Origin of the sequence: Actinocorallia aurantiaca, assembly GCF_039533685.1 — a bacterium.
GTDB lineage: Bacteria > Actinomycetota > Actinomycetes > Streptosporangiales > Streptosporangiaceae > Actinocorallia > Actinocorallia aurantiaca.
The window spans coordinates 140,871-187,807 of the sequence record NZ_BAAATZ010000007.1 but is presented as its reverse complement, the minus strand read 5'-3'; the positions used below and the strand labels follow the sequence as shown (position 1 = coordinate 187,807).

The 46,937-nt window shown below is 71.7% G+C and carries 43 protein-coding genes and 1 riboswitch; of the genes, 23 read left to right on the top strand and 20 right to left on the bottom strand.

The window, feature by feature from the left end:
• The 3 genes from ABD327_RS11355 to ABD327_RS11345 form a co-directional block, all read right to left on the bottom strand.
• On the bottom strand, positions 1 to 1,030 hold a 1,030-nt coding region (locus ABD327_RS11355; RefSeq protein ID WP_344450265.1), incomplete at its 3' end, for a precorrin-2 C(20)-methyltransferase.
• Positions 1,027 to 1,683 carry a precorrin-8X methylmutase gene (locus ABD327_RS11350; protein WP_344450264.1) on the bottom strand — a complete coding sequence of 219 codons (657 nt, stop codon included), beginning with the start codon at positions 1,681 to 1,683 and terminating at the stop codon, positions 1,027 to 1,029. The genes ABD327_RS11355 and ABD327_RS11350, both read right to left, overlap by 4 nt.
• A 154-nt stretch (positions 1,684 to 1,837) precedes the next feature.
• Entirely contained in the window at positions 1,838 to 2,944 is a 1,107-nt protein-coding gene (locus tag ABD327_RS11345; protein ID WP_344450263.1) for a nitrite reductase, read from the bottom strand.
• 67 nt (positions 2,945 to 3,011) lie between these two features.
• Positions 3,012 to 3,203: riboswitch (cobalamin riboswitch) on the top strand.
• A gap of 78 nt (positions 3,204 to 3,281) precedes the next feature.
• Here ABD327_RS11345 and ABD327_RS11340 point away from each other — a divergent pair.
• The 3 genes from ABD327_RS11340 to cobF are packed head-to-tail and all read left to right on the top strand — an operon-like array spanning position 3,282 to position 8,451.
• A complete protein-coding gene (locus tag ABD327_RS11340) occupies positions 3,282 to 4,061 on the top strand; it encodes a (2Fe-2S) ferredoxin domain-containing protein (RefSeq protein ID WP_344450262.1) in 780 nt (259 codons plus the stop codon).
• Positions 4,058 to 7,681 carry a cobaltochelatase subunit CobN gene (cobN, locus tag ABD327_RS11335; RefSeq protein WP_344450261.1) on the top strand — a complete coding sequence of 1,208 codons (3,624 nt, stop codon included), beginning with the start codon at positions 4,058 to 4,060 and terminating at the stop codon, positions 7,679 to 7,681. Before ABD327_RS11340 ends, cobN begins: the two co-directional genes overlap by 4 nt.
• On the top strand, positions 7,678 to 8,451 hold the full coding sequence (gene cobF / locus ABD327_RS11330; RefSeq protein WP_344450260.1) for a precorrin-6A synthase (deacetylating): 774 nt from the start codon (positions 7,678 to 7,680) through the stop codon (positions 8,449 to 8,451). Before cobN ends, cobF begins: the two co-directional genes overlap by 4 nt.
• 44 nt (positions 8,452 to 8,495) lie before the next feature.
• Here cobF and ABD327_RS11325 read toward each other — a convergent pair whose 3' ends face one another.
• From ABD327_RS11325 to ABD327_RS11315, 3 genes are all read right to left on the bottom strand, one after another.
• A complete protein-coding gene (locus ABD327_RS11325; RefSeq protein ID WP_344450259.1) occupies positions 8,496 to 9,722 on the bottom strand; it encodes an FAD-dependent oxidoreductase in 1,227 nt (408 codons plus the stop codon).
• 232 nt (positions 9,723 to 9,954) lie between these two features.
• On the bottom strand, positions 9,955 to 11,043 hold the full coding sequence (locus ABD327_RS11320; RefSeq protein WP_344450258.1) for a sensor histidine kinase: 1,089 nt from the start codon (positions 11,041 to 11,043) through the stop codon (positions 9,955 to 9,957).
• The gene (locus tag ABD327_RS11315; protein ID WP_344450257.1) at positions 11,036 to 11,728 is read right to left on the bottom strand and encodes a response regulator transcription factor; all 693 of its coding nucleotides are present in this window, start codon (positions 11,726 to 11,728) and stop codon (positions 11,036 to 11,038) included. Before ABD327_RS11315 ends, ABD327_RS11320 begins: the two co-directional genes overlap by 8 nt.
• Positions 11,729 to 11,815: 87 nt before the next feature.
• Between ABD327_RS11315 and ABD327_RS11310 the strand changes: the two genes are divergently transcribed.
• A complete protein-coding gene (locus tag ABD327_RS11310; RefSeq protein ID WP_344450256.1) occupies positions 11,816 to 12,511 on the top strand; it encodes a M15 family metallopeptidase in 696 nt (231 codons plus the stop codon).
• Complete coding sequence (locus ABD327_RS11305; RefSeq protein WP_344450255.1) at positions 12,508 to 13,584, top strand: endonuclease/exonuclease/phosphatase family protein; 1,077 nt, start codon at positions 12,508 to 12,510, stop codon at positions 13,582 to 13,584. Before ABD327_RS11310 ends, ABD327_RS11305 begins: the two co-directional genes overlap by 4 nt.
• Positions 13,585 to 13,765: 181 nt before the next feature.
• Here the strand turns inward: ABD327_RS11305 and ABD327_RS11300 are convergent, their stop codons facing one another.
• The 3 genes from ABD327_RS11300 to ABD327_RS11290 form a co-directional block, all read right to left on the bottom strand.
• Complete coding sequence (locus tag ABD327_RS11300; RefSeq protein ID WP_344450254.1) at positions 13,766 to 14,728, bottom strand: winged helix DNA-binding domain-containing protein; 963 nt, start codon at positions 14,726 to 14,728, stop codon at positions 13,766 to 13,768.
• Positions 14,725 to 15,456, bottom strand: a complete 732-nt coding sequence (locus tag ABD327_RS11295; protein ID WP_344450253.1) for a hypothetical protein — start codon at positions 15,454 to 15,456, stop codon at positions 14,725 to 14,727. Before ABD327_RS11295 ends, ABD327_RS11300 begins: the two co-directional genes overlap by 4 nt.
• Positions 15,457 to 15,586: 130 nt before the next feature.
• Complete coding sequence (locus tag ABD327_RS11290; RefSeq protein WP_344450252.1) at positions 15,587 to 17,563, bottom strand: hypothetical protein; 1,977 nt, start codon at positions 17,561 to 17,563, stop codon at positions 15,587 to 15,589.
• Between the two features lie 138 nt (positions 17,564 to 17,701).
• Here ABD327_RS11290 and ABD327_RS11285 point away from each other — a divergent pair, with 138 nt between their 5' ends.
• The 4 genes from ABD327_RS11285 (at position 17,702) to ABD327_RS11270 (ending at position 21,526) form a co-directional block, all read left to right on the top strand.
• Entirely contained in the window at positions 17,702 to 19,036 is a 1,335-nt protein-coding gene (locus tag ABD327_RS11285) for a hemolysin family protein (protein ID WP_344450251.1), read from the top strand.
• Complete coding sequence (locus ABD327_RS11280) at positions 19,008 to 20,594, top strand: alpha-L-fucosidase (protein ID WP_344450250.1); 1,587 nt, start codon at positions 19,008 to 19,010, stop codon at positions 20,592 to 20,594. Before ABD327_RS11285 ends, ABD327_RS11280 begins: the two co-directional genes overlap by 29 nt.
• A 73-nt stretch (positions 20,595 to 20,667) precedes the next feature.
• Positions 20,668 to 21,318: a HemK2/MTQ2 family protein methyltransferase gene (locus ABD327_RS11275; protein ID WP_344450249.1), complete on the top strand. Its 651-nt coding sequence runs from the start codon at positions 20,668 to 20,670 to the stop codon at positions 21,316 to 21,318.
• Positions 21,302 to 21,526: a CDGSH iron-sulfur domain-containing protein gene (locus ABD327_RS11270; protein WP_344450248.1), complete on the top strand. Its 225-nt coding sequence runs from the start codon at positions 21,302 to 21,304 to the stop codon at positions 21,524 to 21,526. The genes ABD327_RS11275 and ABD327_RS11270 overlap by 17 nt, the downstream gene beginning before the upstream one ends.
• On the opposite strand, the gene ABD327_RS11265 is transcribed toward ABD327_RS11270, so the two are convergent.
• From ABD327_RS11265 to ABD327_RS11255, 3 genes are read right to left on the bottom strand one after another with little or no spacing between them, the layout of a single operon-like run.
• The gene (locus ABD327_RS11265; protein ID WP_344450247.1) at positions 21,497 to 22,534 is read right to left on the bottom strand and encodes an iron-containing redox enzyme family protein; all 1,038 of its coding nucleotides are present in this window, start codon (positions 22,532 to 22,534) and stop codon (positions 21,497 to 21,499) included. The two genes, ABD327_RS11270 and ABD327_RS11265, sit on opposite strands and share 30 nt — an antisense overlap.
• The gene (locus ABD327_RS11260; RefSeq protein ID WP_344450246.1) at positions 22,531 to 23,637 is read right to left on the bottom strand and encodes a carboxylate-amine ligase; all 1,107 of its coding nucleotides are present in this window, start codon (positions 23,635 to 23,637) and stop codon (positions 22,531 to 22,533) included. Before ABD327_RS11260 ends, ABD327_RS11265 begins: the two co-directional genes overlap by 4 nt.
• A gap of 7 nt (positions 23,638 to 23,644) precedes the next feature.
• Positions 23,645 to 24,271 carry a flavodoxin family protein gene (locus tag ABD327_RS11255; protein ID WP_344450245.1) on the bottom strand — a complete coding sequence of 209 codons (627 nt, stop codon included), beginning with the start codon at positions 24,269 to 24,271 and terminating at the stop codon, positions 23,645 to 23,647.
• Positions 24,272 to 24,459: 188 nt separating this feature from the next.
• Between ABD327_RS11255 and ABD327_RS11250 the strand changes: the two genes are divergently transcribed.
• Positions 24,460 to 24,717: a DUF6343 family protein gene (locus ABD327_RS11250; RefSeq protein WP_344450244.1), complete on the top strand. Its 258-nt coding sequence runs from the start codon at positions 24,460 to 24,462 to the stop codon at positions 24,715 to 24,717.
• A gap of 21 nt (positions 24,718 to 24,738) precedes the next feature.
• Here the strand turns inward: ABD327_RS11250 and ABD327_RS11245 are convergent, their stop codons facing one another.
• On the bottom strand, positions 24,739 to 24,945 hold the full coding sequence (locus ABD327_RS11245; RefSeq protein WP_344450243.1) for a DUF1918 domain-containing protein: 207 nt from the start codon (positions 24,943 to 24,945) through the stop codon (positions 24,739 to 24,741).
• A gap of 316 nt (positions 24,946 to 25,261) precedes the next feature.
• Between ABD327_RS11245 and ABD327_RS11240 the strand changes: the two genes are divergently transcribed.
• The 6 genes from ABD327_RS11240 (at position 25,262) to ABD327_RS11215 (ending at position 28,994) form a co-directional block, all read left to right on the top strand.
• On the top strand, positions 25,262 to 25,465 hold the full coding sequence (locus ABD327_RS11240) for a cold-shock protein (protein ID WP_344450242.1): 204 nt from the start codon (positions 25,262 to 25,264) through the stop codon (positions 25,463 to 25,465).
• Between the two features lie 145 nt (positions 25,466 to 25,610).
• Complete coding sequence (locus ABD327_RS11235) at positions 25,611 to 26,018, top strand: nuclear transport factor 2 family protein (RefSeq protein WP_344450241.1); 408 nt, start codon at positions 25,611 to 25,613, stop codon at positions 26,016 to 26,018.
• 171 nt (positions 26,019 to 26,189) lie between these two features.
• A complete protein-coding gene (locus tag ABD327_RS11230; RefSeq protein ID WP_344450240.1) occupies positions 26,190 to 26,882 on the top strand; it encodes a hypothetical protein in 693 nt (230 codons plus the stop codon).
• 524 nt (positions 26,883 to 27,406) lie between these two features.
• Positions 27,407 to 28,138 carry a hypothetical protein gene (locus ABD327_RS11225; RefSeq protein ID WP_344450239.1) on the top strand — a complete coding sequence of 244 codons (732 nt, stop codon included), beginning with the start codon at positions 27,407 to 27,409 and terminating at the stop codon, positions 28,136 to 28,138.
• A 50-nt stretch (positions 28,139 to 28,188) separates the two neighbouring features.
• Entirely contained in the window at positions 28,189 to 28,560 is a 372-nt protein-coding gene (locus ABD327_RS11220) for a roadblock/LC7 domain-containing protein (protein WP_344450238.1), read from the top strand.
• The gene (locus tag ABD327_RS11215) at positions 28,560 to 28,994 is read left to right on the top strand and encodes a hypothetical protein (RefSeq protein WP_344450237.1); all 435 of its coding nucleotides are present in this window, start codon (positions 28,560 to 28,562) and stop codon (positions 28,992 to 28,994) included. The genes ABD327_RS11220 and ABD327_RS11215 overlap by 1 nt, the downstream gene beginning before the upstream one ends.
• Before the next feature lie 119 nt (positions 28,995 to 29,113).
• Here ABD327_RS11215 and ABD327_RS11210 read toward each other — a convergent pair whose 3' ends face one another.
• Positions 29,114 to 29,671, bottom strand: a complete 558-nt coding sequence (locus ABD327_RS11210) for a TetR/AcrR family transcriptional regulator (RefSeq protein WP_344450236.1) — start codon at positions 29,669 to 29,671, stop codon at positions 29,114 to 29,116.
• Between the two features lie 74 nt (positions 29,672 to 29,745).
• Between ABD327_RS11210 and ABD327_RS11205 the strand changes: the two genes are divergently transcribed.
• The 3 genes from ABD327_RS11205 (at position 29,746) to ABD327_RS11195 (ending at position 32,232) form a co-directional block, all read left to right on the top strand.
• Positions 29,746 to 30,159, top strand: coding sequence for an organic hydroperoxide resistance protein (locus tag ABD327_RS11205; protein ID WP_425547087.1), 414 nt, complete (start codon positions 29,746 to 29,748; stop codon positions 30,157 to 30,159).
• Between the two features lie 155 nt (positions 30,160 to 30,314).
• The gene (locus ABD327_RS11200; protein WP_344450234.1) at positions 30,315 to 31,694 is read left to right on the top strand and encodes an NAD(P)/FAD-dependent oxidoreductase; all 1,380 of its coding nucleotides are present in this window, start codon (positions 30,315 to 30,317) and stop codon (positions 31,692 to 31,694) included.
• Positions 31,695 to 31,701: 7 nt separating this feature from the next.
• A complete protein-coding gene (locus ABD327_RS11195; RefSeq protein WP_344450233.1) occupies positions 31,702 to 32,232 on the top strand; it encodes a hypothetical protein in 531 nt (176 codons plus the stop codon).
• On the opposite strand, the gene ABD327_RS11190 is transcribed toward ABD327_RS11195, so the two are convergent.
• The 5 genes from ABD327_RS11190 to ABD327_RS11170 form a co-directional block, all read right to left on the bottom strand.
• Positions 32,192 to 35,047: an AfsR/SARP family transcriptional regulator gene (locus ABD327_RS11190; protein ID WP_344450232.1), complete on the bottom strand. Its 2,856-nt coding sequence runs from the start codon at positions 35,045 to 35,047 to the stop codon at positions 32,192 to 32,194. The genes ABD327_RS11195 and ABD327_RS11190 overlap by 41 nt on opposite strands.
• A gap of 200 nt (positions 35,048 to 35,247) precedes the next feature.
• Positions 35,248 to 36,495 (bottom strand): hypothetical protein, encoded by a 1,248-nt coding sequence (locus ABD327_RS11185; protein ID WP_344450231.1) that lies wholly within the window; start codon positions 36,493 to 36,495, stop codon positions 35,248 to 35,250.
• On the bottom strand, positions 36,492 to 36,989 hold the full coding sequence (locus ABD327_RS11180) for a SigE family RNA polymerase sigma factor (RefSeq protein ID WP_344450230.1): 498 nt from the start codon (positions 36,987 to 36,989) through the stop codon (positions 36,492 to 36,494). The genes ABD327_RS11185 and ABD327_RS11180 overlap by 4 nt, the downstream gene beginning before the upstream one ends.
• Before the next feature lie 135 nt (positions 36,990 to 37,124).
• Positions 37,125 to 37,910: an enoyl-CoA hydratase/isomerase family protein gene (locus ABD327_RS11175; protein ID WP_344450229.1), complete on the bottom strand. Its 786-nt coding sequence runs from the start codon at positions 37,908 to 37,910 to the stop codon at positions 37,125 to 37,127.
• Positions 37,911 to 38,024: 114 nt separating this feature from the next.
• Entirely contained in the window at positions 38,025 to 38,618 is a 594-nt protein-coding gene (locus ABD327_RS11170; RefSeq protein ID WP_344450228.1) for a helix-turn-helix domain-containing protein, read from the bottom strand.
• Between the two features lie 81 nt (positions 38,619 to 38,699).
• Between ABD327_RS11170 and ABD327_RS11165 the strand changes: the two genes are divergently transcribed.
• On the top strand, positions 38,700 to 39,752 hold the full coding sequence (locus ABD327_RS11165; RefSeq protein ID WP_344450227.1) for an NAD(P)/FAD-dependent oxidoreductase: 1,053 nt from the start codon (positions 38,700 to 38,702) through the stop codon (positions 39,750 to 39,752).
• Positions 39,753 to 39,765: 13 nt separating this feature from the next.
• Here the strand turns inward: ABD327_RS11165 and ABD327_RS11160 are convergent, their stop codons facing one another.
• Positions 39,766 to 40,461: an ABC transporter permease gene (locus tag ABD327_RS11160; RefSeq protein ID WP_425547094.1), complete on the bottom strand. Its 696-nt coding sequence runs from the start codon at positions 40,459 to 40,461 to the stop codon at positions 39,766 to 39,768.
• 286 nt (positions 40,462 to 40,747) lie between these two features.
• On the opposite strand from ABD327_RS11160, the gene ABD327_RS11155 reads away from it, so the two are divergent.
• The 3 genes from ABD327_RS11155 to ABD327_RS11145 are packed head-to-tail and all read left to right on the top strand — an operon-like array spanning position 40,748 to position 46,919.
• Positions 40,748 to 42,304: a TIGR02677 family protein gene (locus tag ABD327_RS11155; protein ID WP_344450225.1), complete on the top strand. Its 1,557-nt coding sequence runs from the start codon at positions 40,748 to 40,750 to the stop codon at positions 42,302 to 42,304.
• The gene (locus ABD327_RS11150) at positions 42,301 to 43,530 is read left to right on the top strand and encodes a TIGR02678 family protein (protein WP_344450224.1); all 1,230 of its coding nucleotides are present in this window, start codon (positions 42,301 to 42,303) and stop codon (positions 43,528 to 43,530) included. The genes ABD327_RS11155 and ABD327_RS11150 overlap by 4 nt, the downstream gene beginning before the upstream one ends.
• Positions 43,527 to 46,919, top strand: coding sequence for an SbcC/MukB-like Walker B domain-containing protein (locus tag ABD327_RS11145; RefSeq protein ID WP_344450223.1), 3,393 nt, complete (start codon positions 43,527 to 43,529; stop codon positions 46,917 to 46,919). Before ABD327_RS11150 ends, ABD327_RS11145 begins: the two co-directional genes overlap by 4 nt.
• Positions 46,920 to 46,937 lie beyond the last annotated feature (18 nt).

The window sequence follows — 46,937 nt, the reverse complement described above, 5'->3', positions numbered from 1 at the left end:
CCACGGCGACGCGTTCGCCGGAAGCCGCCAGGCGCAGGGCGAACGAAGCCCGGTCGACCTCCACGGTGTTGCCGCTGGCGTGGCGTCGCAGGCCGGGGCGCTGGGGGACGCGGTTGACGTAGGGGGCGTAGCCGACGACGTGGTCGACGGCGGCCAGAGCGTCGGCGGCCTCGGGTGTCAGCCACTCGTCCGGGCCGGGGCCCAGGCCGATGACGAGAAGTTCGGTGGCTTCGGCCTCCCCGGCGGGGAGCGGGGCGGGCTCGGGTGAGCCGGTGAGGCGGGCGGCGGGGGCGCTGGTCGTCCGGACGCCGTTCACGCTGTCGCCGGTGACGACGATGAGCGAGAAGTACGGGACGGTGTCGGGGTCGACGTCGCGGACGGGGCGCCAGCGCTGCTCGGGCATGGAGGCGCGTTCGACGTACAGGGCGTCGTCCAGTCGGCCCGCCTCGGCGAGGGCCTGGCGTACTCCGGCGAAGGTCCGGCCGAGCTTCATGATGATCGCGCCCTGGGTGTCGGCGAGCCGCCGAGCGAGTTCGGGGACGGGCAGCGTCCCGGGCAGGACCGTCAGCACGTCGGTGTGCCGGACCAGGGGACTGGCGACCGCTGCCGCTGCGGCCGACAGCGAGGTGACTCCCGGCACGATCTCGGTGGGGAAGTCGGGGGAGAGGCGGTCGTGCATGTACATGTACGAGCCGTAGAACAGCGGGTCCCCCTCGGAGAGCAGCACGACCGAGCGTCCCGCCTTCAGGTGGGCGGCGAGCCGTTCGGCGCAACGCTCGTAGAACTCGGCCATCGCGCCCGCGTAACCGCCCGGGTGCTCGGTCGAACCCGTCGTCACCGGGTAGACGAGCTGCTCTTCGACGGCCGTGGCCGGTATGAGGGAGGCCGCGATGCGCCGGGCGTTGGAACTCCCGTCGGTCTTCGCGTGGTAGGCGACGACGTCGGCCTCCGCGATCAGCCGCGCGGTCTTCAACGTGATGAGTTCGGGATCTCCGGGGCCGACGCCGACTCCGTACAGCTTTCCGGTCATTCGGCTTCCTTCGCGAGCGCGTTGAGGGCGGAGGCGGCCATGGCCGAGCCGCCGCGCCGCCCCCGGACGGCGAGGAACGGCAGGTCCAGCTCGGCCGCGCATTCGATCAGCGCGTCCTTGGACTCGGCGGCCCCGATGAAGCCGACCGGAACACCGATGACGGCGGCGGGTCGGGGGGCTCCGTCGAAAAGCATCTCCAGCAGGTGGAACAGGGCCGTCGGGGCGTTCCCGATCGCGACGACCGATCCCTCCAGCCGGTCGGCCCACAGCGACACCGCGGCCGCCGAACGGGTCGTGCCCCACTGCCGGGCGAGGTCCGGGACACGCGGGTCACGCAGGAGGCAGAGCACCTCGTTGTCCTTCGGCAGCCGTGCGCGGGTCACCCCGGAGGCGACCATGTTGGCGTCGGTGAGGATCGGCGCCCCGGCCTCCAGCGCGGCGCGGGCCGCCGACACCAGCCGATCGTGGACGACGAGGTCTCCGGCGAGGTCCACCTGCCCGGTGGCGTGCACCATGCGGACGGCCACCTTCTCGGCGTCGGCCGGCAGGTGCGAGAAGTCGCTCTCGGCACGGATGGTCGCGAACGAGTCCACGTAGATCGCGGCCCCGTCATCGGCATAGGCGAACCGCCTGGTCGGGCGAGTCGGGTTCAACGAAACTCCTAGCGGGAAATTCCGGCCTCGGCCGGGAGAAGGCGCGACGAAGCCGCGAAGGTCGAAGAGACGGGCCGGCGGAGTCCCGCGCGGACCGGTCGGAGAGCCTCCGCGGTCGACCGCGGGAATCCGGTTTATCGGTACGAAAAGGAGGTCAAAGTAGCTCCGAAGCGGATATGTCGGGAATGATGATGCTGCGCCAGGGCGTCACGATGATCCGCGAGCCCAGCGACGCCAGTCGGACGGCCTCCCGAGCGGAGAGCAGACCACCGGGCACGGCGAAATGCCCGGCCTGACGCCCGTCGTCCTGGCCGATTCCGCCGAACGGCGGCACGGGCGCGACGTGGGTGCGCGGGAGGCGAGTGAACGGCGTTTCCGGGAGACGGCCTTCCGCTTTTGGTGTTCGCGGATAGGGCTCGGTGCTCCGGTCGAATAGCGGCACGGGAATGACGTCGTGGGTGCGCGGAGGGTGAGCGAGCGGCGTTTCTGGGAGACCGTCCGCCGTTTCCGGTGATCGAGCGTCGAGGCCGCTCTCGCCGAGAAACGGCGTGGGCGCGACAAAATCGGGACGCGGTTCGGAAAAGGGCGGGGCATCGAGTAGTTCGCGACCTGTCTGGGGGAGTTCGTCGACATGCCAGGCGGCGGCGTCGCCGTTTCCCCGGATTCGCAGGAACTTCCGGGCGAAGGCGAGGAGGGCCTCGGGTGCTTCGGAGAGTGGGATGGCGGGGCCCCGGTGGGCGGTGCCGATCCGGACCTGCGCGTGGGAGGCGTCCAGGGCGAACAAGCCCAGGTCGAAGCGGTCGGCGGACACGTCGCCGCGGCCGTCGTCCAGGCAGAACAGGAACTTTCCGGGCAACCCGGCGAGTTCGGGATCGGCGCACAGGAGCCGGTCTAGTTCGGCGGCGACCGGGCGCAGGTTCGCGCGTCCGGAGGCCAGCCCGGTCAGCGGGGATACCAGGATGTTGCGCACCCGTTCGTGGGTCGGGCTGGGCAGCAGGCCGGCCTCTCGCACGGCCTCGACGAGCTCGGCGGAGAGGCGTCCGCCGGTGTGGGCGATGCCGCGGATCTGCAGGTTGGCGCGGCTGGTGAGGTGCAGGTTCCCGTCACCGAAGGCCTCGGCGACCGACGCGAGACGGCGCAGCGCGCCGGCGTCGAGTTCGCCGCCGACGAGGCGCAGCCTGATGAGGGCGCCGTCATCGGCGATCCAGGGTCGCAGCACGCCGGGGCATCGGTCGGCACGGTCACGGGTCACGGGCGACATGGTGCCACAGCGCTACGGATGCTCCCGAACGGCGAATAGCGGGCATCCGTGGTGTTGACGGACGCTGGTACATTGCTCGTGCCTTGGTGCTCGGGAAGCCGGTGTGAATCCGGCGCGGCCCTCGCCACTGTGAACGCCGAGTCGCACGACCCTCGCCGACGAGTCCGCTCGTCGGAGGCCACTGGACGCCAGTCCGGGAAGGCCGGATGTGCGGCGCTGACGCGTGAGCCAGGAGACCGGCTGAGGCGCGTCATGTTTTCCACGAGGGTCTGGAAGTAGAAATGCGCAGTCGATCGCCCGTGCCCTGCCACGATCCGCATGGTCCTGTTCTCAGGCGGTGCGTCGTGCAGCGGCACCCGTGCTGACCGGGGAGCCGAACGGCGGCCGGACCGCCGCGGTGCTGGTCGGGATGTCACCGGGGGAAGCCGCCCGCAGGGGCGAGCTGCTCCGGCTGGCGCAAGACCTGCCGGGAGCCTCGGTCGCCTTCCTGCAACTGGCCGACCCCTCGCTGAGCAGGGAACTCACCCGCCTCGCCGACCTCGGCGCCACCCGGATCGCCCTCATCGGCGTCTCGTTCGGCAGGATCGCCCCGGCCCGGTCGTGGCTTCGCCGCATCGCCGCGCACTGGCTGCGCGAACGCGGAGACGGAGCCCCCGCCCTGCTGCCCGGCCTGGACCTGCTGGAGTCCGCCGATCCCGAACGGGCCGCCCGGATCCTGGCCGACGCGCTGGACTTCGGCTCACCCGTCACCGGCACGGAGGCCGGCCTGGAGAGCCCCGCCTGGGAGCACGTCCCGCGCCACCGCCACCAGGTGCTCCTCTGCCGGGGCCCGCGCTGCACCGCCAAGGGCTCGGACGCCACGGCCGAAGCGCTCGTCCTGGGCCTGATGGCCTGCGGCCTCACCGACGACGACGTCCTGGTCACCCACACCGGCTGCCAGTTCCCGTGCAACCACGCACCGGTCGTGAGCGTGCAGCCAGACGACGTCTGGTACGGCGGAGTCGACGCCGAGACGGCACGCGAGATCGTCGCGGGCCACCTCCGGGACGGCCACCCCCTTACCCGCCACCGGCTCGAACGTTCCCCGCTTCCGCCTCGCGACCGAGGAGAGTCATGACGCGCATCGCCCTGCTGTCCACATCCGACACCGACCTGCTGTCGGCCCGCGCGTCCGGAGCCGACTACGCGCTCGGCAACCCCTCCCGGCTCGACACCGCAGACCTTCCCGGCGTCCTCGACGGCGCGGAGCTGGTCGTCGTCCGCATCCTCGGCACGGCGCGTTCCTGGCAGGACGGCCTCGACGCGATCGCCGCGCGGGACGTGCCGTTCGTCGTCCTCGGCGGCGAGCAGACCCCGGACGCCGCGCTGATGGGCCTGTCGACGGTGCCGGTCGGAACCGCCGCAGAAGCCCACCGCTACCTGGCGCAGGGCGGCCCGGCGAACCTGGCCCAGCTCCACGCCTTCCTCACCGACACGGTGCTGCTCACCGGCATCGGATTCGAGCCCCCCGCCGTCATCCCGGACTGGGGGTACGCGGACAGGACGCTCCCGCCGGGGGACCTGCCCCGCATCGGCATCCTGTACTACCGCGCCCACGAGACCAGCGGGAACAACGCGTTCGTCCACTCCCTGGCGGACGCGATCGACGAGACCGGCGAGGCAGTCGGCGTCCCGCTCTACGTCTCCTCGCTGCGCACCGCCCCCGGCGACCTCTACGACGCGCTCGCCGCCTTCGACGCGCTGATCGTCACGGTCCTGGCGGCGGGCGGCACCGCTCCGGGCACCGCGAGCGCCGGAGGGGACGACGAGGCCTGGGACGTCGAGCGGATGCGGGCTCTGGACGTCCCCATCCTGCAGGCGCTGTGCCTGACCTGGTCGCGCGAGGCGTGGGAGGGCTCCGACGACGGCGTCTCCCCACTGGACTCCGCCACCCAGATCGCGATTCCCGAGTTCGACGGGCGCATCATCACGGTGCCGTTCTCGTTCAAGGAGCTCGACGAGGACGGCCTTCCCCGCTACGTGGCGCACCCGGAGCGGTGCGTCCGGGTCGCGCGCATCGCCGTCGCCCACGCGCGGCTGCGCTGGATCCCCGCGGCGGAGCGCCGGGTGGCGCTCATGCTGTCGGCCTACCCGACCAAGCACAGCCGCATCGGCAACGCCGTCGGCCTGGACACCCCCGTCTCGGCGATCCGCCTGCTGCGCGCGATGCGGGAACGGGGCTACGACCTGGGCGGACCGGGAGAGATTCCCGGCCTGGACCCGCTCCCGCCCGTCGAGGGGGAGGACCCCGACACGGCCGCCGGAAACGCACTCATCCACGCGCTCATCGAGGCGGGCGGCCAGGACGAGGAGTGGCTGACCGACGCCCAGCTGGCCGAAGGCGCGGTCCGCATCCCCGCCGACGACTACCGGAAGTGGACCGCGGACCTGCCCGCCGAACTCACCGGCGCGATGGCCGAGACCTGGGGCGAGGCCCCCGGCAGGCTGTTCGTCAACGACGACGACGAGATCGTCCTGGCGACGATCCGGGCCGGCAACGTCGTCATCATGATCCAGCCCCCGCGCGGCTTCGGCGAGAACCCGGTGGCCATCTACCACGACCCCGACATGCCGCCCTCGCACCACTACCTGGCCGCCTACCGCTGGGTGGAGCACGGCTTCGGCGCCCACGCCGTCGTCCACCTGGGCAAGCACGGCTCGATGGAGTGGCTCCCCGGCAAGAACGCGGGCCTGTCCGCGGCGTGCGCGACCGACGCGGCCATCGGGAACCTCCCGCTGGTCTACCCGTTCCTCATCAACGACCCCGGCGAGGGCGCCCAGGCCAAGCGGCGCGCGCACGCCACGATCGTCGACCACCTGATCCCGCCGATGGCGCGGGCCGAGTCCTACGGCGACGTCGCGAAACTCGAGCAGCTCCTGGACGAGCACGCCAACATCGCGTCCATGGACCCGGCCAAGCTGCCCGCGGTCCGCGCGCAGATCTGGACCCTCCTGCAGAGCGCCGAGATGCACCGCGACCTCGGCCTGGAGGACCGCCCCGGCGACGAGGACTTCGACGACTTCCTGCTGCACGTCGACGGCTGGCTGTGCGAGATCAAGGACGTGCAGATCCGCGACGGCCTGCACGTGCTGGGCCAGGCGCCCGCCGGCCAGGTGCGGGTCGACCTGGTGCTGGCCGTCCTGCGCGCCACCCAGATCTGGGGCGGCGACACCAAGGCGCTGCCCGGCCTGCGCGCCGCGCTGGGGCTGAAGCCGGACGCGTCCGCCGCCGACGTCGACGCCGTCGAGGCGACGGCGCGTTCGCTGGTGTCCGACCTGGAGGAGGCGGGCTGGGAGACCTCGGCGGTCGCCGGGATCGTCCGGGCGCGGCTCGGCCGGAATGACGAGACGGTCACGAAGGTGCTGGAGTTCGCCGCCGAGCAGGTCGTGCCACGCCTCGCCGCCACCACCGACGAACTCGACGCCGTCCTGCACGCGCTCGACGGGGGCTTCATCCCCGCCGGGCCGTCCGGTTCTCCGCTGCGCGGGCTGGTGAACGTCCTGCCGACCGGCCGCAACTTCTACACCGTCGACCCCAAGGCGGTGCCGTCCAGGCTGGCGTACGAGACGGGCAGCTCCATCGCGGACTCCCTCCTCGCCCGGCACCTGGCCGACACCGGGGAGTACCCGCGTTCGGTGGGCCTGTCGGTGTGGGGCACCTCCGCGATGCGCACGTCCGGCGACGACATCGCCGAAGTGCTGGCCCTGATCGGCGTCCGGCCCGAATGGGACGAGGCCTCCCGCCGCGTGAACGGCCTGACCGTCGTCCCGCTCGAGGAGCTGGGACGCCCGCGCGTCGACGTCACCGTCCGCATCTCGGGCTTCTTCCGGGACGCCTTCCCGCACGTCATCGCGATGCTCGACGACGCCATCAGGCTGGTCGCCGAACTGGACGAACCGGACGAGCAGAACTTCGTCCGCGCCCACGCCAGGGCCGACCTGGCCCGCCACGGCGACGGGAGAAGGGCCACCACCCGCATCTTCGGCTCCAAACCCGGCTCCTACGGCGCGGGCATCCTCCAGGTGATCGAGGCGGGGACCTGGCGCGACGACAAAGACCTCGCCAAGGTCTACACCGCCTGGGGCGGCTTCGCCTACGGCCGCGGCCTCGACGGCGTCCCCGCCGAAGAGGACCTGCGCGCCAACTACCGCCGCATCACCGTCGCGGCCAAGAACACCGACACCCGCGAACACGACATCGCCGACTCCGACGACTACTTCCAGTACCACGGAGGCATGATCGCGACCGTCCGGGCGCTGACCGGCAGGGCTCCGGCCGCCTACATCGGCGACTCCACGACCCCCGACGCTGTCCGGACCCGCTCCCTGGCCGAGGAGACCGCCCGCGTGTTCCGCGCCCGCGTGGTCAACCCCCGCTGGATCTCCGCGATGCGCCGCCACGGGTACAAGGGCGCGTTCGAACTCGCCGCCACCGTCGACTACCTCTTCGGCTACGACGCCACCGCCGGCGTCGTCCACGACTGGATGTACGAGGCCCTCGCCACCAGCTACGTCCTGGACGAGGAGGTCCAGCGGTTCATGCGGCGCGCCAACCCGTGGGCTCTGCGCGGCGTGATCGAACGCCTTGACGAGGCCGCCGAACGCGGCCTGTGGGAGTCCCCCGACCCGGAGCTGCTGGAGGAGTTGCGCCGCGTCCACCTCGAGGTCGAAGGCGACCTGGAGGACGACGGCCGGTGAGACGCGTCCGCATCATCGGCATCGGCCCCGGCCATCCCGACCAGGTGACGGCCGAAGCCGTCCGGGCCATGAACGAGGTCGATTATTTCCTCGTCCCCGACAAGTCCGCCGACCACGCCGGAACGGACGGCCTCCTGCGCGCCCGCGAGGAGATCTGCCGCCGCCACCTGCCCGGCGAATACCGCATCGTGACCGTTCGAGATCCCGAACGCGACCGCGACGACCCCGCCGACTACCGGCGCGCCGTCGAGGACTGGCACGAGGCCCGCGCCGCCGCCTATGAGCAGGCGATGCTCGCCGATCCAGGTGACGTGGGTTTCCTGGTCTGGGGTGATCCGTCCCTGTACGACTCGACCGTCCGCATCGTCGAACGTGTCCTGGCCAGGGGAAATCTCACCTTCTCCTATGACGTCATCCCGGGCGTGAGCAGCCTCCAGCTCCTCGCCGCCCGCCACCGCCTCGTCCTCAACGACATCGGCACCTCCCTGACGGTCACCACAGGACGCCGCCTCCCCGCCGAGGCCGCGGCGGGCAACGACAACATCCTCGTCATGCTCGACGGAGCCCTCCGCTGCCGCGCACTGCCCGACCCGTCCGCCTGGCACATCTGGTGGGGCGCCAACCTGGGCTCCCCCGACGAGGCCCTGGCGGCGGGCCGTCTGGACCAGGCCCTCGACGGCATCCTCCGAGCCCGCGCCGAGGCCAAAGCCGCCTCAGGCTGGGTCATGGACACCTATCTCCTCCGCCGCGTCTCCTCCGCTCGCCCCTGAGGCCCGGGGTCTTCGCCCAGCGGTCCCGTCAGGACTGTTCCAGGTCAGCGGGGGAGATCCGAGAGGTAGTCGCTGATGTGGCGGAGCCACCAGGTGTAGGCGGGGCCGGTCAGGCGGTCGGGGACGAGACGGCTGAGGACCGGGAGGTACCTGTTGACGCACTCGGTGCCCGCGGCCAGGGCGATCCGCGCGGCGCGCCGGGAGCGCTCACGCTCGTACCGGCGCAGCGCCACGGGGAGATCGGTGGCCTCCCGCAACGCCGAGATCAGCGCCCAGGCGTCTTCGAGCGCCTGGTTGGCACCCTGCGCCTGGGTGGGCGGCATGGTGTGCGCGGCGTCGCCCACCAGCGTGCACGGGCCTCTGCCCCACACGCGCGGCACCCGATGCCGGTAATGAGGGAAGAACTCGACCTCGCCGTCGATCGCAGCCAGGACCTCGGGCACGGGCGACGCCCAGTGCCCGAACCTCCGCCGAAGGTCATGGACGGGAAGCTCGGGCAGCGGGTCACCCGGTGTCCACCGCCGGTCGAACCACCACTGCACCAGGTCCTTCCCGGCGGGCATCAGCCCGCACACGCCCTCCCTGCCGACGATCAGCATCCCCTCGCGGCGCTCGGCCAGGCCGAGGGGGACGCGACCCAGCCCCTGCCAGGTCGCCCAGCCGCTCGGTTCACCCGGATCCCCGCTGCGGGAGAGCTGCTCCGAAAGGGTCCGGACGACCGAGTCCTCGGTGTCTTCCACGGCGATGAACTGCGGCGTTCGGTCAGATCCGCCGGGATTCTGCCCCCACAGCGCGCGACGTACCGCTGAGCGGTGGCCGTCCGCTCCGACGAGCACGTCCCCGGTCTCGCTGCTTCCGTCGGCGAAGTCCAACCGCACTCCGCCCTCGTCATACGCAAGGCCCGTGCAAGCCCTCCCGAAGGAGACGGCCCCGTCGGGCAGGCCGTCGGTGAGCAGGCGGATCAGCCGCCGCCGGGGCAGGCACACGTGTTGCCGCCCATACCGGCGGACCGCAGACGCCGCGTCCATCCGCAGCAGCCGCCGCCCGTCGAACGCGTACTGCACGAGCGCGTCGACCGGCGCGCCCTCCCCGTCCAGCGAGACTCCCAACTCCGCGAGGATCCCGGCCCCGTTGCTCCACAGCGTCAGTACCCCGCCCGACGTCCGAGGCCCGTCCGCCTTCTCGAAGACCCGCACGTGATGCCCATCAGCGGCCAGCCCCCGCGCCAACGCGAGCCCCCCCACCCCCGCCCCGGCCACCAGCACCCTCATCGCGTCCCCACAGACGGCCCCTTCCCACTTTCGCGTCCCCTTCCCAGAGGACTTCAGCCGACGGGCCGGAGCGGCTCCGGAACCGCCGGCGGAAGGCCGACCCCTGTCCGGTAGCAGAGGGGTCATTTTCCACCGAGCCCGGCACGACGTTCATGCTGCAGCCCTAGGCTTCTGCCCTCAGTGTTCTTGTCGCGGATTCACCGCAGTGGTGGCGCATCAATTCTTTGATTCTTCACCTGTCGGTGTGCGGGGCCGTCGTGGGTAGTTCCACGGTGATGCGGATTCCGCCGGCGGGGCGCGGGGCTAGGGTGAGCGTTCCGTCGTGTGCCTGGGTGATGGTCTTGACGATCGCCAGGCCGAGGCCGACGCCCGCGTGGTCGGTGTGTATGCGTTCGGTGCCGCGCTGGAACGGTTCGGTGAGCGTCGAGACCAGTTGCGGGGTGAGCTTCTCGCCGGTGTTCTCGACGGTGAGCGCCACGGTCTTGGGGCGGACGCTGGTGTTCACCCACACGGTGCCGTGTTCGGGCAGGTTGTGGACGATCGCGTTCTGCACGAGGTTCATGGTCAGCTGCAGCAGGAGCGCCTGCGATCCGATGGCGGGGGCGATGTCACCTGAGGTCTCGATGGTGACGCCGCGCTTTTCCGCCAGGGGGAGGAGCGTCTCGGCGGCTTCTTCGGCCAGGAGGGACAGGTCGACGTGCTCCCGGGTGAAGGACCGCCGTTCGGCGCGGCTGAGCAGGAGCAGCGCTTCAGTGAGGTCGATCGCCCGGGTGTTGACGGCGTGGAGGCGTTCGATGACTTCGCCGGTGTCGCGGTTCGGATCGGTGCGGGCCACGTCGAGAAGCGCCTTCGAGATCGCCAGCGGGGTGCGCAGCTCGTGAGAGGCGTTGGCCGCGAATCTCCGCTGTTCGGCGACGTGCGCCTCGAGCCGCTCGAGCATGCCGTCGAAGACGTCGGCGAGTTCGCGGAACTCGTCGTCGCGGCCCGGTAGCCGGATCCGGTGGGAGAGCGACCCGTTCGTGGCCATGCGTGTGGCGTCCGTGATCCGGGTCAGCGGAGCGAGCATCCGGCCGGCGAGGACCCACCCTCCGACGAGGCCGAACACCAGCAGGAAGAACAGCACCGCGCCCGCGGCCGACGCGAAGTCGTGCAGGAGGGTCGAACGGATCAGCACCCCTCCGGGGACGCTCGCGTAGGCGGGCAGGTGGCGCAGGGTGAAGATCCACACCGCCGCGAGCAGCAGGGCGCCCGCGAGCATGAGGAACCCGGCGTAGCTGAGGGTGAGTTTGAGGCGGACGCTCGGTCCGGGCGCTCTATCCACGGCCTTCTCCGTGCCCGGCCTCCGGCCGAGCGTCGATGCGGTAGCCGGAGCCGGGCACGGTGGCGATGATCCAAGGCTCGCCGAGACGCTTGCGCAGTGCCGAGACGGTGATGCGTACGGCGTTGGTGAACGGGTCGGCGTTCTCATCCCATGCCCGCTCCAGGAGCTCTTCGGCGCTGACTACACCGCCTTCGGCGGCGACGAGGACTTCGAGCACGGCGAACTGCTTCCTGGTCAGTGCGACGTAGCGGCCGTCCCGGTAGACCTCTCTGCGGAACGGGTCCAGCCGCAGACCGGCGATCTCTCGTACGGGCGGCCTGCTGTGGGCACGTCTGCGGTCGAGCGCTCTGAGCCTGAGGACGAGCTCCCGGAGCTCGAAAGGCTTGGTGAGGTAGTCGTCGGCGCCGAGCCCGAACCCGGAGGCCTTGTCGTCGATCCGGTCGGCGGCGGTGAGCATGAGGATCGGCATGCCGCTGCCGGAGGCGACGACGTGTTCGGCGATCTCGTCCCCGGACGGCCCGGGGATGTCGCGGTCGAGGACGGCGATGTCGTAGGCGTTGACGCTCAGCAGTTCCAGAGCGGTACCGCCGTCGCCCGCGATGTCGGACGCGATCGCCTCCAGGCGCAGGCCGGCGCGGATGGCCTCCGCGAGAAAGGGTTCGTCCTCGACGATCAACACACGCATACGATCGATGCTACGGGCCGGCGCATATCGTCGGCGTATCGAAAATTCCATACGTGCCGGCAACGTCACGCTGTCTTGACTGGCCGTATGTCTCGAATACCGGCCCCGGCGCGAAAAGCGTCCCGCAGGATTCATTGGATTCTCGGCGTCGGCCTGATACTCGTCATTGCGATGATCGGTGCGGCACTCGCCTTTCAGCCGCAGAATTCCTCGCCCTCCTCGACCGCGTCGTGGTCCTTCCCCACCGCATCGCCCTCGAACGCTCCTCGCAATGCGCAACGCGGTTCGCCCGGCGAGAAAGGCCCTCGCAGTGAACGCCGTGGTCCGCTCGGCGAGGCCGACGGTGTCGTCCCCGACGGCGTCACGGTTTTCGACGACGCGATCGCGGCCGTGGTCAACCTCGATCCCGGTCTCCTCAAGGCGCTCCGCCGGGCCGCGACGGACGCCGCGAACGAAGAAATCGAATTCTATGTCAATAGCGGCTGGCGTTCCCCGGCGTACCAGAATCAGATTCTTCGCGAAGCGATCTCCGAATACGGATCTGAGAAAGAGGCGGCGCGGTGGGTGGCGACCGCGGCGACCTCTCTTCACGTGAAAGGAGAGGCGGTCGACATCGGGCGCTCCGATGCCACGGCATGGCTGTCGAAAAACGGTTCCGAGTACGGGCTGTGCCAGATCTACAGGAACGAGGCCTGGCACTACGAATTGCGCCCAGAAGCGATCGACCACGGCTGCCCGCGCATGTACGCCGATCCCACCCAGGACCTTAGGATGCGGAAGTGACCGACAGTATGCGAGGACGGGCTCCGGTGGACGAGGCCGAGCCCGGGCAGGGCGGTGTCGGCCGTCGTCGCGCGGGCGTCCGCCGGGCGCTCCTGATCGCCTCCCGGCCGGAGCCCTGGAGGCGCGGCCCGGTGCTCGCGGCGTCGGCACTGCTGCTGGGTCTGCTCATGCTGCTGCACGCGAAGATCCCGAACCGGCCCGGGAACCTCGGCAGCCTGGTGGAGACCTTCCTGCCGTGGTTCGGCCTGGGCGTTCCGGTGCTGCTGGCCGGGGCGCTGTGGCGCCGCTCCGCCTCCGCGGTGGCCGCGCTGCTGCTGCCGGTCGTGGCGTGGGCGTACCTCTTCGGCGGGCAGCTCGCCGACAAATCCCACCCGGGCGCCGACCTCACCGTGGTCGGCCACAACGTCGGCGCCGCCAACCCCGACCCCGCCGGCACCGCCCGCGCCCTGGCCGCCTCCGGGGCGGACGTGCTGGCGCTGGAGGAGCTGATCCCGCAGACCATGGGCACGTATCAGAAGGAACTGGCGAAAACCTACCCGTACCACACGGTGCTGGGCACGGTCGGGCTGTGGAGCAGGCTGCCGCTGTCGGACACCCGGCCGATCGACGTCATGAACCACGGGCCGCTGGCGGAGACCATACCGGCCGACGAGAAGACGGCTCCGAACCGGGCGCTGCGCACCACGGTGGCCACGGACCACGGGCCGCTGGCGGTGTACGCGGTCCACCTGGGGTCCGTACGGGTGAATCCCAGGGCGGGCTTCTGGACGGCCTCGCGGAACATCGGCGTGCAGGCGCTCGGCAAGGCCGTCGCCGCCGAGGAGAACAAGCGGGTGGTGCTGCTCGGCGACCTGAACGGCACCACGGACGACCGCGCGCTCGCCGGCCTCACCTCACAGATGCGCTCGGCCCAGGACGAGGCCGGGAGCGGCTTCGGCTTCACCTGGCCGGCGTCCTTCCCGGTGGTACGGGCCGACCAGATCCTGGTCCGCGGCGTGAAGCCGGAACGCTCATGGGTGCTGCCGGCCACCGGCAGCGACCATCTGCCGGTGGCGGCCGGAATCAGCTGGTGAACAGACCTCCGCCCGCCTCACCGCAGGCGCCGCGTCCAGCCGGAGCAGCCGCCGTCCGTCGAACGCGTACTGCACGAGCGCGTCGACCGGCGCGCCCTCCCCGTCCGGCGAGACGCCCAGTTCCGCGATGATCCCGGCCCCGTTGCTCCACAGACGGCCCCTTCCCTCTTCCCAGAGGACTTCAGCGGACGTGGCGGAGCGGCTCTCGGAACCGGACGAGGTCGGCCAGTTCTGCGGAGCAGTCGGCGGGTTCCCACAGGTCGATGCGGCCGCCGGGCCAGACGCCGACGATCCGGCCGTCCGCGATGACGGTGGGGCGGAGGACGCCGCCGCCCGGATGGACGTCGCGGTGCCGGGAGGCGGGGACGGGGCGGGTGGTCCAGCCGAGGAGGTACTCGTCGTAGGCGGGGAGGAGACGGACGAAAGAAGCTGCCGGGGCCGGGGTAGGGGCGGGCCCGGGGAGGTCGCGCCAGGCGCGGCGGGCCGTGCGCAGGGGGAGGCCGGACCAGAGGGCGAGGTCCTCGGGGGTGCAGGGGTGGTGGGCTCGGCGGTAGCGCAGGGCCAGCTCGCGCAGGGCTTTGCCCTCGTCCTCGGGTTCGGTGGGGAGCGGAGATCCCAGCCAGTCGACGGTGTGCACGTAGGTGGGCTTGCCGTCGCGTTCCGGGCCCAGGACGGTGAGGCCCGCGTGCGCGCCCAGCAGGGCCAGGTGGACGATCGCCTGGCCCTCCTCGGAGAGCCGGGCTCCCAGTTCCGCCTTGGTCAGGGGGCCCTGGTCGCGCAGGGCGCGGTCGATCCGGCGCAGGGCGTCCTCGTAGGAGGTCTCGCGGCCGAGTTCGCGGAGGCGGCGCAGGGAGGCGGTCGCGGAACCACGGACGAGAGGCGGGAACCAGGGGGCGTCCTCGGCCGCCACCAGGTGGAGGGTGCCGCGCGGTCCCCGGCAGCGGATCACCGAGCGGTCGGTGCGCGCGGCGTCGATCTCGGCGCGGGTGACGCCTTCCATCCGGGCCCGGAAGGCCAGCGGGAACGCGGCGACGTCCTGGGCCTGGACGGCCAGGAGGGCGCGGACGACCTCTGTGACGCCGCCCAGGGGCGGTCGGTGCAGGAGTTGGGAGGCCGCTCTGACGGCGGGCGCGGGCTCGTTCAACCGGCCGGGGCGTCGCCGTGGGGGACGGTGATCCAGACGGCGGAGGCCACGGCCAGGAGGGTGCCGTCCTCGGTGTGGAGGGCGGAGTGGCTGAAGATCTTGCGGCCTTCCGGGAGGGCGGAGGAGGCCGTGATGACGTGGCGCTTCCCGGGGACGGGAAGGGTGTGGACCTGGGCGGACATGCGGCCGAGGACACGGGGTCGTGCCGACAGGTCCTCGGTCCAGCCGCTCGGGCAGTCCAGGGCGGCCCAGACGAGGGCGGGGTCCAGGGTGCCGTCCGCGTTCGCCGAAGAGGGGTCGGGGGTCCAGAGGCACGCGACCTCGCGGGGGCGGCCCGGGAGAGGGCCGGGGGTCAGGGCGAGCCCATCGCGGGCGGGGCGGTCCAGGCCGCAGACGAAGCACGTCGGAAACGGGTGGTAGGCGTGGCCTTGGTAGCGCGAATGGCACGCTTCGGCGGCCTCCGCGGAGACCGGGGGGACGGCGTGGATCTGGTCGACGCCCGGGGCGACGGTGGCGATCACGTCGTCGCCGTGCAGGATCCGGGCCTCTTTCTCGCCCGGTTCCACGGTCAGGGGAGTGTCCAGAGGCGGGGGGAGGCGGAGCGTGACGATGGACCTGGGCAGCCTCGGGTCACCCGCCGCGGCGGCGAAGAGACCGCAGGCGTAACCGCCGTTGGCGCTGCCCGCCGGGCCGTTGTACCGGCCGGGTATCACCAGTTCGTCCGCCATGGCGCCTCCTCTCCTGGCCTCGGGGAAAGCCTAGCCCGGTGAGGACCGTGAAGGTCGGGCGAGGGCGGCCCTGCGGATCGTTCAGCGTGCGCGGTCATGGTCGGCGGGCGGCCGAGAGCTGCGGCTCCGTTCATCCTCCAGGGGCGGCGGTGCAGGGGGCGCCTTCGCACACGTCCACGATCTGGCCCGTTTTCAGGAAGGCGGCCGCCTGGAATCGGGCGCTGGGTGACTTCCGGGGGTCGGAGTGGGGGTCGCGGCCTTCGGTGGGCGGGGTGTTGGTGAGGGGGCCGTAAGGGGAGCCGCTGTCCCAGATGATCAGGGCCGAGCCGGTGTGCGGGTAGTTCTCGATGGCCGGGATGTCCCAGTACGGGATGGTGTCGGGGTTGCGGCCGGGGGCTACGGCGGGCCGGTGGATCCGGGCGCCGATGGTGCGGGCCTGGACCTCGGCGGTGAGCGGGGAGACCTGGTGGTCGCCGAATGCCACGTGCAGCAGGACCCGGTGGGAGGGGGTGCCGGGCAGGGGGTCGTCGGTGAGGTGCTGGGCGTATCCGTTGGCCTCGGCCCGGTCCCAGAGCATCTGGGCCAGCGCGAGGTTGAGCTGCTGGTCGAGTTTGTCGGGGTAGGCGAGGTTCATGACGACGGCGTACTGGGTGAAGTCGACGCTGCGGTTGAGCAGCGTGCTGTAGTTCATGCCGGGTACGCCCAGTACGGCGTGCCGGATGTCGGTGGAGACGGCGGTGAGCGCGCCGCCCATGATGCCGCCCTGGCTGTTGCCGTAGTAGGCCAGGTCGTGCGAGACGTCGATGACGGGCTCGCCGTCGGCGTTCTGGAAGGCCTTGTGCTTCGGCAGCCCGGTGGTCATGGCGCGGCCCAGCCAGAGCATGTTGAGGATGCCCTGCTGCATCCGGTCGGCCATGGAGGGGAAGTTGCCGAAGTCGGCCAGGGAGACGACGGCGTTCGCGACGTCGTCCTTCGACAGGCCCGCCCATTTGGTGGCGCAGAAGACGAAGCCGTGCTCGGAGGCGAACGCCTTGATCGCGCCGGAGCCGACCTCTTCCTCGCTGCCCAGGAGTCCGTGTCCGTAGAGGGAGGCGCGGCCCGGTTCCGTGAGCGTGCTGCGGGGGATCTCGCACTGGAACGCGGTGACCTGGACGTTGAGGGGGAGCCGGGCCGGAAGCCCGTCCGGGCCGTACCGGAATCGGGAGCCGGGCAGGCCGCCGTAGGTGTCGAGGTAGCTCGGGACGGTCATCGTGCCGCGCACTCTGCGGGCGATCGGGTCGCCTTCGGGGTTGTCGATGACCTCGGTGACGAGGAACGACGGGCTCTTGTCGCCGAGCCTTCCGAAGGCGTCGTCCCGGATGTGCAGCATCCGTTCGGACAGGTTGCGCTCGCTGGCGATGGTGAAATCCCAGGCCAGGTGGAGGCCGTCCGTGCCGATGCCGTGCCGTCCCAGGTCGGCGACGACCTTCTTGGCCGCCCGCTGGCGCGCGTACAGCGGATCACCGTCCGGAAGCGCCGGCCCGAGCAGCGTGCGGAAGACGTCGTTGGGCTCGAGCGCCTGCCCGGAGGCGTTCTTCAGGTCGCGCAAGGCCACCACGTACCGGTGGCCTTCGAGGAAGTTCCGCGCCGGCCGGATGATGAGGGCCTGCCGTTCGGGCGAGGCGGCGGCGCCGGCGTCGAGTTCGGCGAAGTACGGCCAGCGTTCTCCGGTGGCGGCGTCCAGGACGACGATCGGGGCGTCGTCGTGCAGTGAACGCGCCATGTCCGTGACGGGAGCCGCTCCCGTCGCGCCGAGATCCAGCCGGGGGACGTGGGCCAGCAGCATCGAGCCGGGGGAGAAGCCGTCGTTCCGGTTCCACTCGGCCGGGTCGATGTGCCTTCCCAGCCGGTTGCGGGGAGTCGAAGCGGGCGAGAGGTTCACGCGCAGGCCGGTCGCGGTGCTCGCGTCCGGCACGGTGTACCAGTCGCTGGGGAACGGCAGCAGGCAGGCGGCGGGGTCCACGGGGTCGCAGGTCGCGGGGTCCGTCGCCGGTCCGGCGGAGGCCGCCGGAGGGAACAGGACGCTTGCGGCGATGAGGACGAGCATGGCCAGGATCCGTCCGAGCACCTGTCACCTCCGTGACCCGGGACACTTTCTGCGCTGCTCGCACCATCCCTTTCCGGAGTGACGCGGTCAACCCTCAGAACACGGACATACTGCCGAACCGGCGGGTAAAGGGAGGGAGGAGAAAGGGTGGTGGAGTAATTGGGTGGTTACTGGGGCAACATCGCGCTGGTCCTGGTGTTGATCCTGTTGAACGCGCTGTTCGCGGGCAGCGAGATCGCGCTGATCTCGCTGCGGGAGGGGCAGCTGCGGAAACTGGAGGACGAGGGCGGCGCGTCCCGGCGGCTGGCCAGGCTCGCCCGGGACCCCAACCGGTTCATGGCGACCATCCAGATAGGCATCACCCTCGCCGGCTTCCTCGCCTCCGCGACGGCGGCCGTCTCCCTGGCGGAGCCGCTGGTGGGGCCGCTGGGCTTCCTGGGCGGCGCGGCGCGGGCCGCGGCGGTGGCGGCGGTGACGGTCGTGCTCACCTTCTTCACGCTGGTGCTGGGCGAGCTGGCGCCCAAGCGGCTGGCGATGCAGTACCCGCGGCGCTGGGGGCTGCTGGTGGCCGCGCCGCTGGAGTGGATGGCGCGGCTGTCCCGGCCCGCGGTGTGGGCGCTGGGCAAGGCCACCGACGGGGTGGTCAGGCTGTGCGGCGGCGACCCGTCGGTCGGCGAGGAGCCGGTCAGCCCCGAGGAGCTGAAGGAGCTGGTGTCCGGGCACGAGGAGCTGAGCGACGAGCAGCGCACGGTGATCTCCAGCGCGCTGGACCTGCACTCGCGGATCCTGCGCGAGGTGCTCGTGCCGCGCCGCCTGGTCTTCTCGCTGCCGCACGACCTCCCGGTCGGGCGGGCCCGGGTCGACCTGGCCAGGTCCGGGCACTCCAGGGCCCCGGTGGCGACGGCCGGGCACGTGGACGAGGTCCTCGGCATGGCGCACCTGCGGGACCTCGTCGGCGAGGACGAGGACGTGCCGGTCGGCTCCAGCGTCCGTCCGGCGATGGTGTTCCCCGACATCATGCGGGTCACGGAGGCGCTGCGGGAGTTCAAGGCCGCGCACCAGGAGATCGCGCTGGTGATGGACGAGAACGGCTCGCTCGCCGGCATCGTCACGCTGGACGACCTGATGGAAGAAGTCGTCGGACAGTTCTCGGAAGGGGTGGATCAGGACATTCTTTCCGTCAAGGGAGAAAGGGAGGGCGCGCTGCTGCTGCCCGGCACCTTCCCCGTCCACGACCTGCCCGATCTGAACGTGGACCTCGGTGAAACGCCGCACAGCGGGTACACCACCGTCGCGGGGCTGGTGCTCTCCAGGCTGGGGCGCCTCCCCGAACGGCCGGGGGATCGCGTCGAGGTCGCGGGATGGGATTTCGAGGTCGTCGAGATCGAGCGGCATGCCATCACAGCGGTGCGGCTCTGCCCGGCGCGTTCGGAGGAGCCGCCGCGAGAGCACGACGGAAGACGAGATGAAGAAGATCCGGAGGTTCCTTCTTAAGTACCTGGGCCTGGCGGCCCTCGGGTTCGTCCTGGTCTGCGTCGTCTTCCTCGCGGGCTCCAAGCTCTGGATGATGCGCGACGACTCCCTGGCCCGCATGACCACGAGCGGTCCGTTCACCGCGACCGCGGAGTCCCTCGGAAAGCACGCGCTGCCGTCCTGGTTCGCCGACGCCAAATTCGGGATCATGCTGCACTGGGGGCCGTACTCCGTGCCGGCGTTCGCGCCCAAGGGCAGGACCATCACCGAATCGCTGGCCGAGGACTACGACCGGGCCATGACGAGGAATCCCTACGCGGAGGACTACGCCAACGCGATGAAGGACCCGTCGTCGCCCACCGCGGTCCACCACCGGGAGCATTACGGGACGGCCCCCTACTCCGACTTCGCGCGGAAGTTCGACGCCGGTCTGAAGAAATGGGATCCGAAGGGCTGGGCCGCCGCGTTCGAGGAGGCGGGGGCGTCCTATGTCGTCGTCACCGCCAAGTACGCCGACGGCTATTCGATGTGGCCGACCTCGGTGCGCAACCCGCATGCTCCTGATTTCCATGCGAAACGCGATCTGCTGGGCGAACTGGCGAAGGCGGTCCGGGCCCGGGGGATGAAGTTCGGGGTCTACTACTCCGGCGGCGTCGACTGGACGTTCCGCCGCGAGGTGATGCAGACGTTCGGGGACTACGCCTACCAGCCGTACGGGGAGGACTACCGCGCTTACGCCGTAGCCCAGGTGAGGGAGCTGATAGAGCGCTACCGGCCCGACATCCTGTGGAACGACGTCTTCTGGCCCACGGGGGAGAAGAGGCTGTTCTCGCTGCTGGCCGACTACTACAACACCGTCCCGGAAGGCGTCGTCAACGACCGGTGGGAGACGGTCTCGTTCGGTCGGCAACTGCTGGGCTGGAAACCGGTGCGCAAGGGTTTCGACGTCCTGCTGAAGACCGTCCTCTCCGACCCGGAGTCGGCGGACCGGCTCAGCACGTCCAAGGACGTCGTGCACAGCGATTTCCGCACTCCCGAATACAAGTCCCACGACACCGTCCAGAAGAAGTTCTGGCAGCAGGACCGGGGGATCGGCGGTTCCTTCGGGCTGAACCGCACTGAGACGAACGCCGATTACGCCTCCACCGAGGAACTCCTGAACGAGCTGGTCAACGCCGCCGCGAACAATGGCGCCCTGCTTCTGAACCTCGGTCCCGACGGAGGGGAGGGGGCCATCGTTCCCGAGCAATCGAGCCGTTTGAAGGCGATGGGCGCCTGGATGAAGGCGAACCGCGAGGCGCTCGACGGCGCCCGGCCCTGGAACCGTTCGTCCACGACCACCACGGACGGCATGAAAGTCGTCTTCACCCGAAAGGCGGACGTCCTCTACCTGACGGTCCTGGGCCGTCCCAGGGGCCGGATCGTGCTGGAGGACGTCGCTCTCACGGGCACCGCCACCCATCTGGGCTCCGGCGGGCGGGCCGAGCTGTCCGCGTCGGACGGAGGCACCGGCATCACCTCCGGCGCGCTCGACGGTTCCCACGCCCCGGTTTTCAAGATCTTTCCTTCCGGTCCCTGATGGACCGATGTGAGAAAAGGGATGTTTGGGTCATTTCGGGTTTGTAGCGCTTACCTGGTGGTAGCTGAAAGTAGTGGCCATTTTCAGACTGCCGGGCGTATACCGGCCGCAAGGAGACACGCACCTGCTGTGCGAGGCGCTGAAAGAAGCCGGGGTGCGCGGAGCCAGGGTTCTGGACGTGTGCACCGGCACCGGACGGGTCGCGCTGTCGGCCGCCCTCCACGGAGCCGCGAGGGTGACGGCCGTCGACGTCTCATGGAGGGCCGTGATGTCCGCGCGCGCCAACGCGCTGATGCGCGGCGTGAACATCCGGGTCCGCCAGGGAGACCTCTTCACCCCCGTGAAGGGGGAGAGGTTCGACGTCATCACCATCAACCCGCCCTACGTGCCGAACCTGAACGGGGAACCCGGACGGCACGGCCGGGAACGCGCCTGGGACGCCGGGCCGCGCGGGCGGGCCACCCTGGACCGCGTCTGCGAACAGGCCCCGAGGCAGCTGGGCCCCGGAGGGCTCCTGCTGATGGTGCATTCGGCGCTGTGCGGAGTGGAGACGACCCTGGACGCGCTCCGGACGTCCGGGATGAAGGCCTCCGTGCTGCTGCGGCACGATGAGCCCTTCGGCCCCGTCATGCGGAGCAGGGCGGACGAACTGGCGTCCCACGGGCTCATCCGGCACGGTCAGGACCGGGAGGAACTGGTGGTGATCCGTGCCGAAAGAGCGTGAACCGCGCCGTGTCGTGCTCGATCCCGACGGGCCCGTCCTGGTGGAGGGGCCCGTCGAGATCGTCATGGAGGACGGCTCCACCGTCGTCTTCGACCGGTTCATGGTGGCGCTGTGCACCTGCCGCCGCAGCCGCGACTACCCGCTCTGCGACACCAGCCACCGCAGGAAGACGCGCGGTTCAGCGCCGGGGAAGCTCCGCGAGGAGTGAGCCCCGGCCGGCCCGCCAGCACTCCAGCAGGTGGGAGCCGAGCCTCTCCTCCAGCAGTTCGGTCGCCTGGACGCCGAAGACGACGTCCGCGGCGAGTCCGGGCTCGCGGTCCAGCAGGTCCCCCACGACGTCGCGGCGCAGCACCTGCTCGTGCACGGCGTCGGCCTCGATGTGCTCGGTGAAGAAGACGGTGGAGTACCGGCCCGCGCCGAAGCGCTCCAGCGCCTGCGCCATGCGGCGGGCGCTCGGCGCGGTGGTGATCTCGGCGGCGGCGAAGTGCCCGATGAGGGAGCCGCGCAGCGCCCGGTGCAGGCCGAACATCGACATCATGTTGACGGGCGCGAGCGCGACGGCCGGGGCGATCTCCAGGTAGTAGAGGTAGCCGGTCTCCAGGCCGGCCTCCCCCATCAGGTCGGCGAAGAGCCGGGAGTGCATGCGGTCGGCGTGCCCGCCGCCGAACTCGTCGAACTCGACCGCGACGAGCGACGCCTTGGCCTGGCCCTGCAGGCGGGGGATGACCCAGGCGTGCGGGTCGGCCTCCTTCAGGTGGTAGATCGAGCGGTGGACGAGGTACTCGCGCAGCTGCCACCACTCGCCGTCGTCCTTGAGGTGGTGGGAGACGCCGGGCGCGTCGAGGTCCTCCACCAGGAGCTCCCCGAGGGCGGTCCCGACGTCGTCGCCGCCCGGCACCCCGGCCTTCAGGGCACGGAGGAACGCCTCCTCCAGGTCGCGGCGGAGCCTCAGGAGGTCCGGTTCCCACTCCCAGGCGGAGTCGACGCCGGCGAAACCCCGGTAGTGCAGTTCGTAGCAGACGTGCAGCGCGAGCTGGACGTCCTCCCCGAACGGTTCCGCGCCGTCCAGCCCGTCGGCGGGGCCGGACGGGAGGGCCTCGGGACGCGGCGGGCCCTGCAGGGCGTGGACGACCAGAGCGGACAGGGGGCCGCGCGGGCGGGGAAGACGGGCCTCGGAGAAACCGGTCGTCTCGATATGAGCGGTCGTGATGGTCATGATGCCCCATTCGTCGAGAGGAGCGGGATGGAGGTCGTCTGCTCGGCGAGCATGTCCACGACGGCGCGCAGGCCCCCGGACGCGGCCTCGCGCTGCCGGGACGCTCCGGTGCCGTCCGCACCCAGGCGGTCGAGCAGGGCCTGGACTTCGGCGAGGTCGCCGTTCTGCTCCAGGAACGGACGGGCGGTGGCGAACAGTTCCTTGACGAGGTCGGCCGCGGCGACGGGATGCTCCTTCCGCAGGTCGACGCCCTGGCCGTCCAGGCCGTACCGGGCGGCCGACCACACGGCGGCAGCGCACAGCTGCTCGTTGAGACGCGGCGCCTCCCGTCCGGCGTCCAGCTCCGACAGCGCGTGCTCCACCAGTGCGCGGGTGAGCGCGGCCTGCAGGACGGCGTCGTCGACGCGCCCCCCGACGTCCGCGACCCGCACTTCCACCGTGGGGTACGAGGGGGAGGGGCGGGCCAGCCAGAACGTCATGCGCTCGTCCGCCAGCGCGCCGCACTCCACCAGCCTTTCGACCCGGCGGTCGTACTCGGCGGCGGAGCCGAAGTACGGCGTGATGCCCGACCCGGGGAACCGGGTCTGCTCCACCATCCGCCAGCTCGCGTAACCGGTGTCGCGTCCCTGGTGGTAGGGGGAGTTCGCCGACAGCGCCAGCAGCGTGGGCAGCCACGGGGAGAGGTGGTTGACGACCGCGACGGCCGTCTCCCGGTCCGGCACGCCCACGTGGACGTGGCAGCCGCAGCACTGGTAGCCGCGGACGACGGCGGCGTACACGTCGGTGATGCGGGTGAAGCGCGCGCCCTCGGTGGGCGGCGGGTCGGGGGAGGGCAGGACGGCGGTGCCGGAGGCCACCAGCCGCAGCCCTTCGGCCCGCGCGGCGGCGGCCAGGGAGAGCCGTCCTTCGGTGAGCTGGCGCCGCACCTCGTTCAGCTCGGCGCACACGCCGGTGGCGGCCTCGACCTGGGTGGCCAGCAGCTCCGAATGGAGTGCGCCGGACGTGGGCCTGGCACGGTCCAGCACACGCGAGGCCCGAGCGGCGGTGCCGCCGGACACGGAGTCCACCAGCAGGAACTCCTCTTCCACTCCGACCGTCTTCATGGCTTCCTCATTCCGGAGGCGCCGGAACGGGGCGGGCGGCCAGCGCCTCGGCCACGGCGAAGAGGTTGGAGGCCATGGCGCGGCCGGTCTTGGCCGACCACTCGTGGCCCTTCGGATCGTCCAGGTAGTTCGGTCCGGGGCCCGGGCCCAGGTGCCAGTAGGTCCAGGCCTGGCCCGGGATCGTGTAGCCGATGTCGGCGAGACCGCCGCTGATCTCACTGATGACGTGGTGCGCGCCGTCCTCGTTGCCGGTGACGACGACGCCCGCCACCCGGTTGTACGCGACGGGCCGGCCCTGGTCGTCGGTCTCCGAGAGCATCGCGTCCATCCGCTCCAGTACGCGCTGGGCCAGGGAGGAGGGCTTGCCGACCCAGGTGGGCGAGGCGACGACGAGGATCTGGGAGTTCACCAGCAGGTCGTGGACGCGCGGCCAGTCGTCGCCCTCACCCAGGTCGGTCTTCACGCCGGGAGGCACGTTCAGATCGGCGATCCGCACGAATTCGACGGAAACGCCGCGGTCGCCGAGTTCCTTCGCGACGACCTCGGCCAGGGCCTGGGTGTTGGAGGGTTCGGGGGAGCGTTTCAGCGTGCAGTTCAGGACGACGGCACGCGGTGGGGATTCGTGATCGGCCATGTTCGTGCCTTGCCCCGGGTTCTGGTGGTGAAACGCGAACCGTGTGATTACAGATGCTCTTTCGGGTGGTTTCGTATGTTTTCTTGGCCTGAGCTTTCCCGGGTGTCTGATTGCCTGGAAAAGCACGGCGATCCGGACGGAGGAGTCCGAAGTCGTCCCCGAGCCCGCGGCCTGAACCGGGAGAACCGATGCCCTGGAAGCGCCTTCACGGCACCGAGCTGGACCCGAGGACGGCGGGCGGCCACCTGCCGCCCGCCCGCAGCGCCCTGACCCTCCGCCTGGCCCTGGCCGCCTTCGGCCTCCTGGCGGGGCTCGTCGGCGTGGCCGTCGTGCTGATGGCGGACGTCCCCTGGGGCTTCGCCGTCCTCTTCGGCCTCATCGCCCTCACCGCGCTCGTGGACCTGGTCGTGGTGGCCGGGCGGAAGCACCGCGGCGAACCCGGCTGACCGGTCCGGGGCGCCCGGGGATCACCCGGGCGCCGGATGCCCCGCGTAGTGCGTCACCCTGGCGTCCGGCCCCGGAAAGAACAGCGAGATGTGCCCGTTGTCGGACCAGCGCACGTAGTAGGGCGGATCACCCGCCGGATTCGGCACCTCGACGACCACGCCGTCCCGGAAGACCCCGTGCTCGTCATGCCGCAGGATGTCGATTCGATCTCCAACAGCGGCTTTCACCGGATCTCTCCTCCCAGACTCCACTGCCCGTCGGAGGGTTCTCCTCCAGGGTACGACGTCCGCGCCCCGGACCTCGGGCTCCGCCCCAGGTCAGCGGCCCGCAGTCGGCCGATTACCGGTTGTCGGCGGATCGGTGCTACAGTGATGTCAGTTGCAGTTGTGGTACCCATGAATCTTTGTGTGCGCCTGACGGGATGTAACCCTCGGGCGCATTTTTGTTCTAACCGGTCATCTCCGGATGGGGCTCATCACGGCGACGCGGAATCCGCAAAGTGCGGACTCCGGTTTTGCCCCCCATTTATCAAGGGAGATCGACATGGCTACAGGCACCGTGAAGTGGTTCAACTCCGAAAAGGGCTTCGGCTTCATCGAGCAGGACGGCGGCGGCGCCGACGTCTTCGCCCACTACTCGAACATCGCCAGCCAGGGCTACCGTGAGCTGCAGGAGGGCCAGAAGGTCTCCTTCGACGTCACCCAGGGCCAGAAGGGCCCGCAGGCCGAGAACATCGTTCCCGCCTGACGCAGCACACGCAAGACACGGCCGGGGTCCGCACCTTCCGAGGTGCGGGCCCCGGCTCGTTCTGTTCCCGGCGGGCGCGCCGGGGGGTCTTCCACTGAACGGGACGGCGCGGCGCCCGGGAGCACGGGGCGGCTAGAAAAACCCGATGGACGACCGACACCAGATCATCGAGCAGCTCAACCGGTTCGCGGCGGGGCTGGACGGCAAGGACTGGGAACTGCTCCGAGGGATCCTCGCCGAGGACGCGTACGCCTACAGCCAGAAGGGCCGGGACGCGATCATCGGTACGGTCCGGGGGCACATCGGCGGGTGCGGGGCCACACAGCACCTGCTGGGGAACCACCGGATCGAGGTCGACGGCGACGGCGCGCGGTCCCTCACCTACGCGCGGGTCTACCACGAAGGGGCAGGCGACCACGTGGGGAGCTTCTTCGAGTGCCTCGGCGAATACGAAGACCACTGGACGCGGACCGGGGACGGATGGCGGCTGTCCTACCGGAAGTTCGACATGCGCATCCGGATGGGCGACTTCGCCGTGCTGCAGCCCGGCTGAACCTCCTCGGCGCGGCATCCCGGCTCGGGGCGGGCACGATCTTTGCATCCTCTTTTCAGCCCGGCAGGTGACTTTGGGCGTTATCTGGGCTGTTGTCAGGGCATGGGGCTATGAGTGGTGCCCGGGACGGGGCGCCACCGTCATGTGTCGTCGGGGGAAAGGGAAAAGACCATGCCATCTCGCTCGCGGAAGCCGACCTGGAAGTTGAGCACCCCGGAGGGGCTGGCCCGCGCCCACGGGATCTTCAACATCGTCGGCGGCGCGTGGCCGCTGGCGCACCGGCGGAGCTTCGAGGGGTTCTTCGGCCCCAAGGAGGAGGAGTGGCTGCAGCAGACCACCGGCGCCCTGCTGGTCGCCGCGGGCTGCGGGCAGGTGCTCGCCGCGGGAGAGCCCGGCGGCCCCGCCCACGCCCGCAGGGCGGGCCTCGGCACGGCCGCGACCCTGCTGGCTATCGACCTGATGTACGTGCCCAGGGGCCGGATCCGCTGGACCTACCTGTTGGACGGCGTTCTGGAGGCCGCCTGGATCGTCGCCTGGCTCCGCATGGGACGCAGGATCCGGCTGGACGAGGCGGTCGAACGGCGGGCGATGGAAGCACCGGCCGGCGTCGAGGAGGCGGAGTCCCCCGGAAAGGTCACCGCCGAACACGTCGAGCGGCTGCTGGACACCCATGAGCCCGGCGCGGCCCTGGTGGCGGTCGGCGGCAGGATCGAGGTCGTCCCCTCCGCCGAGTCCTCCGGCGGCCTGGTGGTGGCCGAACGCGAGGAGGTCCTGCGCATCCTTCCCGCGGGCGACCGTTCCCCCGCGGCCCTCCAGCGGATGGCCCGCACCCTGGACACGGCCTTCTCCGAACTGGGCGGCTGACCCGGTCGGCGGACGCCTGCGGGCATCCGTGCCGGCACGGATGCCCGCAGGCGTCCGCTCCACCCCCTCCCCGACCTCCCGCACGACCCGCGCGTGCGAAACCGGCCCCGCCTGCCGCAGAAGATCCCCTTCGCTCACGCCTGGAGCCCCCGATCGGGACGTCCGCGACGCGGTGCGGCACTCCTTCACCCGGACCAGCGCCCCGGCCTGTGACAGAGGCTGAACTCGGAGCGTGCCATAGGTCAGATACCTACTGGTATGTATCTGTTTTCGGGTAGAGAATTTTCCTCTTGTAATGATTTTCTGCATTTCTCGGGAACTGTCTTACTTTGGCTGGTAGAAATGCAGCCCAGTCCATCGAGTCGTGAATCGAGGAAGAGCTGTCCACTGCCGAGCGGTTCTCCGACCGCGCCGGGCACCGGTTGCTTTACGGCGCGCTCGCCAGATGCGGGGAGACCCGGATGACCGGGACATTGCATGTTCAGGGGAGGCCCGGAGGGGTCTTCCACTACCGGAGGGGGCGCGTGGTCGCGGTACGGACGCCGGGAGCTCCGGGGCCGGAGACCCTGCTGACGCGCACCGGGCGGATCGTGCCGCCGGAAGGGGGCGGAAGGGGTGGGGAGGAGAACGGGGTCAGGAAGGTCGGGATCGCCGAACTCGAGGTCGTCCGGATGGTCTCCGCCTATGACGCCGCCTTCGCGATCATCGCGGGGAGCGTGGAGGACTGCATGCTGCGCGCCGGGGACGAACCGCAGGCGCAGGAGCAGGCGCCGGGGTGGGGGGAGGATCCCGGAAGCCTGGTGCGGGAGGCGCTGCGGCGGGCGGACGCGCTGATCGCGCTGCCGCACGCCGTCCTGCCGCACGACGACCTGGTGGCCGTGGCGGCCGGGGTCGACCGGGAGGCCGAGGGGGGAACGCCGATCAGGCGGGAGATCCTGCTCCTGGCGGACGGGCGGAGGACGTGCCGTGACATCGCCTACGCCACGGCCCACGGGGTCTACGCCGTGGCGGTGGAGGTCTCCCGGATGCTGGGGGACGGCCTGCTGGAACGGGCCGTGCCCGGGGAGCCGAGGCTCGGAGGGGCGGGGGAGGGGCCGATCCTGCCCCGGCGGCCCGTCGTGGAGGGCGCGGTTCTCGATCCTCCGCAGGCGCTTCCCCGGAGGACGCCGGGGGGCGGCGGCGTGATCCCCTCACGGACGGAGAAGCGCGCCAAGAACTGGGCGGACTTCGCCCGCTTCCGTGATTTGGCTAAATGACATCGAACCTCCGAAGACAAACCAAAGGTGCACTTTCAGGAGGAATGGCTATGAACAATGAGCTGACCGCGGAGATGCTGGGCCTGCGCAAACGGGTGGTCGGGGTCACCGGCTCCCTGGTCGCGACGATCGACGGGCTGCTCGTCGCCTCGGACACCGAGGAGAGCGTCGCGGCCGACCACCTGGCCGCCGTCGCCGCGGCCGGTCTGAGCATCGCCCGCCGCACGGTGGAGGTCACCGACCGCGGGGCCTTCCTCCAGACCATGATCCAGGGCCGCAAGGGCTGCACCGCCGTCTACGCCGTCGGCGACATGGCGCTGATGGTGGTCCTGGGCGACGAGGGCCTCGACATCGGAAGCCTGCACGGGCAGTCGCGCCCCGCGCTCGAACGCATCGGCTCGATCCTCACCGAAGGAGAATGATGGGAATGCCGCAGAAGCGGACGACGGGCAATTTCTCGGACCAGATCCAGAGCCTGGTCAAGGAGATCAGGACCGAGACGCCCGACTGCGTCGCGGCCGGAGTCGTCGACATGGCCACCGGGATGCTGCTGGCCTACGAGACGGTCGACAGCCACCCGACCGAGGTGCTGGACCTGCTGGCCGGCGCCACCCTCGACCTCTTCCAGGGCCGCACCGTCCTGATGATCGAGGACGTCTTCAAGGAGCGCCGCGGCGTCGCGTCCGACCAGCACTACTTCCAGGAGGTGCTCGTCAACAGCAAGCACGTGACGCACCTCTTCCTCCGGATGATGAGCCAGCAGGACGTGGTCGTCGTCGTGGTGTGCGGCAAGTCCGTCAACGTCGGGATGCTCTTCGCGCAGGCCCGCCGAGTGATCGCCCAGTACGCGGCGTGACGTGAGCGCGTTCCGGCAGTGCCGGAACGCGCTCACGTCTTTCCGAACTGCACGAATCCCGACCCGTAGGCGACGTATGACGGCCTGCGTGCATCCGTGACGCGCGTAGCCAGGACCTTCTACAACGCGCCTTGGGCGCGTGTGTCCAGGAGCCCGCGCAGGGAGGCCAGGGCGCTCGCGCGCACCCGCTCCGGGGAGTCGAGCGCGCCGCTGACGGCCACTCCGTCCCGCAGCAGCAGGAGCTGGTGGGCCGTGGGCCCGGGGGAGGGGTGGCCGGTCTCGACCAGGAGCCCGTGCATGAAGCCGGTGAACCAGGTGCGGTAGTCGGCGACGATCGCGCGGACGGGGTGGGCGGGGTCGGCGAACTCGGCGGCGGCGTTGAGGAACGGGCAGCCGCGGAAGCCGGGCGCCGAGCCGATCTCGGCGAGCTTGGAGAAGACCGTCTCCAGCTTGGCGCGGCCCTCGCCGGGCATGGCGGGCAGCGCCACGCGCTGCAGGTCGTACTGCTCGGTGAGATAGGCGCAGACCAGGACGTCCTTGGCCTTGAAGTGGTGGTAGAAGGTGGCCTTCGCCACTCCCGCCTCCGCGATGATCCTGTCGATGCCCACGGTGTGCACGCCTTCCGCGTAGAAGAGGCGTGTCGCGGTGTCGAGGATCCTCCGCCGGGCGTCTTTCATGCCTTGACTTTACCAGACAGACCTGTCTACTTTGAGGCGAGCCCAATACAGACAGGTCTGTCTAGGAGATGAGCATGAACCCCCTTTACACCGCGATCGCCACCGCCTCCGGCCGCGACGGCCGCGCCGTCAGCAACGACGGGAGACTGGACGTCACCGTGGCGATGCCGAAGGAGCTCGGCGGCGACGGCCTCGGCACCAACCCCGAGCAGCTCTTCGCGGCCGGCTACGCCGCCTGCTTCGCCAGCGCCATGAAACTGGTCGCCGGCGGCATGGACCTCGACGTCTCCGACGCCTCCGTCACCGCCGAGGTCGGCCTCAAGGCCAACGGCTCCGGCGGTTTCGCCCTCGACGTCGTGCTCCGCGCCGAACTCCCCGACACCCTCTCCGCCGAGGACGGCGAACGCCTCCTCGAGGCCACCCACCAGGTCTGCCCCTACTCCAACGCCACCCGGGGCAACATCCCCGTCTCCCTCGTCCGCGAGTAGCCGCCCCGAGTCCGGACGGGAGGGCAAGCCGGTTCCAAGCCGTTGCCAAGCGGGCGGACCGAAGCTCGTCCAGGGGAGGTCCGGTCGGCCGACTACGGAGGATCGGCCGACCGGACCAGACCGGAACGGGCAACGTCTACTCGTAAGGGGTCGTCATGGAAGGGCACGGACAGGACGGGACGGGGCACGCCGTCGTCATCGGCGGGAGCATCGGCGGACTGCTGACGGCGCGTGTGCTCAGCGAGAGCTTCGCCCGGGTGACGGTGGTCGACCGGGATGTGCTGACCGACGAGGCGGCGCCCCGGAAGGGAGTGCCGCAGGGGCATCACACGCACGGGCTGCTGGCCAAGGGGGGCGAGATCCTCAACGAGCTGTTCCCGGGGCTGACGGCGGAACTCGTCGCTCTCGGAGCCGTCGAGTGCGACTCGCAGAACGACTGCGTCTGGCACAACGACGCGCGGAGGCTGCACCCGGCGCCCTCGGAACTGCGGGGACTGGCGGTGAGCCGGCCAATGCTGGAGCACTACGTGCGGTCGCGGGTGGCGGCGCTCCCGAACGTCGAGATCCGCTCGCGGCGCGAGGCCGTGGGGCTGCTGCCGGGCACCCGAGGAGTCGGCGGGGTGAGGTTGCTGCCCGTGGGCGGCGAGCACGAGGAACTGGCGGCCGAACTCGTCGTGAACGCGGCCGGCCGCGGCAACCGCGGCACCGCCTGGCTGCGGGAACTGGGATATGAGGCGCCGGAAGAGGAGCGGGTCGACTCCGGGCTGGTCTACGTGACACGGCAGTACGAGGGACGTCCCGGGGACTCCGAGGCCACCGCGATCCTCGTCGCGCACAGCACCGCCTCGCCCCGAGGCGGATTCGCGATCAGGGCCGAGGGGAACCGCTGGCTGATCACCGTGCTGGGCATGGGAGACGACGTCCCCTCCACCGACCCGGACGAGTACGAGCGGTTCGCCGAAGGGCTGCCGCTCCCGGACCTCCACCGGCTGATGCGGAGACTGGAGCCGATCGGGGCGCCCAGGCTGATGCGCATCCCGACCAGCATCCGGCGGCGTTACGAGCGGCTGCGGGACTTCCCCGAGGGCTACGTGGTGCTCGGCGACGCCCTGTGCCAGTTCAACCCGTCCTACGGCCAGGGCATGACGGTCGCCGCGTGCGAGGCGGTCGCTCTGCGCGAGGCGCTGCGCGAGGGCGTCGAAGGCGTGGCCCGCAGGTTCTTCCCGCTGGCCGCCAAGGTCATCGACGTGCCCTGGGACATGGCGGTGGGCGCGGACCTGCGCTTCCCGCACATCGAAGGACGCCGCACGCCACGGGTGCGGCTGCTCAACGCCTACATCGCCCGCCTGCACATCGCGGCCGAGGCCGATCCGGTGGTCGGCAACGCCTTCCTTCGGGTCACGAACCTGGTCGCCCCGCCGCAGAGCCTCTTCGCGCCCCGGATCCTGGCCCGGGTAATGCGCCGCCGCCCCGCCGCGGCACCCGTCGCCCGTGAGCCCCAGGTCCTCGTCGGCACGGCGGCCCCCAGCGAATGAGCCGGCCATGACCCCGGACGAGGAAGTCGTGACGGCCGCTCTCAAGGCGTCCGACACCGTGTACACGGTGCCGGCGCTGCGGGAGGCGGCGGCGCTGCTCGGTGGCCTGTACGCCGCCGGGGACGGCCACGGCGTCCACCCCGATGACCGGGCCGGGCAGGGCGCGGACCTGCCCGGCACCGCACTACGCACCATCACGGCGCGCTACCGCCGCGCGTACGCCCACTGCTCCCCGTGCCAGATACAGGACCTGTACCGGCGGATGGAAACGGAACTGGCCGAAGCCGGAATCCCGTCCGAAGGCCGGTACCGGGGACGGCTGCTGCTGCCCCGCTTCGCCGAGACCCCGCCCTGGGGCTGGTCGGGCGAAGCGGCACTGACGATCGCCTTCTCCAACGGCGACGGCTGGACCTTCCAGCTGGCGCAGGAGCGCACACCCGTCATCGACGTCGTGGCCCCGTCGGAGGCCGCCGTCGCGGAACTGGCCGCCGAACTCCTCACGGGCCGCCGACGAGATCCGGTGTTCCTCCGGCCCTGACGCTCGACTCGGCGAGCAGGGCGTTGGCCTCCTGACGGGACAGCCGGCGTCCCTCCGCCAGCAGGCGCTCGTACTTCTCCGGAGGCAGCGACTCCCGTACGGCGGCGGCCTCCCGCGGCCCGTCGAAGGGGTCCATCACCTCGGGCGAGAAGCCGACCCGCCTGCCGACGGCGTCGACCGCGCCCATCAGCAGGGCGGCCCGCCCGCCCTGCCCGGCCACGGCGAGCGCGTGCGCGGAGGTGTGCAGCAGCACCAGCCACGACGTGACGTCCACGTGGCGTTCCAGCATGTCGAGCAGTTCTCCGGTGAGCGCCAGCGCGCGGCGGCCGTCGCCGTGGTCCAGGGCGGTCTTCATGGACGACCAGACCGCCGAGCCCATCGCCCAGTCGTGACCGCAGGCCCGTCCGACGGCGACGGCCCGCGCCAGCACGTCCGCGCTGGACGGGTCGCCCAGAACCCGGCCGATCATGCCCTGGACCATCAGGGCTTCGGTCGTCAGCCACTGCTCTCCGCTGCGCCCGGCCACCTCGACCGCGTGGCTCAGCAGAGCCGGAACGTCGAGGTGCGCTCCGGCCAGCACTCCCATGTAGGGCTTGTAGAGGGCGGCCAGGGCCTCGGTGACCGGGTCCCCCGCCTGACGGGCCTCCTCCTCGGCCACGAGCGAGGTCTCGTAGGCCTCCTGGAACCGGCCTTCCAGATAGAGCAGGCCGCCGAAACCCGCACGGGCGCGCGCCCGGACGCCGGGGTCGGCGTCGGGGGCGAGGGCGAAAGCGTCCGCGAGCCACGACAGGCCCTCGGCGATATGCCCCTTGCGGTACCAGAACCAGTAGAGGGCACCGGCGAGGCGCAGCATGTACTCGCCGTCGCCTTCGGCCGCCGCCGAGGTGAACGCGGTACGGATCTCGGCCTGCTCCTCGCCGAGCATCGCCAGCAGGTCGGCCGCCTCCGGGCCGCGCAGCCGCCGTTCGGCGGCCTCCGCCCTGGCCAGAACCCACGCCCGGTGCCGCCTCCCGGCCGGGGCCAGGTCCTCGGGGTCCAGTCCCCGCAGCGCGTATTGGCGGAGGGTCTCCAGCATCCGGTAGCGGCGCGGGGCGGTGCCGGGCTCGACGGCCAGCAGCGACTTGCGGACCAGCGCGGCCAGGGGAGGCAGCACCGGGGAGACGCCCGCGACCGCCCCCGCCGCCTCCAGGTCGAACGGGCCGGCGAACACGCCGAGCCGGTGGAACAGCCGCCGCTCGGCGGGCTCCAGCAGCCGGTGGCTCCAGGCGACGGTGTTCTCCAGGGTGCGGTGGCGGTCCGGACCGGACGGGCCGCCGACGAGCACGTCGAACCCGTCGTGCAACGCGTCGGAGATCTGGGCGACCGACAGCATCCGGCACTGGGCCGCGGCCAGCTCGAGGGCAAGGGGGATCCCGTCCAGCTTCGCGCACAGCGCGACGACCCCTGCCCGCTCCGCGTCGTCCGGGGCCCAGCCGGGCAGCGCCGCCGAGGCGCGCCGCAGGAACAGTTCGGCCGCGTCGCCAGCCGGGTCCAGGGGCTGGACCTCGTGAACGGCCTCACCGGACAGGCCCAGCGGCTCCCGGGAGGTGGCCAGCACCCGAAGGCCGCCGCAGCGGGACAGCAGCACCGCCACCGTCTCGGCCACCGGGGCGACCAGATGCTCGCAGTTGTCGAGCAGCAGCAGCGTCTCCCGGTCGGCGAGCACTGCCGCGAGCTGCTCGGCGGTCGCCGTGCCGGGGATGCCGAGCGCCGCGGCGACGACGGAGGGCAGCAGTCCCGGTTCTTGCATGCCCGCGAGCTCCACCAGCCACGGGCCGTCGGCGTCCCGGCGCAGCCTCGCGGTCTCCAGGGACAGGCGGGTCTTGCCGACGCCGCCCGGCCCGGTGAGGGTGACGAGCCGGTGCTCGGCCAGGAGCCGTCCGGTGAGTTCGAGGTCCGGTTCACGGCCGACGAAGGCCGACAGCGAGAACGGCAGGTTCCCGGAATGCCCCGAAGCCGCGGCCGGAGGCGCCGATGGGGGAGAAGAACGCGGGCGCGGCGCCTCCACCGGGTCCAGACGGGTGTCCTGCGCGAACATCGCCGACTCCAGCGAGCGCAGCGCCGGTCCGGGCTCGATGCCCAGCTCGTCGGCGAGGCTGCGGCGCACGGCCCGGAGCGTCGCCAGCGCGTCGGCCTGCCGCCCCGCCCGGTACTGCGCCAGCGCCAGCAGCTCCCAGCCGCGCTCCCGCAGCGGGTGCTCGCCGACCAGCACTTCCAGCGGCCCGACGGACTCGGCGGGCCGGCCCAGCTCGATCATGGCGGCGAGCCTGTCCTCCCGCACGCCCGCCCGAAGGTCCTCCAGCCGGGCCGCCTCCGGCACGGCGAACCCGGCCTCGGCGAACTCCGCGTAGGCGGGCCCCCGCCACAGCTCCAGGGCCCGGCCCAGCAGGTCCTCGGCCTTCTCGTGCTCACCGGCCTCCATGGCCCGGCGCCCCCGCGCGGCCAGATCCGTGAAGCACTCGGCGTCCACATCGGCGGGCGCGGCCCGCAACGCGTAGCCGGGCCCCTCGCGCACCAGCAGCCGTCCGGGCGCCCGCACCTCGCGCCCCGGCTCGAGGGCCTTGCGCAGCTCGGAGACGTAGGCCTGCAACGTCGTCGGCGACGGAGGGGCCAGCCCCTCCCACACCGCCGACACGATCTGCTCGGCGGACACGACCCTGCCGCGTGCGATCAGCAGGACGGCGAGCACCGCCCGCTGCCGAGGCCCGCCCAGCCGCGCCGGCCGGCCGTCCACCTCGGCGCTGACAGGCCCGAGAACCCCGAAGCGCACCACCACCGGCCACACCCCTGTTCTCCCGGTAGGAGCAGGATAGGAGCGGTTTTCCTCACCGAACAAGAGAGACCGTCGTATCGCGAGGGCCTCGCCTGTCCACGATCGGCCACGACCGGAAGCCCGCGCCCCGCCGCACGGCACGCGGCGGTCCGCTGGAGACGGACCGCCCGGTCTCCTCCGCGTGACGAGGGACTCCGGCCGGTTCAGTCGCGCAGGGGAGTGGCGCTCCATTCGGAGACCGGCCCGTCGATCAGCGTCATCCGCTGGAACAGGCCGACCAGGCCGCCGGACGGCTTCAGGATCTCCGACGCCCAGTCGGGGCCGGGCGTCACCACGTCGATGGACACGGTGGGGTCGACGGGCACCTGCGCCTCGGTGTACAGGCACACGTCGGAACGCTTGACCCCGTAGACGCAGAGCACTTCCGAACCGACCATCTTCCGTTGCCGCTCGGCGGTCTTCCGTTGCTGCTCGGTGATCGATTCCCAATCCGGTGAGGCCGTTTCCCCCCGGCTGTCGAGCACGGCCTGGAGCCGGGTCTCGGTGCCCGCGAAGTGGTAGGCGGGATGTCCGTCGAGGGTCGTATTCGGCTTGGGCGCGCCGCTGAGACCCGCCGGGGTGATCGCGACGCGGAGGCCGTGCCGGAAGGAGACGATGACCTTCCTGCGGGTCAGCTCGCGCGTGTCGGTGATCTCCATGCTCAGCGTCCAGAGCTCAGGGGGAAGGCCGGTGATCTGGAACGGCAGGGTCAACTGCCGTTCGGTGAGGTCCAGGCCGTCGACGACCCTGCGCAGCAACCCGGTGACCTCCTCGGAGGTCTTTCCCCCGAGTTGGCGCATTCCGATTTGCGCCCACAGATTCTCGGCGTACTGGAAGCGCATGAGGAAGAGGGTGAACGGCTCGCTTTCCTTCTTTTCCGAGCCTACGGTGGTGTCTTTCAGCTTCCCCCATTGCGCGGTTCTGCCGTGAACGGGATCTGCATCCCAGATTTCGACGTCCACCTTAGGGCCCCACTCCCAGGGGAGGTCCTGCGCGGGTTCGCGGAGGACCATCATGTCGATGGATGCTTCTTTCGCATCAGAAGAACGGGCGATCATGCTGTACGAGCCGTTCCCGTAGTTCTCCAGGGCCCCGACGAAGCCGGGGGGAAGCCACCCGAAAGACACCGGCACGGTCCACCGGTTCGACTGCGCGTCGTCCTGGCCCCCCTGCGCCGGGGCCACCGTCTCCGCCTTCTGGGGCATGGCCAGTCCCACCGCGGCGGCCGTCACCGCCGCCGCGGCGAGCGGGGCGACGATTCTCGTGAGGCGGCGGTTGCGGACGGCGCGCCGTCCCTGGACCCGGGCGCGGGCGATGTCGGCGCCGGGGGCCGCGCCCTCGTCGTCGGCGAGGAGCCGCAGCGCCGTCCGCAGGCCGCCTTCCAGCTCTTCGTTCAGGTTCGGGTCGGTCATGTCGGGTTCCCTTCGAGGCGGGGTTCCAGGAGGCGGCGCAGGGAGGCGAGGGCGCGCGAGGTCTGGCTCTTGACGGTGCCCGCCGTGCAGCCGAGCGCGGCGGCGGTGTCGTCCACGGACAGGTCGCAGTAGAAGCGCAGCACCACGGCGGCGCGCTGGCGCGGCGGCAGGGAGGCGAGGGCGGCGCGCAGGTCCTCGGCCTGGTCGAGGTCGGCGCAGGGTCGCGCCGTCTCGGGGACCTCCCGGGTGACCGCGACCCGCCGCCACCAGGAGGTGCGCTGCTCGCCGAGGAACACGTGGACGAGGACCGTCCGGGTGTACCCGTCGAGGTTCTCCACCTGGGAGACCCGCGGCCAGCGCACGTACAGGCGGGTGATCGCGGTCTGGACCAGGTCGTCGGCGCGGGCGCGGTCCTGGCACAGCAGGAAGGCGACCCGCGTCAGCCAGGCCAGGCGTGACGAGACGTAGGCGGTGTATTCGTCGTCGGAACTCACACCGGCCCTTTCCGTTGGGGGTGATGCCCTCCTAATGTCGCCGGTCGCCGTCGAGGTTGCATGGGAAAGGAAAAGGGCCGGTCGTCGCGGTTCGCGGCGACCGGCCCGGAGCCGGTTCTCAGGTCGTCCGGTGCGTCAGGACTGCCCGCTGGGGAACTGCGGGGCGCGCTTCCCGAGGAAGGCGGCGACGCCCTCCCGGCCGTCGGGGGCGGCCGCGCAGCTGCGGATCGACAGGGTCTCCTTGCGCAGGGCGCCCTCGGCGAGCGGCGTCGCCTGCTCGCGCAGCAGCCGCTTGGTCGCCACCTGCGCGGTGCGCGAACCCGCCAGCAGCGTGGAGACCACCCTCTCGACGGCGGCGGGCAGCTCCTCGTCGGGGTGGACCTCGGCGACGAGCCCGGCGGCCTGCGCCTGCTCGGCCGAGAGCCGGGGGTTGAGCAGCGCCATGTGCAGGACCCGGTGCAGGCCGAGCGAGGCGGTCAGCAGGGAGGTGCCGCCGTCGGGGGAGAAGCCGATGCCGGTGTAGGCGAGGGTGAACCTGGCCGACCGCGCGGCCAGCACGACGTCGGCCGCGGCGGCGAGCGCGACCCCGGCTCCGGCGGCCACACCCGTGACGACGGAGACGACGACGGCGTCCATCCGGTACAGCTCGCTGACGGCGTGGTGCAGGGTCTCGGCGAGGTCGTCCAGGAAGTCCTCGACGTTCTCGGCGGAGCCGAAGCCGCGGATGTCCCCGCCGACGGAGAACGCCTTCCCCTCGGCGGCCAGCACGACGAGCCGGACGTCGTCGGCCTTGGCCCGGCGTACCGCCGCCAGAAGGTCGGCCGCCAGCCGCGGGCTGATGGCGTTGCCGTCCTCGGGCGAGGCGAGGGTGATCCGGGCGGTGCCGTTCTCCGCCTCGTAGCGGACCTTCGTGGTGCTCATCTGGGCTTCCTCATCGGGAGTCGGGGCGGCCGTTCGGCTCGGGCACGGGCCTTCGAACGATATCGAGCCCCGTTCGGCGGAATTCGGGCGGATGCTCCTCAGGCTCCTCCGGTGTCACTCGCGGGAGGGGCGTGCCCGGACGTGCATGCGTTCGCCCTGGGTGCCGAAGATGCTGAGGAACTCGACGGGTTCGCTGTCGGCGCCGGCCCAGCTGTGCGGGGTGCGGGTGTCGAACTCGGCGGCCTCGCCGGGGCCGAGGACGAGGTCGTGCTCGCCGAGGTGGAGGCGCAGCCGGCCGGAGAGGACGTAGAGCCACTCGTAGCCCTCGTGGACGCGCTGTTCGGGTGGGGCGACGGGGCCGTCGGGCCGACCGGGCATGATCTGCTTGTAGGCCTGCAGACCGCCCAGGTGGCGGGTCAGCGGGATGTAGGTCATGCCGTAGCGGGTGAAGGGCCGGGGCCGGATGCGAGGGTCCCCGGTGGGAGGGGCGCCGACGAGGTCGTCCAGGGGGACGTCGTAGGTCCGGGCCAGGGGGAGCAGGAGCTCCAGGGTCGGCCTGCGCCTGCCGGACTCCAGCCGGGAGAGGGTGCTGAGGGAGATCCCCGTGCTCTCCGCGACCTGGGCCAGGGTGAGGCCGCGCCGTTTGCGGGTATCGCGCAACCGGGGGCCCACCGCGTCGAGGACTCCCGAGAGATCGTCTTCTGCCATGCCTCTATTTGCCGGTATGGCAAGAAAGTTTGTCAAATGAAAGGGACTGGGCGCACCATCCCCTTGAGGGAAGGAAGCCAGATGAGCGAAGAGATCCAGAACGCCTCCGGCAGCGGAGAGCGGCGGTACGACGTCGTGGTCGTCGGCGGGGGCGCCGCGGGCCTGAGCGGGGCGCTGACCCTGGGCAGGGCCCGTCGCTCCGTCCTCGTGGTCGACGCCGGACGGCCGCGCAACGCCCCGGCGGAACACGTCCACACCTACCTGACCCGGGAGGGGACGTCGCCTTCGGAGCTGCTGGAGACCGGCCGCGCGGAGGTGGCGGACTACGGCGGCGAGATCATGACGGGCGAGGCCGTGGCGGCCGAACGCCTGGAGGACGGGGGGTTCCGCGTCGTCCTCGCGGACGGCTCCGCGGTCCTGGCCCGCAGGCTGCTGGTGACCACCGGCCTCGCCGACGGGCTGCCTCCGGTGCCGGGCGTGCGGGAGCGCTGGGGCCGTGAGGTCCTGCACTGCCCGTACTGCCACGGCTGGGAGGTGCGCGACCAGGCCGTCGGCGTCCTCGCCACCGGGCCGATGGCCGTTCACCAGGCCCTGCTGTGGCGGCAGTGGACGGAGAAGGTGACCCTGTTCTCGCACACCGCCCCCGAGTTCGGGGACGAGGAGTACGAACGGCTCGCCGCCCGGGTGATCAGGCTGGCGACCGGCGAGGTGACGGGGCTGGAGATCCGGGAGGACCGGCTCGCCGGCGTCCGTCTGGAAGGCGGCCGCTTCGTCCCCTGCCAGGCCGTGGTCGTCGCCCCCTATCTCGACGCCCGCTCCGGCCTCCTGGACTCCCTCGGCCTGGAGTCCGTGGAGCAGGAGATGTCCGGCCACGCGTTCGGAAGGCACATCCCGTCCGACGCCGCGGGCGCGACGTCCGTCCGGGGCGTCTGGGTGGCGGGGAACGTCACCGATCTGACCGCCCAGGTCATCGCCGCGGCGGCGGGCGGCGTCCGCGCGGGCGCCGCCGTCAACGCCGACCTCATCGCCGAGGAGACCGACCACGCCGTCGCCGCCCGCGAAGAGCTCTTCTCCGCCCAGCTGGAGGAGGAGGTCTGCGAAGGGGTCCTGGGCGATCGCCGCCACGGCCTCTGACCGGGGACGCCGATCAGGCGGCGCCCGGCTCGACGAGGGGCGCACGGGCGATCAGTTCCACGGTGGCGGTGATCGCCAGGGACTGGGCGGCGAGCAGCCCGAGGAGGACGACGAGCTGCACCGCGGCGGCCTGCTCGGGCGGCGCCCCGCCCAGCAGCATGCCGATGAAGGCGCCGGGCAGGGTGACGAGCCCGACGGTCCGCGTCTGGTCGAGGGCCGGGAGCAGGGCCTCGAAGGCGGCGGGGCGGCAGATCTCCAGGACGGCCTGCCGGTCGGTGAAGCCGATGGACAGCGCCGCCTCCACCTCGCCGCGCCTGGTGCGCAGCTCGTCCAGGCAGNGGCGGCCCGACAGGACCGTCGCGGTCATGGTGCCGCCGATGAGGATGCCCGCCACCGGGATCAGCGCGAGCCCGCGAAGGGGGAGCAGTCCGCTGGCGAGCAGCAGTGCGAGCACCGGGAGGGTGCCGCCCAGCAGGGGGAGCACCGCCCATTTCGGCCGCCCCAGCCGGAACTCGGCGGTCCAGGCGGCGACGGCGTACATGACGGCAATGAACAGCCCGGTGGCCCACAGCCGCTCCACCGCCAGCGCGATGACGGCCGAGACGGCCGCGAGCTGTACCGCCGCCCGCGCGCCGGCCGTGAGGATCGCGCGTCCGTGCCCCAGCCGCGCCGCCCCCGAGACCCCCGCGGCGAGCAGGAGGAGGAGCACGGTGACCGTGATGAGCACGGGACCGAAGGGGAACAGGATGTCCACCCTTTGATCATGGCACCGTCCCGGAACCGCGAGAACTGCGTGAACTGCGAAGACACGGTGAAGTGGGAGGCGGGACGAGGTGTCGGGTCGGCGGGGGGCGTCCGCCGCGAGCGGGGTGGCCCGGGCTCGCACAGGGGGCGGTATCCCCAGTTCAGAACCGATGAGAAGAGTGAATCGGAATATTTACATGTAAGCGCGTCGAGTCCTGATTCGGTGCTTTTGCTTGGCGTAGCATTCGGGCTTGGCGGTCGAGAGGGGGTGCGCGGTGGCAGGGGTGCCTCGAGTGCCGGGCGAGATGTTCCGGTTCGCCACCACGGAGAAAGCCGAGCTGCACACCGCGGTGCTGTGGGCCTTCGGCGAGGCCGGCGAGCGGCTGGTGGCCGCGTTGACCGTCGAGCAGGTGCTGGAACGGCTGCGGGCGGCCGGGTGGTATCTCGCGTTGGAGGTCGGCGAGCTGAGCGGCGTGCTCGACAGCCTTGTGCAGTGGGGGCTGCTGGACGTGGTCTTCAACCACTCCGGCGACTTCGCGACCGCGGAGGAGTACGAGCGCAAGAACCTCCAGTACTCGCTGACCCGGCGAGGAGAGGCTGCGTTCGCGGGAGCGCAGCACGCGCTGTCGGTGCTGAACTCCACCGGCGCGTTGCAGACGGCGGTCCTGGACGCGATCGCCGACCGTCTGAACGAGCTCGGAACACTGCTGGACGACGCCGACAGGAGCAAGGACCGGCGTATCTTCTCCGCGTTGCAGGAACTCGAAGGGCACCTGGAGGCGTTGCGGGCCGGCGCCACGGGCTTCAACAGCGAACTGCAACGGCTGATGCGCGTCGAAGGAACCGATCTGGCGACCTTCCACGAAGTGAAACGCGAGACCGTCGGCTACCTCCAGGAATTCGTCACCGACCTGGAGTCACGCGCGAACACGATCACACGAGCATTGGCGGCCGTGAACGCGCACGGCGTCGACACCCTGCACGGACGCGCTCTCTCCGGAGCCGGGCTTCCCCCCGCGCACGGCACCGACCCGTCGGCCGCCTGGCTCAGCGCGCGCGCCGTCCACTGGGAAGGACTGCGCGACTGGTTCGACCCCGAAGACGGCGGCATGCCGCAGGTGACGCGGCTGCACGACGTGGCCCGCCGCGCGATCGTGTCGCTGCTCCAGGTGCTCGACCGCATCACCGACTCGCGGCGGCGGTCCTCGAGCGTGGCGGGGGACTTCCGGACGCTGGCCCGCCGCTTCGCCGCCGCGCCTTCGGAATCGGAGGCCCACCGGCTGTGGGCGGTGGCGTTCGGGCTCGGCTCGTCCCAGCACGCCCACCTCGGCCACGAGGACGCCGAGCTCATCCCCACCGGGATCCCCTGGGAGCAGGCGGCGCCCGTCCGGGTGTCGGCCCTGCTGCGCGAAAAGGGCAAGACCGAACGCATGGGACGGCCCGGACGCGTCCGCGACGTCACTGCGGTACGGGCGGAGCGTCGGGTCCGCGCCGAACGGGAACGCGCCGAACTCGAAGCGGCGTGGACGGAGCTCGCCACCCGCGGGCCCGTCCGCCTGTCGTCCTTCGGAACCCTCGACCACGGCGCCTTCGGCCGCCTCCTGGAGCTCCTGGGGCGCGCCCTCGCGGAGCGGGCGGACGCCGAGGGGGCGCGCCGCGCCGTCACCTCCGACGGGAGGGCCGAGGTCGTCCTCCGCCCTCCGGCGGACGGCGCGACGGCCGAGCTGCGAACGTCGCGGGGACGGCTCCGGGGCCCGGACTACCTCATCGACGTGCGGGTCTCCGGAAGAGCGGCGGCCGACGCGTGAGCCGGCCCGGCAACCAGCTCGCCCGCACCGAGCGCGAGGAGATCGCCCGCGGGATCAGGCTGCTGCTGCGCGACCCGCTGATCTCCGTCCACCTCGACCCGGCCGGATTCGACCTGGTCCGCAAACGCCGGCAGCCGCTCACCGCGTGGTTCGACTACTACTGCGGCTGGCGGCTCGTCGTGGAGCCCCGCCACGGCTACGCGCGCCTCATCAAGGTCCGGGGCGACGCCGGCCCGTCACGTCCCGCCAGACGGCGCCGCGGCGGCCGGGCCCCGTTCGACCGCCGCCGCTACACGCTGTTCTGCCTGGCCTGCGCGGAGCTGCTCGCCACCCCCGTCACGACCATCGGGATGCTCGCGCGGAGCGTCGTCCAGGCCGCCGCGGCCGAGACGGGTGTCCCGGAGTTCGACCCCGTGCGCGCCGACGAGCGGTCCGCTTTCGTGGACGCCCTGAAGCTGCTGGAGCACTACGGCGTGATCGCCGCCACCGACGGCATGACGGACGCCTACCTCAAGGACGTCGACGCCAAGGTCCTCTACCGGGTGGACACCACCCGGATCATGCGCCTGCTGGCCACGCCCGTCCCCCCGTCCCGGACCGGGGACGACGACGGCTGGCCCGACCCGGCGGAGCTGGCCGTGGAGAGCCGCTACGGCTCCCCGCCGGGCGCGGAGCCCTTCGACCCCTCGGTGAACACGGCGAACGCCGAGCCCACGGCGAACCAGCGCGCCCTCCGGGCCCGCCACTCCCTCCTCCGCCGGCTGCTGGACGACCCCGTCGTCTACCGCAAGGAGCTCACCGGCGACCAGACGGCCTTCCTGGCCTCGCACACCGGCCGCAGGACCGTGCGGGAGGCGGCCGAACGGGCCGGGTTCGTCCTGGAGGAGCGCGCCGAGGGCCTTCTGCTGGTCGACGCCGAGGGCCTGGCCACCGAGACGAGGTTCCCCGACGACGGCAGCCCCGCCCAGGTCGCCGCCCTCCTGCTCCTGGACCTCCTGGCCGCGCAGGGCCCCCTGTCGACGATCAGGCTCAAGCAGGAGCTCGACGCCATCCTGGAGCGCTTCCCCGGCTGGGCCAAGGCCTACCAGTCCGAGGGAGGCCCCGCCCGCCTGCTCGACGACGCCCTCGACGTCCTGGCCCTCTTCGGCCTGGTCCACCGCACCGAGGGCATGACCCTCCCCCTGCCCGCCGCCGCCCGCTACCGCGTCGCTTTGGAAACCCCTTGACTCAACCCCGCTGGACGCCGACGCGCGCCGGAATCCTCAACCTCTGGCGCTACTACGACGAGATCTTCGAGTTCCACAAGGGGCGGCTGCTGCTGCGCGGCCCCAACGGCAGCGGCAAGTCCAAGGTGCTGGAACTGCTGCTCCCCTTCGTCCTGGACGGGAGCCTCAAGGCGAGCCGCCTGTCGACGTTCGGGGGCACCGAACGCACCATGCACTGGAACCTCATGGGCGACGGCGCGACCGGGACGACCCGTGCGGGCTACGCGTGGGTGGAGTTCCGGCACACGGACGGGAGCCTGTTCACCTGTGGGGCCCGGCTCCAGGCCACCACCCACACCACGACCGTCACGCCGTCCTACTTCACCACCGACCTGCGCGTCGGGGACGGGCTTTCGCTGACCACCGAGACCGGCCAGCCGCTCACCCGCGCCCAGCTGGAGACCGCGCTCGGCGGGCACGGCACCGTCCACGACTCGGCCGACGAGTACCGGACGCTGGTCCGCCGGACCCTCTACCGGGGGCTCAGCGAGGCGCGCTACGACTCCCTCCTGGCCGCGCTGCGCCAGCTCCGGACCCCGAAGCTGTCCGAGCGGCTCGACCCGGGACTCCTGTCGGACCTGCTGTCCAGCGCGCTGCCGCCGCTCGGCGAGGGGGAGATCCACGAGATCGCCGAGGGCTTCGAGCGGCTCGACCGCCAGCGCACCGAACTGCGCGCCCTGGACGAGCACGTCGAGGAGGCGGCGAGGCTCGCCGCCGCGCAGAAGACCTACGCCCGGAGGGTGCTGTGCGCCGCCGCGCACACCGTGCTGGACGCGGTCGAGGCCACGGAGGGCGCCGAGGGCGAGCTGAAGGCCAAGCGCGAGGCGCTGCGGGCCGCCGAGGAGGAGCAGGAGGAGGTCGCCGGCGCGCACGCCGAGACCGACGACCTCGTCAAACGGCTCGAGGCCAGGGTCGACGGGCTCAAGGAAAGCGATGCCTACCGGGCGGGCAGCGACCTGTCCCGGCTCCAGGTCGAAGCCGGCGAGGCCGCCCGGCTGGCCGGAGAGCGGCGGAGAAGGGCCGATGACGCGGCCCGCGACGCGGCGAGGAGGGAGGAGGCCGCGGAACGGGCCCGCCAGGAGCTGTCCGAGGCCGAAGGACTCCTCGCCCGCGCGGAGGACGACGCCTCACGCATCGCCCAGCACTCCGGTCTGGAGACCGTCTACGAGGAGCTCCGGGGGACGCCCGGGCTCGCGCGGGCCCGTACGCTCCTGCGCGCCGCGATCAGCACGCGGGCCGCCCAGATCCGGGAAGTGATCGCTCAGGCCGAGGCGCACGCGCATGCCGTGCGGCTGCGCACCGAGGCCGAGCACGACCGCGACGAGGCGCTGGAACGCCTCGCCTCCGCCAAGGAGACGGCCGCCCGGGCCAGGACGGCGCGCGACGAGCTGGGAAGCGACCTGGCCGCCGCCTACACGGCCTGGGCGGAGAAGTGCGTCCTGCTGGAGCTCGACGGCTCCGCCCTCGCCGCCGCGGCCGAGGACACGGCCGCCGTGGAAGCGATGATCGGCACCGCCCGCGACAGGACGCTCGACCGCCTGGCGGCCTCCAGGCTCGACGCGCTCATCGCGGATCTGAGGACGAGGCCCGCGGAGCACGGGACCGTCCCCTTCTCCCTGGCGGGCGAGCGCGAGGCCCTCGCCGCCGAGCTCGACGCCAGGCCCGCCGCGAGGCCGTTCGAGGACGCGTTCCGCGAGCTCGACCGGGCTGAGCACCTCGTGGCCGACCGGGAGGACGCCGCCGGCGTCCGGCAGGAGAACGTCAAGACCCGGGAGAAGGAGGTGGCGGCGGCGTCCCGCAGGCTCGGTTACACGGGGGCCAAGCTCGGCCTGCCCACCTCCCGGTTCGAACTCGACCTGCTGGACGCGGCCCGCAACAAGGCCGACGAGGCGCTGAACGCCTGGCTCGACGCCAGGGAGCGCGCCCGCGCCGCCGCGGAACGCGGGGAGGTCGTCGAGGAGACCGCCGGGGCCTACCTGGACCTGGCCGCGCGGGCCGAAGCCGAGGCCGAGGAGGCCGAGGCCGCGGCGGAGGCGCTGAAGGAACGCCACGCGGCCGTCGACTCCGCTCTGAACTCCTCCCACCGCGAGATCCTCCAGAACATCCAGACGGCGCTGGAGGAGCGCCGCGCGGGCCGCGCCCGGTTGAAGGACCTGGCGGAACGGAGGACCGGGCTCAAGGTCGCCATCGGGGTGCTGGCCAACGAGACCGCCGCGCTGGAGGTCCGCCGCGCCGAGACGGCCGGGGCCCGCGACCGGGCCGCCGCCCGCTTCCACCGCCTGACCCGCGGCCACCTGCTCACCGACGCCCGCCTCGACGTGGCCGCGCCCGGCGGCGAGCTCGGGGCGGTGACGGCGGCGGCGCGGGCCGTCGCCGAACGGCTGCCGAAGACGCCGCACGGGCCCAAGCAGGTCCGCGAGGCCGAGACCGCCCTGCAGGAGGCCTACCACCACGCGAGGGACGTGCTGCAGACCCGCGCCGACCTGGAGCTGACCCCCGACGAGGACGTGCGGATCCTCACCGCCGTCGTCGGCGGCATCCGGCTCGGCATCGCCGCCTTCGAGCAGGCGCTGCGCGCCGAACGCGACGAGCGCAGCTCCGACATCACCGACTCCGAGCACGAGCTGTTCGACCGGACCCTGGCGGGGGACACCCGACGGCATCTGGCCGAACGGATCCGCCAGGCCACCGAGCTGGTGGCGGGGATGAACGAACGGCTGCGCAGGGTGCGCACCGCCTCCCGGGTGGCGGTCGAGCTGGTCTGGCAGGTCGACCCCCGCAAGCCCGCCGAGACCAGGGAGGCGCGCGGGCTGCTGCTGCGCGACCCCAAGGAGGTGGACGAGGCCGACCGGGCCGCGCTGTACCGCTTCTTCCGCGGCCTGCTCGACGAGGCGAGGGCCGACGACACCGCCGCGTCCTGGGAGGAGCAGCTGCTCAGGGTGCTGGACTACACCGCCTGGCACCAGTTCGTCGTCCGGCTCGACCGGGGCGACGGCAGGGGCCGGCACGAGCTCACCCGCAAGCTGCACGGCGCGCTGTCGGGCGGGGAGAAGGCCATCGCCCTGCACCTGCCGCTGTTCGCGGCGGTGGCGGCCCACTACGAGGCCGACCCGGGCTGCCCGCGGTTCATCCTGCTCGACGAGGTCTTCGTCGGCGTCGACCGGGCCAACCGCGGCCAGGTCTTCCAGCTGCTGGTGGACCTCGGCCTGGACCTGGTGCTCACCTCCGACCACGAGTGGTGCGAGTACCGGGAGCTCGACGGCATCGCCGTCCACGTCCTGCAGACGGGCGACGGAGACGACGCCGTCACCACCACCCGGTTCGTCTGGGACGGCGAGCGGACGGAGTGAACCGCGCCGCCTGAGGCA

What these genes read in the sequence shown, in the direction of transcription:
- ABD327_RS11230 (WP_344450240.1), top strand. Translation starts at nt 26,190, where the DNA reads ATGCCATCTCGCTCGCGGAAGCCGACCTGGAAGTTGAGCACCCCGGAG.
- ABD327_RS11165 (WP_344450227.1), top strand. Translation starts at nt 38,700, where the DNA reads ATGAGCGAAGAGATCCAGAACGCCTCCGGCAGCGGAGAGCGGCGGTAC.
- ABD327_RS11210 (WP_344450236.1), bottom strand. Translation starts at nt 29,671, where the DNA reads ATGAAAGACGCCCGGCGGAGGATCCTCGACACCGCGACACGCCTCTTC.
- ABD327_RS11310 (WP_344450256.1), top strand. Translation starts at nt 11,816, where the DNA reads ATGTCTCGAATACCGGCCCCGGCGCGAAAAGCGTCCCGCAGGATTCAT.
- ABD327_RS11260 (WP_344450246.1), bottom strand. Translation starts at nt 23,637, where the DNA reads ATGAAGACGGTCGGAGTGGAAGAGGAGTTCCTGCTGGTGGACTCCGTG.
- ABD327_RS11315 (WP_344450257.1), bottom strand. Translation starts at nt 11,728, where the DNA reads ATGCGTGTGTTGATCGTCGAGGACGAACCCTTTCTCGCGGAGGCCATC.
- ABD327_RS11250 (WP_344450244.1), top strand. Translation starts at nt 24,460, where the DNA reads ATGCCCTGGAAGCGCCTTCACGGCACCGAGCTGGACCCGAGGACGGCG.
- ABD327_RS11235 (WP_344450241.1), top strand. Translation starts at nt 25,611, where the DNA reads ATGGACGACCGACACCAGATCATCGAGCAGCTCAACCGGTTCGCGGCG.
- ABD327_RS11175 (WP_344450229.1), bottom strand. Translation starts at nt 37,910, where the DNA reads ATGAGCACCACGAAGGTCCGCTACGAGGCGGAGAACGGCACCGCCCGG.
- ABD327_RS11220 (WP_344450238.1), top strand. Translation starts at nt 28,189, where the DNA reads ATGAACAATGAGCTGACCGCGGAGATGCTGGGCCTGCGCAAACGGGTG.
- ABD327_RS11240 (WP_344450242.1), top strand. Translation starts at nt 25,262, where the DNA reads ATGGCTACAGGCACCGTGAAGTGGTTCAACTCCGAAAAGGGCTTCGGC.
- ABD327_RS11170 (WP_344450228.1), bottom strand. Translation starts at nt 38,618, where the DNA reads ATGGCAGAAGACGATCTCTCGGGAGTCCTCGACGCGGTGGGCCCCCGG.
- ABD327_RS11325 (WP_344450259.1), bottom strand. Translation starts at nt 9,722, where the DNA reads ATGAGGGTGCTGGTGGCCGGGGCGGGGGTGGGGGGGCTCGCGTTGGCG.
- ABD327_RS11200 (WP_344450234.1), top strand. Translation starts at nt 30,315, where the DNA reads ATGGAAGGGCACGGACAGGACGGGACGGGGCACGCCGTCGTCATCGGC.
- ABD327_RS11280 (WP_344450250.1), top strand. Translation starts at nt 19,008, where the DNA reads ATGAAGAAGATCCGGAGGTTCCTTCTTAAGTACCTGGGCCTGGCGGCC.
- ABD327_RS11205 (WP_425547087.1), top strand. Translation starts at nt 29,746, where the DNA reads ATGAACCCCCTTTACACCGCGATCGCCACCGCCTCCGGCCGCGACGGC.
- cobN (WP_344450261.1), top strand. Translation starts at nt 4,058, where the DNA reads ATGACGCGCATCGCCCTGCTGTCCACATCCGACACCGACCTGCTGTCG.
- ABD327_RS11195 (WP_344450233.1), top strand. Translation starts at nt 31,702, where the DNA reads ATGACCCCGGACGAGGAAGTCGTGACGGCCGCTCTCAAGGCGTCCGAC.
- ABD327_RS11265 (WP_344450247.1), bottom strand. Translation starts at nt 22,534, where the DNA reads ATGACCATCACGACCGCTCATATCGAGACGACCGGTTTCTCCGAGGCC.
- ABD327_RS11215 (WP_344450237.1), top strand. Translation starts at nt 28,560, where the DNA reads ATGGGAATGCCGCAGAAGCGGACGACGGGCAATTTCTCGGACCAGATC.
- ABD327_RS11185 (WP_344450231.1), bottom strand. Translation starts at nt 36,495, where the DNA reads ATGACCGACCCGAACCTGAACGAAGAGCTGGAAGGCGGCCTGCGGACG.
- ABD327_RS11345 (WP_344450263.1), bottom strand. Translation starts at nt 2,944, where the DNA reads ATGTCGCCCGTGACCCGTGACCGTGCCGACCGATGCCCCGGCGTGCTG.
- ABD327_RS11255 (WP_344450245.1), bottom strand. Translation starts at nt 24,271, where the DNA reads ATGGCCGATCACGAATCCCCACCGCGTGCCGTCGTCCTGAACTGCACG.
- ABD327_RS11295 (WP_344450253.1), bottom strand. Translation starts at nt 15,456, where the DNA reads ATGGCGGACGAACTGGTGATACCCGGCCGGTACAACGGCCCGGCGGGC.